Genomic DNA, 57,671 nt, shown 5'->3' with positions numbered 1-57,671 from the left:
TCTGATATAGCAGGATGGGGTGGGGATCTACTTACAACTTTAAAGGATGCTAAGAGATTGGTGGAGGCTGGTCGCTACGATACAATATATAAAGCTGCTTACGCCACTATTGGTGGTATAGGCGAGAGCCATTTTTCATACTCCGATCTCCTTTCCGATTTAGATGGATATAACATTGGTATGCAGATTGTTAATAAAGGTCATGCACAAGGATTTTCTAAAGTTGTAAGGGATTATTATTCAAATGGTTGGAAGAGTAGGTATTCTGACTTCTACCAAAACAGATTTGCATCATCTCCTGATAGATTATATGATGATGCAAATTATATATTAAATGATGTTGATCCGCTAATTGTACCTATAAGATATATGTTTGTTCTTGCTTTCGATATTCCATTTTATTTGCCGGAAGAGGGTCGTGCAGTTGCTGAAGCGTGGAGAGACAAGTTCTTAGTACTTGTAGGTAGAGAATAAAATCTTTTCATAAATAGCAGAGGACGCAAGTTTTTTATAACTTGCGTCCTCTGCTATTTAATAGGTAATAAAACATTACCAGATGTAATATAGATATTTCCATCTATTTCAACCGTTTTCACCATATATTTCTTCAAGAAAATTTCGCCACGTTCTCCAACTACTGTTGATTCTTTTTTAAAGAGAAAGGGGGTAATGGATTTATATATAGTGTACTTGGTATAAAAAACATCAAATTTAGATAGCGCTGTTTTTACATTTCTCTTTTCAGAGACTAAGTAAGGTTTTGAAAGGAGATTATTACTTTCTATATACGCATAAGTATAAGGAGGTAGTATAAACGCCCTGAAACAACACGTTATTACAATAATTGCTACAAGTATAGATAATGTATCTGCTACTCGTATATTTACGTTTTTTTTAACTGAAATAATGTAAATAGAAGAAGGAAAAGAAAAGACCGCGATCAATAAAAGCCATTTATCAATAACAGTACTATTGACCACAATAGTCCATCCAAAAAACTTCATTATAAAAAGAAATATAATGATGGAGGATAAGCTTAATAAAACAATATAAGTCTTTTTCATTTTATCACTCCTAGAAAATATTAATTATTATCAATAATACCATACTTATTCATCCATCTTACAAATACTGCCGATTAACAATAAAATACAAATATTCTCAACTACGTTAACCCAGTTAAGCTCTAGAAAAATCGAAGAAGAAATAAGAGGAGAGGAGAAAAGGTATGTCATACACTATTATCAACAATTACATTTCAGAGTCCTTATATAAGCTTAAAGCACCATACAACATGACGCCAGAATATATTACTCTTCACAATACTTTTAACGATGCGACTGCAATTAACGAAATAGCATTCATGCATCGTAATCCGGAGCCGGTAAGTTACCATGTTGCGATTGATAACAAGCACGCTGTACAAGCTATCCCGTTTAAGCGAAATGGTTTTCATGCAGGGGACGGTACAACAGGTCCGGGGAACCGTAAATCTATTGGCATAGAGATCTGTTACAGCAAGTCAGGAGGCCCTAAATATATTAATGCTGAAGAAAATGCAATAGAATACGTTGCTCATGTACTTAAACAATATGGTTGGGGCATTGAACGTGTGAAATGGCATTATGATTGGATTAACAGTAAAGGGCAGAGAAAGAATTGTCCTCATCGCATCCTAGACGAGGGACGTGGGAAATTAGTTAAAGGTCGAATTGCATCAAAACTAAAAGAGTTGTATAATCCGTAGTTAGAATGAGAAGAATCGTATTGCTTTCAAATAAGCTGAAATGGTAGTACGGAAAACGGGGAATAATAATAATATAAATTAATAAATATATCAATAGGAGATGTATTATTCGTATTTCTAACAATGTAAAAGAAAAAAACGGTGAAGTAATGGAGACGAGCGAATCTGACGTCTAATGGCAAATAAAGAAACTTGGTGTCCTTCGAGGCGTCATCTTTTTGTTTGACCTCACAAAATATGAATGGTACGATTTAGGTAAATTTTAGTAAGGGAGGTAATATTCTTGAAACTACTCAAAATTGGAATGATTGGCGTTTTGGTCGGCGGATTACTGGTGGCATGTGGAAAAGATGAAATAAATTCCAAAGTAGTCTCAAAAGTCACGGGTGCGGAAGATATTGAAAAGGAAGAAGTAGCGGCAAACGAACATCCCGAATTTTTACCGCAAACGAAAGAATGGACTGCAGAAACGTTGGCAGAATTTAACCGACCACCCGAAGAACGATTCGACGAAGCAGGGAACGATGTCGGACTTGTTTATTATATAAAAACTCAGGAAGCTATCGAAAGTATGTCCCAAAACATTCATCCTGAAGAAGTTGGAGATGAAGATTTCTCAAACTTGCGTCTTTTAGCAGCTAGAATAAGTCATAACCAATTTGTACGAACAGCACATATCGAAGATACAGGAAAGGAAAAGACCAATCTTGACTATGTTAAGGACTGGAAGCCTGTTCCTGAAAGTACGGAAATGTCATTCGAGTATATGAAGCGTCTATTGAACGACCTTGACGTTGCTATCAACAAGAATGGCGAAGGGGAAACTTTTGGTGTGTCTCATTTGATGGATGGAGATAAGGTTAAGGAATTGGAGACGTTCTTTACGCATTCCTACGACGAATAATTTTCTTTTAATAGAAGTAAGTATAAGTTTTGAATCTGCCACATCCCACTAGGGTGTGGTATTTTTAATCTGTGAAAAGAAATATTATAACATGTATTATTTCCGATGAACACAACCGCTGTGAAATCAATTTTAAAATAGATATTGTTCATGGATTCGTCTAGTTGTTTTGAAATAAAACGAGAAAATCAGAGGCTGTAGAAACCCGTGAAGTTGGTTTGTACCCTTCCTTTAGGGAGAATTCTTGATGTTAATAGAGTACTTTATCGCACTTTACAAAAGTGGGAGGGAGTGATTAGCTCCCGACCTATCACACCATCGTACGTTCCTTCGGTATACGGGGTTCAAGGGATAACGCAAAGTTTCATAACGAGCTAACAGAGAGCCCCTGGGAACTCTTGAGTTTCTGAAGGATTGGTGTATTTTGCTAGGACAAATACCTTTTACGTAAGATACTTGTAAGCTTTACCTCTCGGAACACCTACCCAGTAAGTTACCTCTTTTAATCCCCTTAAATTCACAATTATTCATATTCGTTCGGAGCCTTCTTCTAATCCGCGAATCAAAGTACCCCTTTTCGTACGGCGCTGCTATGGAAACATGTTCTATTCGATAATGTAAAGGAGACAACCATTTGTCTTTTTTCCTTTGCGTCACAAATAACCATTATCAACCCACATGTATCTATGTAGGCGGCGAACAAGTCGTCAAATAAAAATAGGGGTGATTTTATAATGGCAAATGACAAATGTACTAATGGGAAAATGAATACTTCACAATACCCGATGGATATTTCGGTCTGTACTAGTGACGACACGATGAATGTAAATTTATCCGTCGAAGTCTATGACCCGAATCAAGGTTACACAACAAGCATCACGGCAACACTGCAACGTGCGAATAAATATGAAGCATGGGCGGAAGACGTCATGACGAAAAATGGTTCGATTTATGCTTCAGGGCAAAAACACATTACTTTCGAAAACATTGGAAAAAAGGGTCTTCCTGTTCGTGTGAAAGTAGTAACAAACTTCGGTACATTTTATTCGGCGACATGGATTCGATAATCAAGTAACTTGCGGCGTCCTTCGGGACGTCGTTCTTTTTTGTATAGCGTCACAAAGGTTGAAACATTTCCCATAAGTTTTGATGTAAATTCGGTCTCAATTTTCAAGGTCGAAACTCATGAGTTCCATCCATTCCGTGAATTCAGGGACTTGGTTCGCGTGAGAGAACTTACGCCAAGGAAATCCAGCAGGCTCTGTTTTTTGCTCATCCCTTCCGCAATACATCGTATAATTCAATTGCTCTGTTATACAACTATTGAAACTTAAACCATCGTATCCTAATTTCCGAATATACTCCGACAAAATTTGAGTTGGTACATATTCAATTGGTGCATCGCCTTCTTCGATTGGTTTCGATATTTCCATGACAAATCCTTCTAGAAACATCGTGGCCCAATTCATTGAATGATCGTATTCAGGGTCAAAAATGCTTTTTGCATGGATTTCAGGGACCTTGCTCAAGTCAATAATTCGGAGGTCTTTTTTTGTTGAGAAGAGTCCATAAACTATTTTATCGTCAACCTTTGGGCGGATTTCTTGTTTACATGTGTCCCTGTCGGCGGAACCGTAGAAGTAGGAGATGCCGGCCGGGTTCATTCTGAGTGGTCTAGCTAGGTTTCGGGGTGGGGAGCCGCACTCGTACTGCATAATCGTTTTGTCGTTTGAGATTATTATTGGATTAGTACGAGCTCGCCAGATAAGGCTCTCTTTAGGCAATGTGTACTCCATTTGCTCAAGTAATTCTTTAAACGTATCCAACATTTCTTCACGTGAACCGGCAATATCAAAAAAGCGGTTCACATGCTTGACGAGATATGTGAATTCATCCCAATGATACCGCAAATGATTATCATTACGACCTACGTAAAATTCATCAATCATAATTATTTCTGCATCACCGCCCTCCCACTCATCAAAATCACCCTGGGCGATATCACGATATGATGGACCGCTGCTTTTGAATAGTTCTTCAATAAATATTGGTATATCCCCTGTATCATCTAAATCTAGAGAGAAAATATCTTCACTGTATCTTAGTACATCCTCTATCGTCGTTGAGATTCCACTAAGCACATCATAAGGTACATCATCCGTACTCGCATTTTTATAAGCCAATCCAAGTTTTCCCCTTATGAGTTCTCCTACAATATCCATGTCCGAAACGAACGCTTCTTCTTCTTCATTGTTCATATTGCAGTAAGAGCAAGAACCAATTTCATTTTGTTCCCTTATTACAGCTTGAATAAAATGATTTGTAAAACAATGGACACAGCATTTCAAGAATCTCATCTCCTAAAATTAATGGGTAATCGGAATAAATAGTGGATTTATTATTACTATGTCCATTCAAATAGTTCCCAATAGTCAATAGTATAGCAGTTAAACAAAAAAATGTATCAAAATCGTATACCCCTGTTATGACGGTTTCAATGTTGTCGTAAACCGATGAAATAAATACTTGGTGGTTTTACCCAATCTATGTTAACTAAAACGCAGCAGCGATTACAATTCTCAATGACTGCTTTTGGTTATATATAATCCCCAAAGTCATTGGATTTCCATGAATGAATCGCATGACGTTCTTTCTCGAAGATTTTTTCTAAGTATATCATCGTAGTTTCAATCTTTTCATGCCCGAGGGAACGCATAATATCGTATATATCCACTTCGTTAATCTTTGATATGATCGCAAAGGCATGTCGAAAAACGTGTGGTGTGATTTTCATCGTTTGATCCGACAGTATCACATGCTCCAGGCTACTAATTTCTTTCTTTACGTATTGCGACAAATACGAAGGAGAATAGGCGCGTCCCGTATTCGTTGTAAAGAGCGGTTCTTCCGGTTTTGCTTGTTCAATCGGCAATAGACCTCGCGAGTGGCGAAACATGCGAATGCTCCGGACGACTTTCTCTTTTAAAGGTACATGCCGGCGTTTATTCCCTTTCCCCAATATATCTAGGTAATAGCCTCCCAAAATCCCATCCACTTTCAAATCCATTACCTGCAGAGTACAAAACTCCTCATTTCGAATACCTGTCGTTGTTAGTACGTGAACAATTGTAAACATTACGGGATGTCCGAGGTCACGAAACGTATTCAGCAGTGTAACAACATCTAGTGGTCCTAAATCTCGATTCGGTCGGTCGTCTTTTCGAACGGATGCAATGCGCAGCCCTTTGTGAATAGGCTCTTGGATATAGCCCGATTCATGTAAAAAGGTCAAAAAAGCCTTGATAATTGTTGTTTTTCGTTCAAGTGTGGCGGCAGAGTACGCTCCTTTATGTAAAACATACGGACTATTGGTTGCTAACCACTCCTGGTAGCGCCTTATATGTCGTGATTGAAGAGATTTAAACAGAGAGCCTTCTATTATAAAAGCGACATCTAGGTCAATCTCCGCACTATGCAATAGAAGCTGTTCAACGAACATTACTAATTCTCTTTCGTATTCGCGTAAAGTGGACGCCGATCGGTCATTTTCTCTATTCAGGTGGCGGCGTTCAAAAAGAAACCATTTCATCATCTCGGGATCCGTAAAGTCGTAAAAATTAGGCTGGCCATTTTTTTCGGCATTATCCAATCGATTTTGCAATTCCGGAAGTGTCGACGTGTCTTGGAATGCTAATTTCAATTCATTAGGTTGTAACCTTCCGGTTAAACGCATCCCAGTAGTCATGAATACAACACTCCTAATTATAATTATAGGTCATATAGCAATAATACTCTGATTTATAAATCACAAACTAAATACATAGAGTCTCTACCTCACGTAATTTTATTTTAGCACACTTCTTACTCTACATAAAAAAATTCTACATTTGTTTATGCCGAATATATGACTCTAAATATTATATTATATTATTATGCGTTATATTATTGCTATTGCATTATTAATGGTTTATACTAATTCGTATGATAGGCATTATAGAAGTGTATAATTTCATAATATTATAGAAGGGTAGAAGCTATGGTTGAAGTGGAGCAACTTTCGCTATTTGAAATATTAGAAGTAAACTCAATAAATTCACCTTATTCATTTGAAATAAATGAACGCGTGCAAATCATTATTCCTGAACACAAGTTAAATGATTCCGAAACATTTTTCTATTTACAGGATTTTTTAAAAAAACGGGGCACAGTACTAAAAGTATTAGAACATAAAAAATTACAGTACGAGGTCGAGGTCGGAAAAGAATAGCGATTGTCTATCATGAAGTATTAGTGGTCGGTTGGCCGATTTAACAAAGGGGGATACTTATATGTCAAAAAGGGATTTCAGTATACTTATGGTATTTGTGGCAATTATTTTTATAGGTATTATGGTTATGCTCGATAATATTGATAATGTATACGAAGACAGAAGATCTAGTCTTGTTGTTTCAACGGTAGAAAAGACAGTGGGTAAAACAGGAGCAGTCATACTAGAGGATGAGTTACCAATGTACGAAGTCTTGTTAAATGATGAAATTTATAAGGTGAAAATCACTAACGGACCAGATGTACTCTATATCCAACATAAAGATAAGGTTATCTACCATAAGGATTTTAAGGAGTAAGATGTGCTGCCAAATTGAGAAAGACTTGAGGATTAAAAAGTAGGAACTCAACACACCTTTATAATAGAAGAAACTCAATTTACTTCCCCTAAATGACTGATGCGTAAATTAATGCTGACAGTGAGGAGGTACTCTAATGCATATTCTGGTTACGATCGTTATTTGTTTGATTGGAACGGTATGTATTAGCAATACTATGAGAAATATCAAATTAAAAAGAGAAAGAACTAATCAGGATGATATAACGATGTTTTTTGGAATACCGTTGATAATTGCAGGAATCATTGTATATCAGTACAAACCAATTATTGATTTCATCTCATCAATACTGATAGAACTTTAATAGGTCTGCAAAGAGGGATATACGACCTCATAAAACAGTAAATCAACACATCTTTATAATAGAAGGAACTCAATTTCCTTTTCGGTTTTTGGTACATAATAAGTTTGAACAAAATTAACTATCTGAATTTCGAACGCTAAAACCATAGCCATAAGTTAGTGAGTACAAGTTTCTTTTTTTACTGTTTTATGCTCTTAATATGTTGTATCCCGTGTTATAAGTGACAGGAGGGATATAAATGATAAAGAACTATGAGGCTTGGGATTTCAATAAGGGTGTCTGTATTTATACAGGCACTTGCCGCCCAGCTCTAGTGACAGGTATCACTGAATATGTAGAAAGCCAAAATAACGTAGAGTTACACTCCATAGATAAAAGTGATATTTCAACACTAAACAATCAAGCATTGAAATATGCTGGCATTCAAATCTATATCATCTAATTACTACATCAAAGATAAGTCGCCCATTGGATTTATTCATGCTTAAAAATCAATGAAAATCAACATGTCCTATAGCTACACATAACGACGAGTTGACACTTAATGCGAAGTAACGAAAGGAGGTAAGAAATGTTGAGATTTATTAGTTGTAGTAGATGGTTTCAAACCTACCAATCGTACAAGTTAAAGAATGAAGAGAACGTTCGTGTCTTTATTTACACAAAAAAAAGTGGAGTGAAATTTAAGGAAGGGAGAGCGATCTTAGTTGAGTATATCCTACCTACTGGTAAAACTTTCTTATTTGTAGATGGCAAATACTATAGCAACCTCATTTCTTCTCATGGCAGTATTATCGGTGTTCTACAGGAGTTAAATGGAGTTGATGGTCATTTATTCACCCTAATTAAAGAGGATGGCAAATATAGTTTGAACGGCAATTTAATTACAATTGAATGATGGGAAATACGCTTGAAACAGCAGATGTAACACACGTAAGAGGTTGCATGATTACTGTAAAAGTTAATGTACATTAGGGGGGCAGTATGGACAATTTAAAATTGTTTTGGATTGTATTTCTAATTATCGCAATACTAACTACAGGGTTTGCAATTAAAGTCACTCCAAAAGGAATGGCAGTTGTTAAGTCGAGGAAAAAAGAAGATTCGATTATAGAACATATCCTGACTGCATTTACTGTATTTTTTGTTATAGGTTTGATAGGTTGCATAATAGTTTCCGCCTATTCATTAGTACGCAATAGACATAAAAGGCGTAGTAAGGAGGCTTTGAAATGACTTATATTAAACCAATTTGCGATTGCCAAAATGAGTTGATTTTAACCGTACACGAAACGGATAGTATGAACTTTCACATCAACAAAAAAGGAAACCTTATAAAGTCATCAGTAAAGCATTTTAAAGAAACGCACGGAACAGAACTGGCATGCACTCAGTGCGGAAATACGTATGTGTGTGAATTTGATATTGAAAAAAGACTTATCCGGGGTGGAGTTGATAGGGAAGGTTTCGATTAATACACAGTACGAACAAATTACGTAGTAGACAAATAATGCAAAATAAAAAAACCCCTCTATAAGAAGGGCGTTTCACTAATATAATGGCTGCTGGTTATGGCATGGTGGAAATCCATTTATATCCTGAATCATATAAAAATCGTATTGTTTTAAGGCAAATTGTGTTTGGTACAAATATTCAATTACAAGTAACTTTCCGCCAGATGTACCACACAAAATACCTGACGCCCCTTGTCCGTTGGCCAGTGAAATACCAACAGGCTGACCAATCAAAAATCTGATTTTTTGTTGCCATTGCATACTCATCACTCCTTTAAATATATCATATTCAAATGAAAAAAAGGGATGCCTGTATTGTTCAAATGATGTGGGAGAAATGACAAGAAGTTACTGCATAGTAATGAACTATTAAATCTATAGAGCAATACAAAAACGAAAAGAGTTAAAAAGAGAGGAGGACTTACTAATGCTAATCTGCCAATTTTGCGAAGAAGAGTACTGCATGAATGAAGATTTTGATAGAAATAAGGAGGGTTTTTGGTGTGATGTATGTGACGGATATACCTACTATGACGACAATGCACTGAAACATCAATTCACACTTATTCTTGAAGATAAAGAAGCCAATCAACCCTTGTTTAGTACTCCTTCAATAAAGTTTAGAAAACAACTATCACCATTCAGATTCCCTGGAGGAAAATCAAAAGTTGTAGACTACCTATATTCTTTTTTGCAAAATGGCAAAACTACAACACTCTATTCTCCTTTTAGCGGGGGCGGCAGTTTCGAACTTGCAATGCTTGATGCAGGAGTCGTAAATAAGCTTCACATGAACGATTTGGACTTCGGTGTGTATTCGGTATGGTGGGTCATTATGAATGCTCCTTACACATTAGTGGACAAGATACGGACAGCTAAACCAACTCATAAGGATTACTTTGAGGCGCAGGCTATCATAAAGTCGGATTACCTAGGAGTTAATATGGTAGAGGCGTCATGGGCTACCCTCCTCGTCAATCGCTTGGCTTTTAGCGGTATCGCTAAGGCGAATCCGTTAGGCGGCAAGGAAGGCACAAAAAACGCTTTACTAGCTCGTTGGAATCGAGAAGAACTAATCAAACGAATTGAGCATATCCACTCTTTCTCTGACAGAATAACTATTACACAAGAAAATGCAGTTGAAATGATTCAGGAAGCCTACTGGGACCACAATTCGTCAATTTTCATTGACCCACCCTACGTAGCTAAAGGTAAGGAATTATACAATTGTTTTTATACAGAAAGCGACCACTTGCTCCTATGTGGTTTGCTCGATTCGTTGCATCAAGGTATGCCAGGGGCGGATATCATTGTGACATATGACCATACTCCTTGGCTACAGAAAATCTATAAATACCCAAATGAATTAATAATTGGTCGCAAATATTCAATATAGATGAATTAAGCATTTCCCTTTATGGATACTCAGCTGAACAGGAATTACGGACCATATAGCCGCAAATTTCAATTTCCATACTTCAGTGAAAAAACATAATTAAGAAGGAGATTACTATGGTTCGTGAAATTGAAAAAATACTCCCTAAATATAGAATCCTATATTTCAAGTCCATCAGCATTTCTGGTTTAATAACTGCAGCTATCATGTTTGGAAAAATTTATCTATCAGAAATCTTGTTTACAGTATTATTACTTGTTGCATTCTCTATAGCAAACTTACTAATATTCAAAGGTTTGAACTTTATTAGAATCAAGGAAAATATCATCCGATTACGTATGGCAAAAGAAATACTTATTGAACAAGAACAAATTATAAAAGAAGAAAAACGACTATGGATACGACTTTTACCTATCTGTTACGTATTATTGGTAGACCAAATAATTATATTTGCATGGATTAAAAATGACTATGACGATTTAATTCAAATCTCACTTTATCTATTTAGTTTCTTAATACTCACTTTAGAGTTTTTTAGGGGATTTCAAGCAAGAGCACAAACAAAATTGTTCTTTTCTGCAATAAAAAGTGCAATGAAGGAATAAACGAATCAGATCTTTTATGAATCAGTGGGATGGATTAAAGGTCACGGAAAAATGTATGGTCATTGCTTTTTACATCTTAAATAAAATTGACGTTGAAGTCTTTGTTAAGTTATTCAATAGATAGGAGGATAAATCCATGATTGATATTATGGACTATTTAAAAGCAGGGTATCCAGTGATTTGGATGCAAGAAAAAGATGAAGAATATGCGATTACTCAATTGAAAGAAATCGCACAAAATGGAAAAACAAATGCAAGTGGCCCTCTTCACTTAAATGTATGGTCATGTACAGATGGCATGAAAGAATACGATTTTCAAACGAAATCTTTTAAAAAAGGAAAAGATGCATTAAAAGATCCTATACAAGCAATGGAATCCATAAAAACTGGTGGCAAGAATGAATCTATTAATGTATTTCTTAATCTGCATCCTTATATGGAACAGTCGCAAGTCCAACAACTAATCAAAGATTTACTACCTTATGGGAAACATGAAGAACGTCATATAGTGATTGTGTCACCGGAAGTTAAAATTCCATCAACTTTAGAGAAAGACATCGCATTAATTTCGTATGAATTGCCAAAGAAAGATGCTCTAAGGGCTGTTTTGCAAAATTTGTTAGAAGCAAATAACTTCTCTCCAATTGAAGAAGAATCACGGATACTGGACGCCGCCACAGGACTTACATTAGCAGAAGCAGAAAATGCATTTTCCTTAGCTTTAGTTAAGCATAAAGGATTCCCACCAGAAGCCATTCAAACTGTCCAAGAATTGAAGACACAATACATAGGTAAAGATGGGATGCTTACGTATATACAACCTAAAATCACGATGGACGACATTGCAGGACTAGATGAATTGAAAAAATGGTTAACATCACGCGCCAAAGCAATGACTGTTGAAGCAAGGGAGTATGGACTACCACTACCAAAAGGAATGTTACTTGCAGGTGTTCCTGGTAGTGGAAAATCCTATACAGCAAAAGCCGTTTCTGCAGCATGGAAATTACCCCTTCTACAATTCGATTTAAGCCAAGTCTTCGGATCACTTGTAGGTGAATCTGAACAAAAGATGCGAGCCGCATTACAGACTGCAGAAGCCATCAGTCCATGTATCTTATGGATTGATGAGATCGAGAAAGCACTTGCAGGTGTAGGCGGCAACAATGATTCCGGAGTAACATCCCGTGTCTTTGGCCAGTTCTTAACTTGGATGCAGGAAAAGTCGTCAATGGTCTTTGTAATTGCTACTGCTAATAATGTGAATGCACTACCGCCTGAATTTCTTAGGAAGGGCCGTTTCGATGAATTCTTCTGGGTAGATTTACCGAATGAAACTGAAAGAAAAGCAATTTTCAACCTCCACATACAAAAAGTAAACAGAGTACCTTCCAACTATCCAACCGAACAGCTGGCAACCCATACTACCGGCTTTAGTGGGGCAGAGATAGAAGAAGTGGTAAAGAGTGCGTTATTTAAATCTTTTGAGGAAAACAGAGAGTTAGAAACGAAGGATCTATTGAAAAGTATAAAAGACATCACTCCATTATCCGTAACCATGAAAGAGCAAATTGAAGGCATCCGTGCTTGGGCAAAAGATCGTGCAAGAAATGCAAGTTGGGACGACGAATCAAAAAAAGTGGACTTAACTAAGATTCAAACCCGATCGGAACGCACAATTCATATGTAATAGCCCTATGCAAAAACAATCAAAAATAGTGAATGGATTGGTAAAGGTGCTAAATGAGCAGACATATCTCTCATTAGGTTAATAATAATTACTAAGCATCAAACTATAAATAATAGGAGGATTTCATCATGTCACATTTTACAAGTATTAAAACATCTATCAAAGATATTGAATCATTAAAAGTGGCGGCACAATCTTTAGGCTTAATAGTAGTAGAGAATCAGAAAGCACGTGGATACATGGGACAAAAAATCAAGGGTGATTATGTTATTAAACTGAAGGGGCCATACGACATCGCGCTTATCAAACAGGCTTCTGGTACCTATGAAATTGTGACGGATTGGTGGAACGGCCATGTGGCCAAAGAGGTAGGTCCAAATGGAGGACAACTGCTGCAGAATTATGGTGTGGTATGTGCAATGAAAATTGCGAAGGAGCGCGGATTAGAAGTTCAGCACGAAAAATTGAAAGACGGTAGTATTCGCATTGTAGCGACTGAAACCGTATCTGTAAGGGGGTAATGGGAATGAAACGGCAAATTATCATTGATATAAAAAAAGACGGCACAATCACTATCGAACCGCTCAACTATACAGGCGGCGCTTGCGAACAAGCTACTGCCCCTTTTGAATCTGTTTTTGGTATTACTGAAGAAAAAACATTTAAACCCGAATTTTATGAAACGAATAGAGAAAGTAACCATTTGAAGAACAAATCGTAATAGATCCATAGTTAGCATTTAAAAGGAAGTGTTTATGATACCTATTACGTATTTTAGCGCGAGGAAAATAGCCATAAGAAAATACAATTTCAAACTTAAAGGTGAAAGTATTCAAAGGGTCGTTGTACAACTACTAAAGGATAACCGCTCGCATACCGTAGAATTCTTCATAAAAGAATGCCAGTTTACTCATAACCAATTACTAGAAAAGACATTAACAGATAACCAATACCTCTCACAAGAAAAGCGTACACAATTAATTAATCTTATAATAACCGATTTGCATGATTGTAAGACATTTGGAAAGATGCTAATTTCTATTTACGATGAGCTAGAATTGAAACCGAAATTTTTCATGCTCCCTCTTCTTAACAACAAATTTAATATCTTAGAAGGAATGACTTTCATACTGTCGATTCTCCTGCTTTTTAATTTATTTCTGTGGTTCCGTTAGGGGAAACTCAAATACTGATCTATTCGAGCAAGAGGGGGACTAAAACAATGTATATTCACCAAATTACTCAGTCTTCGGTTGTTAACGGACCGTTTGATCGGACAGTCATACACTTTCAAGGCTGCACGCTATCCTGTCCTGGGTGCTTCAACACAGCATCTCATCCGATGAAAAACGGGAGGGAGCTAACTGTAACGGATATACTAGACGAGCTTCCAGTAGGACAACAACATGTAACAATCAGTGGTGGGGAGCCTTTCTTACAGATTAAGCCCTTGTTGGAATTGGTACAAGCATTAAATGCAAAAGAAATAGGTATTATCATGTTCAGCGGCTTTTATAAAGCAGAAATTGAACGAATGCCTCTAGGTGAGAAGGTCCTGTCCTATATTGATGTGTTAATCGACGGAAGATTCGAGGAAGAGAAGGTCGCTGCAACTGGTATTCGTGGCTCAGATAATCAAACAACCCATTTTTTCACAGAACGCTATTCGATTGAGCAAATGGAGAAAAGACAATTTGAAATCCAATTTAGAGAGGACGGGGAAGTCATAATGACTGGATTCCCCGATCTTATTTGGAGGAAAGCCCTTGAAGAATGAAACAAGAATTAATGAAAGTAACATTAACGTTGAAAACCATCTTCCAGATGTAACCAATACCGTCTCTGAAAAATCCACATCGATGATGATTAAATTTAGTGAGAAAAACACTCTAATACTCAACTACTCACATTTTTTCATAAAGTGGAATAAGAAGTTGAATTTAAAGAAAGGAGGAAACACTTTGTCCTCAACGAAATACAAAAAAATCTCGATCCTGTTAGGTATGATACTTCTTCTATTTACGTTTACATTTCCAAGTGACATAAAAGCTAATTCTAATACAAGTGCTCAACAGGTTGTCAACGACTTTTACGAAGCCATTGTCAAACAGAACTTCGGTATTGCAGCGGAATATTATTCCCTACCAATAATAGGAGGAGAATCCCCCTATTCCCAATACAAAAACATACAAAGTACTGCAGATTATTTCGATTATCTATATCCGCAAGAAAACTATACGTTAATTGAGTATGAAGTTGTATCCATTGAAGAAGTAGATAAAGAAAACTTCCATGCAAATATTCGGTTGAGAGGTGAAGGATCAACTAACCCAGATGGTTTTGATTTTTATCAGGATGTCTTAGTAACTCTTGGCAAAGATAATGATTGGAAATTGTCAATTGAAGGCTATGTAAAATACATTCAATCTATATCACTTACAAAATCAGTCGAAGAATTGTCTGAACGCGATTTGATTTTTCGCTTCTTTAATGAAATGGAAAAAGGTAATTATGGTGTAGCTGCGGAAATGGCCTCACCCGAAATGTCTACTTTAAAAAGTGACACAATCCACTCTATTTCCACTTATTTAAAAGAATGGAATAGTGACCAACAAGAAAGCGATGAACGAATCACGCCTGAACGACTGTACATCTTAAACGAACTTCCGCTACAGGATGACAAGACTTTGTATTTAATTTCATCTAACCCCTATAGGAACGACAAGCGATTAAAGGCAAGTTTGAGCTTATTTGAAAACAACGAGACAAGTAGCAATCCAGATTACCAGTTCGTTCAACTAGACCACATTGATGGTAGAACATTGATAAATTTATCTGATGGAAACAAATCATATGATAACGCAATAGCCTCTGGAGACAAACAGGAAAAAAAGTCTACGGGTGAAACTAATGCTTTATCCGCCGCTATGAGTAAAACTATCATTGTTTTATCAATTATTTTATTCATTTTAGTTATCTCGTATTTTGGAATTAGTCTTCTTACCCGCCAAGATAATGACAGGACAAACAGCACTTCACCACGTGTACGAAACACGTACCGTGATTCAAACCAGGTCGATATTGAAGAAAGTGTCGAACAGTTACTTACAAGATACGAAAACAATTCTAATGAAGAAGAGATAGATATCGATGAAACCCTGTTACCATCTAAAAATCAAACACGACAAATTCATATTTCTTCAGTAGAAATTGACGATAATCCTATTACTTTTACACCAAGTAACTCAAAAAGAAAAATCCATACAGATGATGATTAGGATGGCGGTGGGATTACGTATGTTCATCTTTAGTACAAGCGCCCGAAAAGTATTGCTACTGACAATTGCTTCTACTTTCTTTATACTTTGGGTGCCGCATCAGACGGGCGCTACAACTGATGCATTAGAGCATGACAAGCAACAGGTTGAAATCAATATGAAAGAAGCGAAAGAAGCTGTTGAAGCATTCTACCAAGCAATCACAACTCAGAATTTCGGCGTTGCTGAGAAAATCTATACAATTCCATCACTTGGCATTGAAAGCTATGACCCAGTACTCAGTGACTTCTCTACACCTCCTTCTAAATTACTCTTTGGATAAACAGGAACAAATAGAAGATGTAAATTCCAGTCGTACTGTGCATATCGAACATTCATCTGACAACGAATCAAGAAAATCCAAAACAGTACAACCGACAGGTTCTGAAAGAAAATTATATGTTGATTAATAAATCTTATAGGAGGTATAGGGCACATGAAGTTTTTCTATAATTTTTTAGTACTGCTTTGCGCCGTTATATTAACGGCTTGCTCGGTTCCAACAGATGAGTTATCTGAAGAAATCAATAAAAAAGTTGAAGAAGAGGTGGGTAAAGTCGTTGAAAAAGCGACGCAAGAAGGGCAGAAAAAGGTGGAAGAAGGACTATCCGTTGGTAAAGATAAAGTAGATAGCATTTTAGGTGATCTGCTTGGTTCAGATAACGCACAGCCGGAAACGACGGCGCCCGCTAATAAAATTGAAACAGGCGGCACCACCGAACAGATACCAGTCGAATTAATATCCGTAATAGACGGCGATACGATTAAAATTAGATATGATAATAAAGTTATAAATGTAAGATATTTACTTTTGGATACCCCCGAAGTGACAAATGGTAAAAATCAACCCTTTGGAATAGAAGCTAAAATTCGTAATAAAGAATTGCTGAAAAGTGGTGTTGTTTCTATAGAATTCGACGTAGGGGAAAGAATGGATAAATATGGAAGATTACTTGCGTATGTATACATAGATAAAGTCAATATAGGCGAGATTCTTGTAATGGAAGGACTTGCTCGAATCGCTTATATCACGCCCCCCAATACACGTTATCTGGAAACTTATGAGAAGGCACAAGATGAGGCTAAGAATGCAGGCAGAGGAATTTGGTCCATTGATAATTACTCAAGTAGCTACGGGTTTAAAGAATAGCTACTTCTTCCTCAGAATCCTTAAATGCTAATAAATCTAAAGGATAACCTGGTATATGTTTGATTTAATGACTTTAGGTTATATGATGGTGTTAATTGGATTGCTATTTACTTTCGAGAACAAGTCAAATGCTTACGAAACAACTGTTGTTGTTATAACCAAAGAGAAAAGGTGATTGAAGTGAATGAATGGTACACACGACAAGAAGTGGCAGATATACTAGGTGTTTCTAAACCAACTGTTTACCATTATGCTAAACAAAAGAAAATCATTAAGATATCGGATCCGCAGCGGTTGGTTCGTGAAGCCAGGTATAAGAGAGAAGAAGTCGATGCCCTTGCAGAAGAACGCAGACGCAACAAACCTACGGGTCTACGTCCTTCAGAACTGGCGAAACAATTAGGCGTACCAGTTTCGAGAATCTATACAATCATTAAAGAGAACAATCTCCCCATTGATGAAATACTGCTGGGAGACGAAGCGAAAGGCTACTCCATATCTGATGAATTGGCTGAACAGATTCAACAGGTAGTTCTTCGGACGACTCCCAGACGCGGTTTACGGGCTGAATTTTACGAATCAAAGCATGACATTGCACTTTATCAAAGATTTCTTGCCCCTAATGGTCAGGATATTCGAGTGCTACGGAATGAAAATCTTGAATGGGGATTTTATTTACAATCACGTACATGGATCCCTTACGAAGACGGAATCAATAAATTTCAGTATGAGGCAGCATATTTAATTCATCAAACAAATAAACGCGCAGTTGCATACACGGATTTCTTGCTACCGAAAAATTTGGTTGAATCATTTGAGTTTCTCGATTTTGTCTATCAAGTATGGGGGATTGAAAACATCCGTTTGAGAGAGCATGATACAGAGATTGCATTGTCAATAAAGAGTGGTTTGATGAAATTGTCTATACCTGTACCAGAAACGATTACAGAAGGCCTTATCATGTCATTCCTTCAATTAGGTGAAGTAGAGCAAGTGCATGGAGCATGGAATCTAATCAGCGGTTATAGGCGTACTACTGTGGACTTACCGAGCAATTTGTTGGATTCGTTACAGGACATATCTAATCAAAGAGACATGACTATGAGTGAATACATTGAAGAAGCAATTCGAAGGAACATCGAACGAGAGGAGAATTCAAAATGACTGCGATTATTATTGAACTGATTATTTGTCATACCTGCCAAGAAAAGCAAAGAGAAAAAGATAACTACACGAAGTGGGAAGGATCTATCTATTGCGAAAAATGTTGGGACAGGTACTTGGATTTAATTGATGAAGAGATATGTGCTGATTAATGTATCTTTATTGAGAAATAAAGTTTTTTACTAAGTCCGGAGTATTTTATAACAAATTATTTTGAAAGAGGTAAAAATTTGTCTGCAGATAACAGCGATAAAAAGGAAAAGAACGGATACAATGTTTTAGCCTTCGGTAAGAGTTATACAAGCCTAAGACATTTAGCGGAATCCTACAACATAGAACCGTCTGTATTATACGGGCGTATCAAGACAGGAGATACTCCAGAAGAAGCCGTAAACATGGGATACTCAAAATATAGCTTAACAGTATTCGGTAAAACGCATAAAAACGTCATTTTACTATCTGAATACTACGGTATTGATTACAACATACTAGTTAAAAGAATATCGACCGGCCATAATCCAGAAATCGTAGTAACGGAACTCTTAAATAACGAAACCGTAGAATTTGAAGGTAAACTCTACAATAACCTTATAGAACTTAGTAATCACTACGGAGTACAAATAACTTCTGTCATAAAGCGTATGCATCAAGGATGGTCTTTGGAAAAATCGATATTAAAAGCAGTAGCGCCCAGAACCTCACAACACTCCTATACGTATAAAGGGGTAACCTACAGCACGCAAAGAGAACTAACAGATGCAAACGGGTTATCCATAGACATAGTAAGAACCCTAAGTAAAAAGATAGAGGTCGATTTTATTAAAGCACTTGATATCTTAGTAACATTTCTGAGCAAATATAAAGGTGTGAGACCCCCGAAAATAAGTAAAATTCCTTTCATCATCTACAATGGGGTATAGATAGTTACGTTAAAAGAATTTTGTGAGCAAATAAGTATAGATGAAAGAGATTTAAAATCATTCAAGAAAGAAAATAAAATAGCGACTCATTTCGAAGCTCTAGTAATAATGCAAAATTATAATCGTGTAAGATGGGTAGACAGCAGCACAGGTGAAGTAACGCCCCAAACCGCATTAATCAAGCGTTATAACTCCCACATAATAAAACTAGAGCAGTCTGGTATAGCGATAAAATCCAAAATCAAAGCGTATCCAACGTTAGATTTCAATCAAACAGGTTATTGTGCAACACCTTTACTAGATTTCAAAGAAAATATAAGAGAAAAATACTTTAAAGGGTAATTCAGGTAAAAAAGTGCTTAACTTTAAGTAGCTGTCGACACATAATGTAAAGAAAGAAAAGTGAAAAGATAATTAAATGCTTACTGTGGTTCAACCGATTTAGTCGTTTACAGAAAGAATTTCGAGAATACGAGCAAAGGATCACATCAAAAGGAACTATTGAAAAACAACGTAAATTTGTTACCATTAATTCAACTGTTCCTGACCACGTTCTCTGTAAAGAAAGTAGTGAGGGATATTGCTATAACAGGAATAACAATGAGGAATCAATTGTATTGATTCTTCTACAAAACTGAGACTAGGAGTAATATTCTTCTATCGGTTTTTTCTATATCTAGCCATATATGAAACATAGAGCATATCATTTCTTGTGGTCCTTTGTAGTTTTAATAATATAGTATTGACAGTAAATATGGAGATGCTATAATTAATCTAAGTCAATACTGTAACAAAAGCGGAAGCACCGCTAAACAAGAGGGATACCTCTCTGTTTAGCGGTGCTTTTTTGTTCTTGACTTAAACTTCTATAAAAGGGGAAATGTACTATGGAAAAACAAAGAACAATCAGTAACGATATTAACAATCAAGTATCCTATTGGTTTTTATTTTTCGACATGAGAAATGTGGAGGGAAACATTGAAGGCCATTTAAAATGTGGATTTACCACATTATCTAAAATGGAATTAGACCTAGCAAAAAATATAATTTCAGCAAAAGTAAACTCCAATATTTTAATGTGTGAGTATGGAGGGAAAACAGAGCTACCAAAAGGATTTACAGAAATACCTGAATATAAGATTGAGTAAGTCAAAGAAAACTCGTATACTGTATGTAGATCTTTTACTTTTTATTTTTAATGCAAATCCACTTTTTGGTGTGATTCTGCGGTGACGACTATTTCAAGCCTTTGGGCTGTTTGTGTACCATAGCATTTTTTCTTTTTTGCTATGCAACCAAACAACCCAAAGGCTTTTTTGCATTTTCACACGAAAGTAATAGATACAAAACTTTTGGGAAGGGTGTTATTTATATGAATTGTACAGCGGAACGAGAGGAACAAATTAATAGTAATAAAAATCAAGTAAATGAAGGTATGGAATTGTTACTAAAAAAGGTGTATACGGTATCCAGTAAGAATGATCCAGAAACCCCGAGAGTATGGTTGCAATCGCTTGTATGCAGGCGTGCTGGCTTTGAAAAAGGCCAAATTCTTTATGTGTCCATGGACGAGGTCACGAAGGAAATCACTATTCAGACGCAACCAATCTCTATTGAGGATACGCAAGTATCAGTGAGTGGACGGAAAGTCGGCAATGGAGATTCACCTTATGTTCAACCACTGGTAGATACAGCTAGTAACCGATATAAATCAATTATTCGTGTCCGCCAGAAAGTAGAAATAAGCGTCTATCGAAACTGCCAAAACTTAGAAAGCAAAGTGGTAATTCGACCACTGGTGTTCAATCTATTCGAAAAGGAAACGTTCGTGAAAGCAACCGATAATCGAATTTCTGTACTATCTGTTTGTGCAGGTGCAGGGTTTGGTACAGCAGCCTTTGAAGAAACAGGTGCATTTACAAGCGTTGGTGCCATAGAGTTAGAAGATGATAGCGCAGAAGTGTTTACACATAACTTCCCAAGTAGCTATTTGTTTAATGGAGATCTTCGTGACGTTTCTACTTTACCTAAAGCAGATATAACACTTGCAACATTACCATGTAATGAATCAAGTTCTCTAGGTCACGGATTAGAAGGGGTCATGAATGACTTAATACTTGCTGCAAGTGAAATTATTAGAACTGCAGAGAGTCGAATTGTATTTTTTGAAAATGTCCCTCAGTGGTACAAAAGCGATAGTTACAGACGCTTACAAGCGTTATTGAAAGAGGATTATCCTTACTGGTCCGAAAAGACATTAGAAAGTCATGAATTTACTTCTATCGCCAGGAGGAAAAGAGGTTATGCATGCGCTTTTCGCTCAAAAGAAGATTTCTTAGCTTTTGAATTTCCGAAACCACCAAAATCTCCTCGACGTAAAAAGTTACGGGAGTTTTTCAATAAGTCAGATGCGCAAAATTATGAATGGAAGTCTGTCGATAGTTGGAAGAAGAACTTCAACGACCGTGGTAAAAATGGTGGTTCCTGGAAAGATCGCAGCCTAGAAAAGACTTTTGTTGCTAGCGATGCAACTGAGCTGCAATGTATTCCAAAACGCTATACGAGTCAGACTGCATCAAATTCGTACGTATTGTCGGATGATAGAAAATCATTTCGATTTCTTACAATACAAGAATTGATGAAGATTTTCCGTGTACCCGCTTGGTTTTCCTTAACAGAAAATATAGGTAAAATTAGGTCGTATGAGATGATTGGCCAATCGGTAGACGGGGGTATCTTCCAAGCGATTGGGAACAAAATAGCGGAGGTTTTTTTCAAAAATCGAAAGAATACCGTTAAAGAAGAAAGTAAGTATCATTTGCAACTAAATTCAAACGAACAATTAGGTTTCGTATTTTAACTTATTATATCGAGAGGAAAGTCTTATCTAACAGAGATTTTTTTCTTTTTTCAAACTCATCTTCTTAATATCGTGGACGAGTCCTTTTTCGATGCAAGTTCTTCTCCATTTAATCCATTCAGTAATAACATTCCACACACCAAGAACTTTTGGAAGATCATTGACTAGCATATTCATGTTCGAACTGTAAGGCCTTAAAGAAACAAAAGATAAATATGGAAAAGCTCGGAGAACTGAAATTCTTGAAGTGGGAGAACGAATCCACCTTGATCTTTCTGAAGAAGTACCTAATTACCCAATAACTCTATATTTGACTGAACAGGGGTATGTCTATAAATTCCGTGGACAACAAGAACCTAACCTCAAACCAGGAGACAAAGTCTCAAAGACTTTTGAAACAGATAATCGTTCAGAAATTCTTGTCTTTGGAACAGACAGAATTTGCTATAAAGTCCATTCGAAAGATATTGAAGAGACTAGAGCCACGAGCTTAGGAACTTATCTTCCAGCTTTAATAGACAATAGGAGTGTTCAAATTTCTTCCTATTCGATTCTAGACGAAAAATATAAATTCATCCTTGCTGTGTATTCTAACAATCGTATTTCCAAAATAAACTTGGAAGCCTTCTTAGGAAATAGAAAGTTCTTGAAGAATTCGTACAATCTTAAACAAGATCTCGTTGATATGGTAACGCTGGAAACAGATACTACAATCACAATGGTCACCGATAAAGTTAAAGTGGATTCATCGACTCTTTCGCTAACAGGTTCAAGAGGGGCGACTGGCGTATACATCACAAGAAAAGGGATAACCCAAAAGGTGGAAGTAGCTTAGGCTGCTTCTTTTTTTATTAATAATTATCCTTTTTCATGTGAAATGTATAGTCATCATTTAAGCATGGATTTTTCTCCAAGTTTTCAGATGCATACTTTGTAAATGGAAAAAGCAACATTTCGATAAATTTTGCTAGAAAATAGCATAAATACATAAGCAAAAGTGTTTTTATTGCTTTTAATGCTCGAAATTTGGATGAAAAGGTTGCATTTTCCATAATTGTAATCTATGATAAGTGTGTACTTAAAAAAAAAGAAGAGAGTGATGAAATTGAAGAAATTTTTAACAGTAATGTTTCTATCTACTTTATTTGTCTTCTCAGTGAATACTTTTGCTAGTGCAGAAGAAAACGGAGATTCTGAAAAACATGAAAATGTAGGCTTAACAGAAGTAGCTCCCGGACAGCCAGCAACTGGGGAGATAACTCCTTTTTCAACGTCATACCCAACAAGTGTTTGGAATCTAAGTACCAAAGGTAAGTATCCTTTTGGTGGAGCAGCAAATAATAATATATTATATTCAGATTATCTTTTCACAGGTAAAAGTTCAGTTGTAATATATGTAAAGAACACTAGCAGCACTAAAAATTTAAATTTTGAATTCAAAGAAAAAAAATTACTTGTGGATTCTTTGAGAATGGGGGTAACTATCGTACCTGGTGGGGAGGCAACTATACCACTTACATTGGATAAGTCAGCAAATTATTACATTCAAGCTGCTTGGCCTAGTAAATTTGAAGGATATATCCAATAATTATAAAAGGGTGTGAGTTTCTCATACCCTTTTTATAATTCTAACTGTGTTTAATTAGAATGTTGCTTTTCTAGTAATTTGGGTTTATGCTTTTTAGAACAAGCGAAAAACTTGATTGCGCTCAATCTTAGGAATCATCCTGTTTGATCTGGTTCCTAAGTAGTCTGCTCTCAACATTTTCATTTAACCATTGATTTGTTAGATGAATACCTAATGGAAGACAACAGTGTTTGATAACGTAATCTTAAAATTAGGGAGAATTTGATGATATGAGTACAACTACATTAAAAGTGATAGCTTTAATTGCTATGGCTTTTGACCATATTGGTTTTTTTATTCCAGGTACTCCCGAATGGTTTCGCTGGATTGGACGAATTGCTGTCCCAATTTTTATTTTCACACTCGTGATAGGCTTTCAATATACATCTAACCGAAGAAGCTACTTGACACGTCTATATTTGTTTAGTTTGGGAATGGCTTTTATTAACTTACTGATTAATTATATTTTTAGAGGTCTTAGTATAGAGGATTTAACTACAAATTTCTTTGCTCCATTATTTCTTATAGCCTTAATCTTGACTTTACTTGAAAAAAGACAAACAAAATTGGTCTTATATTTTTGTATATGGCAAGTAGTAACCTTTATTCTTTCTGTATTTTTAGCTGATGTAATTGGATTCCCTAATTTTAATACGCCAGTAGCCAATGGTCATATTTGGGGTTCTATACTGGGTAATATTGTATTGGTAGAAGGTGGTCCCTTGCCTATTGTTATGGGAGTATTACTTTATAAGGTTCTAAATAGCAAGATAAATATTGTAATGGTGTATGCTCTCTTTTCTATAGGTTTTTTCTGTGCATCTTACAAATGGGGACACCTTATCAACGGTTGGAACACACTAGTTTTTGCATTTCCTAGTTTTCAATGGATGATGATAGCGTCCTTGCCACTTATTTTATTGTATAATAATAAAAAAGGCGCAGGGATGAAATATTTCTTTTATATTTTCTATCCAGTACATATCATAATCTTGTATGTGATAGGGTATTACCTAACAGGTCCTTCAACTTTTATTACTGAGTGATATTTTTTGTTGAATCCTGTACTAAAAGGGAGTAGCGTAAAGCTGCTCTTTTTTTATTTAGTTTACGTTTTGAAATCACTAGATATAATCCTCTAAGTAATAATAATCCCATTATTTGGAGGAGATCAAAATGAAAATTATCAAGTTAGTTGCAGAAAATGTAAAAGGTCTAAAAGCTGTGGAGATTGTTCCAAACGGAACTTTGCAAGTTATCAGTGGGAAAAATGGTCAAGGCAAATCATCTGTTTTAGATAGCATTTGGTTAGCACTTGGTGGAGCTGACGCAACTAAGGGGTCAAACACAACTCGTGCAATTCGAGATGGTGAAGAAAGCGCTTTTGTTACCTTAGATTTAGGTGATATAATTGCAACAAGGAAATGGACCAGCAATGATAAATCCACGTTGAAAGTCGAAAGTAAAGATGGAACTGTTTTCTCAAGCCCTCAATCAATGATGAATAACTTGGTCGGAAAATTATCATTTGATCCACTTTCTTTTTCTAACTTGGATAATAAAAAACAGCTTGAAATCTTATTGGATATGGTGAAGCTTCCAAAAAATCCTTCTGAATTGGATGAAGAAAAGAAGATGGTTTATGATGAAAGGACTCTTGTAAACAGAGAACTTAAAAATTTGAAATTACTATCTGATTCTCTTCCAGTTTTATTAGACGGACTTCCTTTAGAAGAAACTCAAGCTTCGGATATTTTAGCTGAATCCAACAAGCTACCATCCATAATACGAATAACTTTAAGTTCAGGATTTAGTGACATCGCCATTGCCATAGAAACTCTTAGCCGTTCTGCAGTTGAACACTGCTTGAATGGAACGCCATTATAGAGCACACCTGATTCATCAAACGAAAAATTTTCCACAGGGAATTTAGCTTCTTTCATCATTGTTTGTTTTTCATCTTCAATTGCATCTATCTTATCCGTGAGACTATCATACAGAAGTTTCTTGGAAGTCAGGGATTTTTCAACTTCCATCTTCTTATTATTTTCTCTGATTTTTCGGTTTGTTTCTTCAACTTTAGAAAGTTTAGTATTGAAAACTGAAAGGTCTGGATCAATTAAAGCTGCTACTTCTTGTTTTCTTTCTGCTCCAAGTTCGAACATTACGTCTAAGTTTCTTTTTCTTGCATCATTACCTGCAACAAGAAATCTCAATTTACTTTTCAAATCTTCAATTTCTTGCACGTCTTTGTGAATGAGGTCTCGTTCTTTTTTATAGTCTTCTTGAAGAATGACATACTCTGATCGTTTTTGATTGTTCTCATAAATTTCTTGTTGAGCAGCTTGCATTTCTAAAATTAGGTCGTATGAGATGATTGGCCAATCGGTAGACGGGGGTATCTTCCAAGCGATTGGGAACAAAATAGCGGAGGTTTTTTTCAAAAATCGAAAGAATACCGTTAAAGAAGAAAGTAAGTATCATTTGCAACTAAATTCAAACGAACAATTAGGTTTCGTATTTTAACTTATTATATCGAGAGGAAAGTCTTATCTAACAGAGATTTTTTTCTTTTTTCAAATTCGATATAGCTACTCCAGGAGAATGTAGTGTATTAAGGTTCATTGGTAGAGGGCGGTACTCATACTTTTAATGTCCCTTAGAGGTAATTATAATGTATAATGGGCTTATATCTTATAGTAGTAACAAATCATTGATGATAAAATATGTATTGTATAAATAAACAGGATTACCCTGAATGAACGCGGACTATTCGCGTGCATTCAGGGTTTTTTTGTTAAAAATAAGGGGGATTTAAGATGACATGGGCAACTAAAACGAAAGAAATTCATAAAGCTTATAATGATGCGACATGTGGAAAAGAAATAGAATTTATTAAAAAACCCCAAAAAATAGTTGACATAATTGAGCAGGTTCTAGAACAATCCGTAATCGCAAAAATGGAAATTGAGGATCAAAAGTTCTTGAATATCGAAACTGAACTAACAGTGGTCAATCATAAAAATTATCGAGTGGTGAACTAATATGTGGCATATTGAAATAAATGAGAATATTAATACAAGCGTATTTGAATTAACTGTTTGTATAGAAGAGAGTGTCTTTCTTAAGTTTCTTTTAGAAAGACGTGAATTGTACCCAATTTATATTCGGCACAATAAGTATTGGTTTGCAATTCATAATCCATATCAACCGTACATCACACCATTCCCGGAAAAATATGCATTAAAAATCAAAATAAACGAACCAATCAAGATAAAATTCCCGAATCGTTTCTTTAAATTCTATCGAAGACAGTTTGAGTTAAATCTTGTAAAACGGTTACTTGAATGGTTGGAGGAAGAATATATACTCTTCCAAGAAGAATGGAAACTAAGAACAACGCCACTCTATCTCACTTGACTCTATACCATTTATAATATAACATTATGATATAAAACTAAAGAAAGGGTGAAAAGAATGAATGTGTTTTTCATTTTAATTTTTGTATTGAGTATTTTTCGTTTGGCGCATCTTATCAATTGCCAGGTCGAAGCTGCTTAGATTCATCGGATTAATTGCAACTGTTTTTGCTTTATTACGGATTTATAATCTAATTCAACTCGGCTAACAATATTCAAATCATCTACAAAATCATTGAACGTGTTAATCAAGCTTTTAACTTTTCACACAGCATATTTAACACTTCTGGATAGTTCGTCGATATAAGCAAAGTCTTCCGTCAGAACAAACTTGCCAAGGTTAGTTCAGGGGTATTACTATTTTGTTCTTTAGTCATTAAATAAGCAATACATCAAGTGAATAAAATACTTGATCAAAATAAAGGAGTGGGGAAAATGAATAAACTGAATTATTTAAAGTCCATCAAAAGAGACTTGGAGAAACAGGCACTTCAAAAACATTTCCATGCTGGATCTGCAGTGGAAATAGATTGGGGGGAATTGGAGTTTATTTTATCATTCGTTTCACAAATAGATGAATTAATGAGTAAAACTCGATTCGAAGAAAAAAAAACAAACCACTTAGTAATTGCTGAAGATGATGATTCGGGCAAGATAAAGTGCTTAGACTGCTTAATTTTACATTTACAAAATGATAGGCAAGTGCCAGAACAACTATTTGCTTATGCCGAGTTTGTTAGGGATAACAATTTAGAGGAAGCATTTGAATACTTTTGGCAGCGCTGCTTAAGTAAGGGGGAATTGTCATGAAGCATACAGGAAAAGTTATACGTGTGAATCAGAAAGGTAAAATTATTATACCCCCACATATTTTAAAACAAATAGGAATTAAAGATAAAACAACAATAGAATTTATTGCCACTGAAAATGCTATTACTTTCAAGAAGCGAGTCCTAACTTGTTTGGTAACAGGAATTACTTCCGAAAATGTATCTGAAATTCTACCTGGCATTTATTTAAGTAAAGAGGGGATGGAAGTCTTACTTAAAGAACTTAATAACAAAAATATTTGTCCGTCTCCTTAATTGCGCTAAATTCAAGTTTAGTGCAAAGATGTATTAATTACAGAAGGCATGGTATAATTATGTACATGGACAAGAAACACTTAACTATTACTTTTATTAAAAGGAGATTCGTCAATTTGGTAAAGTACAAGATTGTATTTATACAGAATGATAATAAAGAAAGATTTACAGAAACCGTAGCTACAGACTCACCAGATTTCGTTCAAAGTGAATTTGACGACTTACTAAAATCAATAGAGACGTCTTTAGAACCGAATAAGTATTTACATGTTGATCGTCGGAACACTACTACTGATGGATATACAGCAATATCAACAAATGAAATCATTCAATTTCATGTATTCACAGAAGAACAACACAAAAATTATTTAGAGTATGAACTTGGACTTGCTAAATTAAGAATGAGGTTTGAGGAAGAAAAACGAAATATAACTGTTACTCTTTCTAAACAACAAAAAGGCGGTATAACCTTGTTTAAAAAATGAAAATACCAAAGATAAGGAGGTGAAATGACAAACGTGGGTATAAAGGATACTAGCGAAAAATAGGAAGGAGACCTTTTTACGACTACATTATTAGTGCATTTTACACCTGTTGCAACCTATATTTACATTGTAAAAGATGGAACTCTTAACTTTCATTCCGATTTCTATTCTTTCAAAGACGAATTCGGAAATCGAATGATAATAAGAGGAAATACACTTCACGTTTTCGGAGATGAGTTTAATATTGATAAACAGATTGAAGAATTAGGTCTTAACAATTCAAATATACCTATTCTCACTAAAAAAGTAACAAGTTTTTAACGAAATTTATATGACAGGCGGTACCCACTATTACGTGCCCTAGGTTTTTAGAGGGACAAGAAATTATGTACAGCTCGGATTTTCCATTTATATAGTACATGTTTTTTTGTTTGGTGCATGAAATGTACATACTTTCTTGTCCTGAAATAATGACACCAAAGTATGTACTTCTTTAATTTACCACTGGCTATAACTGCTAAATAGCCAAATAGGTTGAAGGAAAACCCTCATTAGAGAAATTCATGCTAACAATTTGTCGCTTAGTGCACGGCCATTGCTAGGTCCGATATTAGACAACTCCCCTTCCATTTTAGATAATATAAAGAATTACTATGAAAGCCACGGCTTTGGAATTCATTTAGTACTGTATATGCAGTTAACGAAAGAAGGTTTAAATGTTAACTCATACAGTTCGGCCTTCCATAGCCATTCTCTCCTTTTGATTAAATTCAACAAGGTCAAAGCTATTGTGCACTTAAATTAGATTTAGCGCATAATAGGTATTTGAAAAGAACATTTACGCACGACCTTTCAATCGCATTGTACAAGGACATCAAAGTTAGGACTGTTATTAAAAATGACTTTCCAGCGGACTCTACAGCAATTTTGTATTAAGAATAGGATAGCCTGTACATGAATCCCTAGGCTTTCTCACAAGCTGTCCTAACTTGCCTGTCTCTACTTTAAAACAGTCCCAACTTTCATGTCTTCCAACTAAGGACACCAAAGTTAGGACTGTCACTGTACAATAGCTTCTACTAACAGACTTGTGATACATCGACATCGTCCTAACTTTGATGTCCTTCTACACGCATAAAGAACATTTATCAATCTTGGAAAGCTTCATTCAATAATGTAAAGTACATAGTTTTTTGTCTTTAGCATGAAATGTATGTACATACTTTCTTATCCTAAACGAAAGACATAAAAGTCCAAAAGGTGAGAATATCTTTGTTTTCCACTATTAAAACCCAGTAAACTATAAAAGGTTCATTTTGTTCTTTTACCGATATAAGGAGGAATTCCAATTGCATTCATTTATTTTTAAAAATAGCAACGGCCATACAGAACACATGACGCACGACCATTATTTTTCACTAGATTCTACCGCTAAAAACAACAAATTAAGACCTATTCGAAAGTTATATCATGAAGGTCAACTTGAATTATTCTGCTCTTGTATGATACTTCGCCCTATAATGATCCCTATCCATAATAGTGTTCATGATTTCTTCTACATTAAATCAAAGGATAAGGACCAGCATAGCATCACCTGTCATTATAAACGTGAAGAAGGAGTATATATTCCATCCAATTCGGGATATGAAAAAGGGTTTGTAAAGAGGAACGATGGCAAAATTGAAATCAAGTTCGATACACAAGATTTCCAATTAGAAAAGGGCTTAAAGCAAAAGAAACCCAAGTCCAATCCAGATGGTACTCCCCTTCCTTCTAGCAATGCCAATGGAACATCTACCTATAAGCCCAGTGTTTTTGCTGCAATGAAAAGGATGATTACAGAGGCATGGAACGACATTATCCAGTTTTCTTATTACAAGAAATCGCCCTACCCAAAAAACGATGTGACCACACTTTTTGAACGCTTAACAACTCATACGACAAGGGGTTATACAAACAAAACCTTCACGATTCAAGAACTCCTCTATAAAGGAGAAAAAGAAGGCAAGGTTGCACTGATCGCTAAGAATACAGGTCAAAAAAGTGCCGCCTTCACTATGCTACTATTAGCCGATGATGGTATCCAGAAGAACGACGAAACATACCGGCTATCGTTAAGGAGCCCTAAATCCGATACTTTCCGCCAATTAGACGTACCTGCCCACTTGTTCCAAAAAGCATATACCGCAATTCGGCAAATGCCAGGTCCATATATTGCAGGAGGTTTTGTTGAGAGTCCTGGATACGACAAAACGCCAAGATTTTTGAGTTTTGCTTTAGTACCTATTAATGACTATGGCGCCCCTATTGAAAGTTCATATGAACGGCAGCTGTACAATCAATTGTGCGATTCCCAACGTGCAGTGATAAGGCCCCTGACGAGTGAAAATCCAGACTGGGCTGGGTATGTACCAGATGGCATACTGGTGGACACAAAACCATCGACGATCATAGAAGTTTTTGGCATGTCTGAAAGCATGGAATCATATCACCAAAATCGTGAATTTAAGATAAAACATTTTTCATCACTGAAACCTAAATTCGATTTTTGGTACTGGGATGCGTTTGCAACAACAGAGTTCAATGAAAACACCAGTAAAGAAACGAGGTGAATGATGTGTTCGGGTTCGAAGAGCTTTTTATAGTGGCAATATATTCATTTCAAATTATGATACTCTTACTGGTCCTGCCTAATATTGATCATAGGAGATATGCTTTCAACAAACTTGATGGCTGCAAGGGTTAAAAAAGAAAAGAAAACCCCTTTTAGTTGGTATCTTAACCTGTTGGGATTCAGGAAGCTTGGAGATGGATGGGAAAATATATTTCGTGGATAATTGAAGAAATACATATAGATTATCGGAGCGAACAATTGCATTTTTTCAGAATAGCGGAATAAGTACATGACACATAATTTTTATAGATGGATTCATTTGCGAAAAGGAACAAATTAAGTGCGATTTATAACCTCTTCACGATGACTAAGAATTGGGGGAGTTGCTTCTTGCATGTACAATATAGTTCTAATTGGCTTTGTCTATATAACTTTCGAGGCGATTATGAACAACTATGTCATAATTCTTGAACAGGAAATAGAGGCGGATTCTATTTCAAGGAGTTAAAAACATGAAATTGCTTCTTGTAAAACCCTTTCAAATTAGAACTATCACATTGAGAAGAATGGAGGGCAATTTATATGAGTAATATTGAATTATTTGTAGGATTAAGTTGGGTATTTGCCTTTCCTATCATTGTTTATTTAATGAATCGATACTTTAAATCCAGGAATAATGATACTTCGTTCCCCCAGATATACGTATCAGGAATCGTCTTTTATGCTGTAGGTTTTTATCCTGCGATGACCTTAATTCTAAGTTAACAAATTTTATCTTCACGCTTTAAAAGCAATTTTAATAACAAAAAATTCTTCTAATAAAATGAGATATTTGATAAAGGAGGACCATCATTGCCAGCTCCAACAAGAAAGACAATTTCAGCAGAACGACATATTGAACAAGCTATTGAACACCTACCCTTCTATGTTACAGATTTTGTCCGTGCTAAGAGACGTGCCAGCCTCTCTCCTACGACGATAAGCGGTTACTTGCATGATTATAAGAAGTTCTTCGATTGGCTGCGGATGGAAGGCTTGACAGATGCTAAGGACAATAAGGATATCCCCTTCACCGTTCTAGAATCCCTTAAAAAAAAAGAGGTTGAATACTTTATTGAAATGCTGATGATGGAAAAGGTTGAACAAAGAAAAGATGTATTTGTTGATCGCTCTAAAGCTAGTGTTTCTCGCTTTATCCAGTCACTTAAATCCCTTTTTAATTACCTTACAACTGAAAGTGAAGATGATGATGGAGAATGCTATTTTCATCGAAATGTTTTAGCAAAGATAAAAACTCCGAAAAAATCCGAATCTGCTGCCCATCGTGCAAAGAGGATTAGTAATCAGATTTTAGATAAAAATGAAATGGACGGATTACTTAATTTTGTTAAATATGAATATGAAAAAACTCTGTCTCCCCGTCTTTTATCACGCTTTAAACGTGATCGTTTGCGTGATGTCGCCATTATCGCTTTATTCCAAGGAAGCGGTATTCGTGTTAATGAATTAGCCGGTTTGTTATTGCCTGACATCGACTCACGTAAAGGTGATATTAGTGTACTGAGAAAAGGTAACGAAGCTGATACAGTCAGCATTACCCCCTCCTCCATGGAAGAGTTGATAAACTATCTTAATGAAAGAGAGTCAATATATAAACCCGACTCTAAGAATCAATATGTATTTTTGACTCGTTACGCTGGACAAGCAAATTCTATTGCAGTTAAAACAATTCAAACTTTGGTAGGAAAGTATTCACAGGCTTATCTAGTTGGTAAACGTCTAAGCCCCCACAAATTACGGCATTCGTTTGCGCTTCAATGGATTAATGAAGGCGGGAGCCTAGTGGCGCTTCGAGATCAATTAGGACATGAGACAATAGAAACAACTGCTTTATATACTAATCTATCTCAAGAAGAACAACGTGAAATACTCAAATTAATGGATAGAGATGAAGTGGATACAACAAAAGATGGGTTTACAAATAATTAAATTCAAGTGTAAATAAGATAAAGAAAAGGAGAAATTGATATGAAAATCCCCTTTAATACACACACAATTTACGTAACTTTGGACGATGACAAATTCTATGAATTAAAAAGTGATTATACAAAAATAGAAGTGCCAGAATTTAAAATCCCTAGCCCAGAGAACCAAATCGTTTTAATTCATAAAAAACAATTTGATTCTGTAAAAGCAAATTTATTAGACAAAGAAAACCCTTTCAAATTAGATCTAGAAACTGCAAATATTTATTATCAAATTGGGTTCCTAAGTGATTCGGAATTTAAAGACTTTATCGTTACTGAACATACATCCAATTAATCTGGTCTACATTCTTGACTTTCTTCCCAATATTCGATACATTTATACTATAATGTTATATTTAAATAAGTATAATTATTGGATGGGGGTAAATATATGTACACGGACTTTCTATGGCTTCTTGGTGCTAAACAGCAATACGATAGACAAAAGGAATTAGGATTAGCTGGCCTTTCTGGATTACTACTTGTTATTTTTATGGTGTGGAAATGGGATTCTATTTTTTATCCGTTGGCCAGCAAGTTCGGTTTTGTCTCACTTGCAGAACGCTTCGGTCTAATTAATGATGATCTTGCCATCATGACACTGATCAACGTATCAGCCGTCCTCTTTTTTCTAGCACTCTTCATTGCGTTAGGATCATTTATTCTAGTTGTAGTAGGATGCTCATTGATGGTAGTTGGGGGTAGTCAGTTAGGAAAAAGGTTATTAGGTTTTGCTGCCTTTATTCTGTTTTTCCCTTTAATTCTTATTTTCATGATTGTAACTCAATATCGTCGTTCTACTACACTTGAAGATAAAGGATCTTTGCGTAATACGTACAGAGATGATTCTACATTAAAGCCACTGTTGAAAAAGTTTAAGCATCATGCCAAACCACTTGAATATTTTCATCTGTATGAAGAACAAATCAATCGTGAAAATGATGAATCAAATGTCGATTTTGCATCTGCAGAAGTGATTCTTGCAAAGTTGAACCGAGCAGTAGCATCAATTAAAGATGACCGAGACTGGCTATTTGGCTATGATGAAACTGAAGAACAATGGTACGTTCTATTCCCGAATCCTTTACCGACATTTGCTTCTCCATGCGCTGAATACAATCAAATGAATCCATACGATGCAATCCTAGAGTATCAAAAATACAACGTTCGTGGTTTCACAGAAAATGAAAATGACAGAGATGGTTTTCATGTACCTGCCATGCCAATAGATTTCCTTTGGGAATGGACAGAAGCAAGGATTAAACCTTCTATCCAGTTCGAGAAAGTACCCATGTGGGTTGGCAGTAGTGATATGGTCGAAAGAGCACAAATGGTGATTAAAAACACAAAATTATTGAAGACCTTTAATATCAACAGCCCTGATGTTCCTGTACTATTTAATTCCATTGCAGAACATGAAATCTTAGAAAAATGGAATCGTAATGCTCATGTTGTATTGTATTTAATACCGATTGTTTTTCTACCCTTCCTACCCAATCCTGTAAGTTCAGAAAGGTTATATAATAACGCGATTAGTAATATCCGACATGTCGATGTATTTTCACCAATTTATGCCGCCGATGTTGAAAATCATCTTGCGTACTTTAAAAACATCGGAAAGAATTGGTCAAATACATGGTTCAAAAATGTAAAATAAGGGTGGTTTGATTTGAAAAAAAGTTACACAAAGAATGAACTTTTGACAATACTGAAAGGACATGAAAAACATATTACGAACGTCAGAAATTGGAATCAATACAGTAAAGATAATGCACTCCCGCACTCCCAAACGCTTATTTCGCACTTTGGTAGCTGGAATGCCCTGAAAAAAGAATTATCACTTGAATTAAATGACTATCTAAAAATCCCGCTTCAAGATGATAAAGTAGTGAATAAAACAAATTCGAAGATGGAACTTTTAACTCTTTTAAAAGGAAATGAAGAACACATTACTTCCGTCAATAAATGGAATGAATACAGTAAAGACAATGCTCTCCCCCATTCACAGACGATCATTTCATACTTTGGTAGTTGGAATGGATTTAAAAAGGAATTACTTGATTTGAAAGACGATTTAAAAGTAGGCCGCCCTGAAAAGTACTCAGACAACGAACTTCATATAATTTTAGATGAATATAAAACGCATTATACCAGTGTTGGAGATTGGGACATGTTTGCTGAAACTCAGCAGCTGCCTAAACATTTCGTTTTCATGAATCGGTTGGGTCCAGATATCATACGTGAAAAAACCGGGCTTATTACATCGTGGTCTACAGAAGAAATCAAGAAAATCATTAAATATTATTTCCCCACAAAACCACCTACACAAACAGAGTGGATGGAATTAGCAAAAATGAAACGAGTTCCTGGTAAATCGACGATTATTCGAAAATTTAACTCTTGGAGTCAAATGAAGTTTGAAGTTTATTATAAAGAATAAAACAGCACACTATCGCATCTTTCAAATGCGGTAGTGTGCTGTTTAGTTAGTTGTATTGATGAAGTTGTTGTTTTATTTCTTTTATTGTATTAGAGAACTGATAGTATCGTTCTTCATCTTCAATGTCTCCGATCAATACAAGTTCAAATGGTATCGGAACTTCGACACCATCTTCATAAATCATGTATAAGGTTCCGTTGTCGGTTTGTAAGTCGTTCTTGTCCATTTTGAATTGGTAGTGAATCGAAGAGAGTTTACCTGCTCGGCTAACAGTATCGAGAAAGTTATCCATTTTCTCAATCCGTTTTTCAATGAGTATTTCACCCTCCCATACTTCTTGTATGGAATCACCCGAAAGAACAGAAGCGAAGAGGTCCATATCTTGAGTTTTAACAGCTGCATAGAACATATTAAAGAATTCTTTACACAACTTTTCATTTGTCGGAGGTTCTTCTTTTTCATCATCTAAATCAAACTCCATGAAGATGTCTAATGCTGGTATTCGTTCTCTAATAAACGAATCGACTTTTAAGTAAACATCCTCCTTACCGGACAGGACTGCAATTTCTCTATCAATTTCAACTTCGACAACCTTTGTCATTTTCGCTTCTGGTTTTGGAGCTTGAAGCTTCCATATGAACAAAAGCGAGAGTCCTATTATAACAAAAATTATCACTAAACCGATGACAATTCTTTTATTAATCCGCACTCAAGATTACCTCCTTACAATGGAATATATTGCGCTGGATTGAGGACGTTTGTGTAACCATTTCGCATCCCATTATATAGTTCGAAATGCAAATGGACACCAGTTACTCTTCCTGACATTCCCATATTCCCGATTAACTGACCTTGTTGCACAGGTTGACCATTTGAAACAGCGGTTTTGGTAAAATGAGCATAAACTGCTTCATATATTTTCCCTTGAACATTGTGTTGTATTCGTACATGATTACCCCATCCGCCTCCACACTTACTTTCAATATGTCCTTGCTGTGGGCATCCTGTATGAACTTTGACAACAACACCGTCAGCTGCAGCAACTATGGGTGTATTTGCAGAGTTAGCTATATCAACCCCATAGTGATAGCTTTTAGAACCCAAACTTCTCGGACCATATGGAGAAGAAAATCTACCATTTGCAGGCCTCATAAATGAACCAGGCGCTAAATTCGGAACTGAACCACCATCTGGTACATATTGAGCGGTGTTTTTATATTCGTCGGCTTTTTTCTTGATATTAGAGACATAGACGTCTGAATGATTGTAATTTCGAATAGCCTTATCGATGTTAGATGAAAAGCCACTTTTACTCAAATAATTTGCTGTTGAGAATATTGCATCCTTAACATTCCATGGATCTGCTTTGCCATCCCCATCAGCATCAACCCCATACCCGCCATATTTCTTAATAGCGGCAGGATCATGCTTAACTGAATCAGGTATACTTGTACCGCCTAATCCCCCTTTACAGCCAGGATAGTTCCATCCTAACCAGGTACACGGCATAAATTGCATGTGACCTTCCGCACCTACACTGGATAGCATCGTTGGATGTGTTGAAAAACCTGTTTCCGTAAAATGAATTGCGGCAAGATAGTACCAATCAACTCCATATTTCTTTTCAGCTTCAAGGTAATACTGCATGTACTCAAGCGGAATTCCGGAACCAGGAATAATCGTACCATCAAAGCCCGCTAGAGAGTTTCCATTCAGCCATTCAGTATAGTAAATTTCTCCACCGGTAATTTCATAAATGGCTTCCACAGATAACTTACTTTCTAGTTCATATTCAAATGGCTTACTTGATAGTTCTCTATCATACAAAGTATAATCCATCAAAATTGTATCTTCTGTCCAGAAAAAGTCTGATTGGCTTCTGACGTCTATTGTAATTGTCTCGCCATCTTCAGTTGTACCGCCTGAACGTGATGCTGTCTCCCACGGAGTTTTTTCACTTAGAACTTTAGTAGTTACGATCCTATCCCAAGCATCTACTCTTACCAATAATTCAACCTCGTACTTCGTTATCTCGGTTGACTCGGTACATCCTCCGTCTATAGTACACGTCCTAGTTATAGTTTCTGTTTCTCCTTTATGAGTTTCATATTCAAAGATTGGTCGTAATGCCTCGGCCAAATCTGTGATTGCATTGTATGTCTTTATAGCTCCGGAGTCATAAATTTGCGCTGCCGCTATTAGCAATTCGGGCGGTACTCTGTACGGTATTTGTTCTGGTCTTGTCATATCCACCGTTTTGTCAGCAGCTTCAATGATATATCTTTGTATTCCCCGACCTTCTTCATCAAGATTTTCTGGATCACCACCAAAAAACATAGCTGTAGCGATATATATCATAAAAACCGCAACCATAATTCCGCCCAGTAATAACAGATAAGGAATGCCAATCCATACCAGTAAAGATATGAGTGCTTTACCGGCGGCGAGGATCGCTTTAGCGGCTACTTTGACTGCCGCCTTCCCTATCTTTTTTCCAACTTTCACCGCCTTATCCCTAATAAGCTTTTTTCCTTGTTTTTCTACTATATTTTCTTGTTGCTCGTCTTGGTTATTGGGCATTTTCCATTTCACCCCAACAATCCTTGTTTTCTTCTAACTGCATCTAGTGACTCTCGTTGATTTACAGACCGATTTGCACGGTCCGCGTGTTTTGATGTCATTAGATCCTCTAAGTTATCAATCAGTCCCCGTGTGCTCTTTGTAGAATAATACGGCACTGATTCACTTGTCTGTATACCACCTGATGTTACATTTGCTTGAACTGCTACTGTCGAATTCCCACTATTTTTTGGCCTAATTGTATGATTCGATACTTCGACCGGGATCTGAACTGATTCGGAGCCTTGTAAACGGGAATCTCCTGAGAAAACCTGTGATACTCGATAGGTAACTCCGCCTTTATCAGCAGTCATGAATTGACGATCCTTTTCAACCACAACTTGCACATTATCCATACCTTGTGCTGCCAAATCGTTTGTATAGAAACTACCATTGTCGACTGCTTGATTAAATACAGGCGCTTGTCTACGTGCAACAGGTTGATGTGTCTGACCTGACCTTGCACTTCCTAGCAACGTGCTCGGATCACTGTTAACTTGGACGGATGATGGTGCGCGTCCTCCAGCACTGTCTAAACGATAAGTTGATGGCGAGCTTGCGCTCAACGTATCTCCATCAGCTACTAAGTCCTGATACACGACGTCTCCTTCTCGCATGCCACTATGACCCGACCCTTTACGGGAAACAATTTTTCTCTCCCCGCTTTTTGTTGCTACCTCGATGTATGATTCCTGAGCTGTTGTGACTTGTCTAATAGCTCCTTGCGCTAACGAAACATTCCCATGATCGTCAGTTGTCGTTTTCGCCATCTGTATTGCTTCACCTGGAGAAGAAATTGCCGATTGAACGGATTGGCTATATGGAGAAAATTTATTAGCCATTTTCTTCGCAGCCTGGTAACCACCAGTACCAAATATCATTCCTGTTCCATATCCCGCCGATTCTTGATAGCCCGCCTGTGCTTCTACTGCACCGCCACGTTGTTCTGCAAGTTGATTAGTTGCGGTTCTCCATCCAGCTTTTGCAGATGGGATAGTGTTTCTAGCAATATTTTTTATACCACTGACACTTTCATTATGCAATGAACTGTTGGCTACAACCGCAGCTCGCGAACCTTCCGCAACCGCCCGGTATCCACCCGCTAGAATTTTAGCTCCACCTGTTATCCCTGCTGCACCTAATACGAATGCACCAGCTTGTCCGGCTCCAACGGCGACTTTATGGGCGGCACTTCCAGCATTGAATGTTCCAAAGCTATTATTGCTTGCCTGGTCGACGCTCCCTTTAAACATTTCTAAATTCTTAGCGTGTGCTTGCGGCTTATGATTATCGTTCCAATCCCGTCGCGCGACGTCTCCACTTACTCCCCTTGCAATTTGGGAATTTACAAAATCGTCTCCCATTTGAGCTGTTTTAACACCAGCCAATCCGCTTGCTAGGTTTTGCGTGTTAGGCTTACTTTTCCCATCGTATAAATTAGAGGCTTGCAAATTATTTTTTGCATCATTATAAAATCCCGAGCGCTTTTGTTCTTTTATCGCATCGAATTTAGATGCAATTTCCCCATCTGAAGCATCCGGGAAACGTTCACGTAATCCCGCTAGTTGTGCTCCCTTATTTTCATCCGCCCAACTAGCTGTAGAACGATCTGCAACTTCATTCGATAACTCTTCCTCGAAGCCCTGGGAACTGTTGGTTTTAAAAGCTTTGGCACCTCCAATTCCCTTATTTAATCGTGTTCCAATACCTTGGACTGCGGCGGCACCTACACGCCCGGTTAACCCGCCTGCTACACCGCCAAGCTCAAAGCCGGCAGTTGCACCGGCCATGGCTCCGACAGGACCTAAACCCATACCGGCAACAGCACCAGCCATTCCGAATGTCGCTTTACCCATTTTCCCTACTACATCACCTGCACGGAGCATTTTTTCAGCACGTGTAGAAGTACCGGCATCTCCACCAGCATCTGCACCAAGTGTTTTCTTTAGATCATCGCCGCCTCCAGCATCTTTTCCTTTAGTATTGTTTTTAACGCCTTCATACGCATTTTTAAGAGAACCTGTTACACCTTTACCATCGAAGGCTCCTTTAGCAGCCCCATACATCCCTGCTAGTCCAGCCATACCCATCATGGCACCTGCTTTAGCAAAACCACCTTGCATATCCCCACCCATATTAAAGAGACGACGGATGGATTCGGATATCGGAATAAAGATGACATAGACGATAACAGTTTCTACAATACCAGTTGAAGTTGCTGATAAGACAGCAACAGTCCAGAACACAAATGCATGGATCGCTTGTACAAATATTGAACCTACAAGCTCCTTGAACCATGAACCAGTCAGTGATTTGAACCGTGGTGATAACCAAAATGCAAGCATCAGTGGGCCCATCGACATTAGAATGATAAGCGTCACTTTTCTCATTAAGTAATAGAAACTCGCCCATATCGTAAGTCCAAGTAAAACCAACTGAACGAAGATCAATCCGATTACACCTTTTGCACCTTCTTCTAATAGAAAGTCTTTTTTTATGTTGTCAAGATTACTTTCATGTGAACCAGCAAATAAATTGACAACAGACGAGTTAATCGTAAAAAGTAAATCGTATAAAGTCGGTAGGTTAACCAACACGATTCCGACAAACACAAGGTCTTTGATAAATTCGATACTCTCATTCCGACGACTCGGGTTTAGCGGTGCGCCGGCAATCCTCATTCCGTAGACTACTATCAAAGCCACTAAAACGAAGCCAGACAATATCGCCATCGTATTGAATAATGGTTCAAAACCAAGAGTCAAATCAGTTGGCTCGAATGTTCCCCAGACCAATTTCCCTTCTTTATGTTCCCCGAAAACTAGTTTTTTAAGTGTCGGTAAATCTTTAAATGGTTCAATTAAACTTTCAAAAAACCACTGCACAATCGATTCAAAAACCTTGAGTAATTTATCTCCAATGGCTCCGAGCAAATTCACTCCCCCTTTCTATTAATACTGGGAAGACATTTTTTTGTTCTTCCGCCTACGATTCTCTTCCAATACCGCGATGTTACTTTCAATGAAGTCAATGTCTTCTTTTGAAGGATCCGTTTGCAACCAAACACTGGAACGTCCGACCCTTAGAATTCCTTCTCCCTTATCGGGATTTTGGAAGAGTATATTGATTTCTCCTTTAGAGAGATCAAAGTTTTCTTCTATTAATTTGAGATCTATTTTGTTTTGTTTCAAGAAGAAAAACGTATGTGTATTTTGAAGAACTCCCCTTGCCTTTTTAGATTCCAGTATACGAACAAAGTCTTGGGAAGCAATCCGAAGCCCTGCATTCCTTTTACGTGCTCGACGTGCAACTTTTTCCGCAAATGAAACAGTTTGATCATTATCAACAAGTGTCCAAAATTCGTCTGCATAAACAATCTTTTTAAGTCGCTCATTATCAACGTTTTTAACAAAGTACTCCCATATATAGTTGAGGATTACATGATAAGCAATCGGGCGTAAAAATCCTTCTTCCATCTGAGATATATTGAAGTTGACTAATTGTGCTGAATGGAGATCAACAATCTGGTCATCACCTAAAAATGTTTGACCGTCAAATATAGGTTTAGAGCCATCATGAAGAAACGGTCGAATGGCGGCAAGAATACGCTCTGCATTGGGCTCCATTTTATAATGGTCTATTAAATAGGCATAGACATCACTTATCGTCGGTTCTGGTTTACGTACCCTTGATTGAACAATCTTCCCATCTACTTGTTTTGGCTTTGATTCATAGAGAGACTTAGGACTGGTTGTATAATTGAAACCTGCTTTTTTATCTGTGTAGAGGTATTTAAGAGCCTCTTCAACATAATTTCTTTCAAAGACATTAATGCCAGAGTCTTCTTGATTTTTACCGCGACAAATAATGTCGAAGAAGTCTATAACTTCATTAATTTTTTCGCGAATAGGTACAAATGAAACGTATTTTTTACCATTCTTCTCTACAATTTCACGTTCATCTGCATTTTCAAGCAATTCCATTTCTTCATCATCGTTTTCAAACGGGATACTGGAAACGTTAATAGCCAGAGGGTTAATTCGAATATTGCTTTCCTCAGAAAGGTTCAAACTCACACCGCCTAATGCTTTAACGATGGAAACGAATTCTCCCTCTACATCAATTAATCGTGAATAGACAGCTAGTCCAGTTGTTTCCCGGGCCAATAACAACTTCATCGCTAGAGATTTACCAGAACCCGACACTCCGAATATGGCCATATTATAGTTTTCAGGTCTTATTTCATAAGTACCAAATGCATTATAGAATTCTTTTTGTCCAGTGATTTTATTTCGACCAATTGGAATACCACCATTAAACTTTCCACTACCTGAAATAAACGGTGAAAATGTAGACAATGAACGCCGATCCACGTTACGAAGCGAGTCTTTTATCTCATTGAAAGCAAGTGGTGTGATGGATCTAAATCCTTTTTTCACTCGCCCCCAAGTTGACGTGATCTTGAAGAACTTTGAACTCATCTCGTCTTCCATGTATTCACTGTATTTATCAAGTTCACGTTCCGAATCGGCATACAATGCACCAGTAATTCCAACATGGTATAAATCGTTATCACTAAATTGTATTTCTTCCATTAGAATTTCCGTGTCGGCAATTTTCGTTTCATTATCCATTATTGAGTCTTGATTTCCTCGCTTCTTTTGAAAGGCAAGGTTCGACTTTACAATAGTATTTTGCTTCTGGAGCATACGGATTGCATCAGTCTTCGGGATTTTATGGATATCAAACATTACATCCGCTTCACCGCTAGAGGTTATCGCATAAAGCCAATTCGTTTGCATCTTTCGGGGATAGCCATCTCTTGGTACATACCAGGGACGAAAGTAAGTTTTGCTCCCTAATGATTGTTTGATGATTCCATAGTCATCGGACAGATCAGAAATACCGATACCTTCAGGTGCAATTACATCCCACACATCGGGTTTCATATTAATCTGGAGTTGACTGTCCTCGATTTCTTTTTCAACAGGTGTTTCAGATTGCTTGTTCTTGCTTACTTTCTTCTTGTTGAATATCCCTATGGGCATCCTCTATTTCCCCTTTCACACGCATTATTTTTGATGGAGTTTGATCGGCCGTTGTGTAAAGCGCCAACTGTTCTTGATCTTCAATATCCCTGTAATGATTTTTTTTTGCTTTTCTTCGATTAAATCCGTAGTACAAAACTTCACTAATGCCATCGGTAGCAAGCATATGGACATTCATATCCGCTTTTCGAAGTTGACCTTTTGCTGTATTTATTCGTCTATTCAATTCACTAAACGCTTTATCTATAATTTTTGCTTCCATTTCTTCCGAATCATCAGCTTTGATTTCTTTGGTGTCCACCATATAATCAAAAAGCAGAAATGTTTTAGTTTCATAACGCGGTTGTTCATTTTGCCAGTTAATCAAATCGTTAATCATATTTTGACCAAACTGAAATGCAAGCGGATGTAACTCTACATCGTGTTCCATCACTTTCTGAATCTCTTTAATAGGCGAAGTCAAGTCTACAAATCGGTTCTGCGTGTAAATCCGTATAGAGTAGTTTAGTTGTGATAGCCAGGTTTCGTATGTGGCGTCTATTCCTTCCTGCTCTTCCTGGTCCAATAAGAAATAGTTAACTGGCTCGACTTCGGCCATCATGGTAAATGTATTATCGTTATGCCGAATCATATGGTTTTCAATTTTATAGACATGAGGAAATAATTCACGAAATGGTACTGCCTCTATTTCATCTAAAGGATTTCCGGTATTTGTTTTCCCTTTCTTCTTACCTTTAACAGTCGGTTGTATACCCTTCACTTCATTCTTTTTCACCCACGGTAAAATAGGTTCTTTTAGAATAATTCGAGCAACAACGTAAACAATGAGGCCCATTGTCACTAAAAATAGGATGTCTTTCATTACACTAATTTCCTCCTTTTATTGACCCTTACGCCATGAGCCGTATTGTGTTCTCCTTTGTAACTTAATCCAATAATAATAGTCCCGATTCATATTAAATTTTTCAACTTTAATAAAACCGAGAAAAAATATTATTGCTAGCGTTGGTGCTGCTGAACATAAAGCCCCGATTGATGCTATAATCCATCCAGCTCCAGACAGCATTTTAAAAACAATTGGAATATAGGCATATAAAATCAATCCGCCCCCCGCTATGTACATGAGTTGCCGTTTTGAAAGCAATCCCAATATTTCTTTTTGTTCTGACGTCATATCTATGGGCACTTTTTCATTTCGCATAATGCTGCTCCTTTCAACCACTATTGAAAAGCACCTTCTTTCTACAAACAAAGAAGGTGCTTTTCAATAGTTAATGGTATGACCTTCGATACCTATACCGATTCGCTAAATGAGTGGTTAATTTATAAGAATGACATCTAGTTAACTACCACCAAGACCAGTCGCCCAACCAGCAATATCGTAGGCTTTGAAAATTATATAAGCGCCTACTAGGACCAAGGATAATTTAATAAATCCCTCTGTCCGTTTCTGTGGATTGCCACCACTACCAGCTAGCGTCATGCCACCCCACACGAGCATTCCAACGATCCAGAATCCTCCAAGTGCCATAATGAAATAAACTACACCAGTCAAATCTTTGTAAATTCCTGTCATATCACCGGTTTTAGTAATCCCGGACTGTTTCATAGCATCTGAAACATCCGCTGCTAATGCTGCATTTGAATCCATTAGTAATAAAACCATCATAAATACAGCTGCAACACCTAAGACGCGTTTTAAAGCTTTCATTTTTTCACCTCCGAAAAATTATAGAGTTTTCCATAAACACAAAAAAACCCCACTGAAAACACGACAAGGCTCACGCAGGGCGTGAAGTCATGTTTTCAGTGGGGTATTCCCATTCGAATCTATTAACTTGAATACATCATAGCAAAACAGATTCCCGATGACAAGTGAATTTAAAGAACCTCTTTCCATAATTAAACAATGTAGTAATGTGTGGTTTCTTTAAAAAAACTTATAATAACCATCAGTTCACAAGATAATAAGTAAATTTCAAATATGATGTTTATCAAGAGTAAGTCTTACTGTATTTCAAGAAACAAGTCTGAAATAATCAAATCATTGTTTACAAATGTAAAAGCTTTTCTATATATACAAAGAGAGTGAGTTAAGACTGCTGCAACAAACAGGTATCGCAGCCAAGGACATAGATTGTACCAGTGAGTGACAATACCTTTACCACTTCATATCTTCTAAATATTTAAAGATAATAATTATACTTTTCAGAAAAACAAATGCTATACTTACTATAGAGACTCTGCTAATTCGTAAAAACGTCTTTATGCCGCAAACGGGCCAGGTTCTTTAATGGAATAAAAGAGGAGAGTAGAAAATGACTAATAAAAAAACAATTTTTATTGCTTTTGCAATTGAAGATGAAGGGCAAAGAGACTTTTTGAAAGGACAATCACTAAACACAAATTCATCATTTGAGTATATTGATATGTCTGTAAAGGAACCTTATGATTCTGAATGGAAAAAACGTGTTCGGACGCGGATTAAAAGATCAGATGGTGTAATTGCATTGATTAGCAAAAACTCATTAGAATCTACTGGACAAGAGTGGGAAATTCTTTGCTCTAAAGAAGAACAAAAAAAAGTGTTAGGAATTTGGGCTTATAAGAATGATAGAACAAATATCGAAGGTTTAAGTACTAAAGTGTGGACTTGGGATAATATAAAGAATTTTATTGATAGTCTTTAGAAGAAGGAGGTGTATATATGCGTGCGGCATTAATTGTAGGGATAGATCATTATATGCATGTTTCCCCCTTATTTGGTTGTGTGAACGATGCACATAGCGTAAATGCTGTTTTGGGGCGAGATGATGGTGGTAGTTTAAATTTCGATTGTAATCTACTTACAGGAACCGGTCCAAATAATTTGATCCAAAGAAATGAGCTTAAAGATAGCATTGAAGAGCTATTTAAAAAAGATATGGACGTTGTGTTGTTCTACTTTGCTGGTCATGGATATATCGAAGCATCTGGCGGTTATATTATCGCTAGTGATTCTGACCGTGGTGATAGTGGTATTTCTTTGACTGATATATTGACTTATGCCAATAACTCACCAGCAAAGAACAAGATAATCATCCTAGACAGTTGTCATTCCGGACAAATGGGAGACTCACCAGGTCAAGAAACAGCTAATTTAGCAGAAGGTATAACAGTGCTAACTGCGTCTTCAAAAGAACAATATGCATCAGAAGAAAATGGAAGAGGAGTTTTTACAACGCTTTTAGTAGATGCACTGCATGGAAGTGCGGCTAATCTTACCGGCGACGTTACGCCAGGAAGTATCTATGCACATATTGATCAGTCATTGGGTGCTTGGGAACAAAGACCGGTATTTAAGACGAACGTAAAACAGTTTGTATCTTTAAGAAAAGTATCACCTAGAATATCAACAAGTGATTTGAGAAAAATTGTTGATTTTTTCCCGGTTGCAGGGTTTGAATATCCTTTAGACCCTACTTATGAACCTGAAGAAAAAGGACGCGACGAGCATATGCCTTCCCCGATAGAAGAAAACACAAAAACATTTGCGGTCCTTCAACAATATAATAGATTAAATTTATTAGTACCTATAAATGCAGATCATATGTGGAATGCAGCAATGGAGAGTAAAGCATGTAAACTTACTTCATTAGGAGAACATTACAGAAGACTTGTGGAGAAGGATAGAATATAAATAATGAGGACATCAATAAAGTGTGAACAATATGTTTACACCCCTTGGATACCTAGTCATTTAGAAAAGGATGTAGATTTGACTATTAAATTGAAAAGAAAAATTTCAAGTTTAATTAAATGAATTATTCAATATATTGGGGTGATTGTGTAAGAGCATAAGCCTAATTCCTCGTTCCAGTTACGTGGGGTTAGGCTTTTATCTTTCATAATCCTTAACATTTTATATTTTTGACTTTACACCACTGATAGCATCATTGGCAACGAGGAATTATGAGCAAAGCTAAATATCTTATCAATCCAGCGATTGTCACGGACTTTTTTATGATATTTTTTCTATGATAGGTAGATCATAGAATTCAGAAGAAGGAATCATGTTTATTTGTTGTTCATTTACACCTATTTTTTTTAATTGTACTTTAAATTCACCTTTTTGATTTTCATCAAAATAATAAATGTTCCACTCTACATCTACCCCAATACTTCGTTTTATTTCTTTAAAATACGGTAAATCTACGTCACTTAGAGAATGACCAATTATCATTATTTTTTCAATAGAATTGAAATCTAATGAATTTAACCGAACTATATATTCACTTACGTCCTTATATGTAATGAAACAATATCTAGCCAACGTTTCATATATAGGTGAGGATTGTTCATCTCCTATATTTTGAAATTCACTACATTTATTTTCGAAATAAGTGATTCTTTCTAAATTTGAATGCCCTAATACCAAATCTTCGTCAGAATTTACGACGCCATGTATATGTAAAATCTTTTCTTCTTTAATACTATATAATTCTTCCAATGTAGTAGTATAGTTAAAGTTCAGAAATATATCATGGTTGTTTTCTTTGATTAAAGAAGTTCTTCTAATCATACCGTTTAACTTTTGATTTACTTGTTCAATCCATTCTTTCAAATAGAACGTTAACTTTTCAATATAGTTGAATTCTTCTCTAAAATGATACTTTAAAGTATCTTCAATACCAATATTGCCACTTTCTAAACCTAAATCTGTACTTTGGTACATTTGTTCAAAGAGAATATCTTCCTGTAAATCAGCTAAATTAAATTCAATATTATTCCATAGGTGTGTTTCTAACTCCTCACCCCAAAACCCATATTTACTTTCAAAATCGTCTAAAAAAATAGGCTGATGTTCTCCTAAAAAAGATCTAAAATCCCAATATTTAGTAGGCAAAGAATGTCCTTGATCAAAACCATTTCCTATAATAAATAAATTCATTTTGCTCCTCATTTCATAATAACAATTATTTCTTCCAATATATCTTATTTAATAAACTTTTGAAATAACATAATCAATAATGTGTTCAGACATAATTAACCCACATCCGTTCTAATATAAGTTTAATTCCCCCTAATTTCTTGTTCAACTAAACTGCCCCGTTAGTTTAAGTTAAGCCCTTCACAATCTAGAGCAATTTTAACTTAATATCCAATAAAATAACACCTCTCAAAAACCAACAAAAACGCCGATAAATATTTATTAATAGGATAAAAATTTTTTTACTGCATTTCTTATTATTTGTAAAGTATATTAACGGCTACCACAGAGCAGGCTTCTATAGTCGTCCCTCGCATTGATTGATCCCCTATATCATTGTTTTTTATTAAACCTTTTAGTTGGTGAAAACAATTCGGGGTAAACTTTTACTTCAGTTAAAACAGTGAAAACTCTTGTTGTAGTTGTTCCTGACTTTCGTTATTTTTCAGTTCATCTTGATAGGGATTCATATAGAAAACACAATCCATGATATCCGATGATTCATCCATAATTAGATTACCATTATCAACTTGTTTCCTCAAAGCGACGAGCACATCAAAATATATATACGGTCTACCCATCGTACTTATAGAAATACGTTTATCAACGTCAAAATTATTCACCATAATCCAACTAATCTCTACCGCACTATGTACACCATTCAATACAAGCGAGAAAACGATATCCTCAAATTTAGCCCCATAACCAACCTGTTCTTTAAAAGCTTCAACTCGTGCAGCATCTTGTTTTTTCTTTTCTCTTAGTAGCTTTTCATGGTACTCATTTTGTTGTTGTTCCCTTTTGAATTCAGCATCACGATGAGCCTTTCTTTCAGCTTCCAACAAATCCTCGATTTGTTTCATTTCTCTTAGTAGCTTTTCAATTCGCTCGTTTTCCTGTTGTCTCTTTTCAAGTTCGATTTCACGCTGGTTTTTTCGTTTTTCTTCCAAGATAGCTTCCATTTGTTCTTCAAAATACTTCTTTAGTCGATTAATTTGACGGTCTAATAAAGGAATATTAACCTCGATATGCTTTACAATTTTTTTGGAAACTACCGTTTTATCTGGTGTTTTTTCATAATACTCGTGACCGTACTCGTCATGCTTTATTTTCCAAAGCAGTTCATCGAGTTCATGGTCAGACTTATCTAATTCATTGATAACGCCATCAATATCTTTTACATCAATATTCAAGAAGGTACTCAAATGATCTTTACCATATTGTATCGTTTTTCCTGTATTCTGATGCCCAACAGTAAACTGATAACGTAACCGTCGACCACAAGCACACTGACCACCGAGATTTCCCAATCCAAAATCAATAAAATCAGTAATTATCCAGTCCACGACATTCTTTTCTTCTTCTTCAAGTGCGGTGTCTACAGACTTGATAGCTGTGATTTTTTCATCTCTCATAGCATTTTCAAAGATGGTACGTCTTCCACGCTTCACTTTGTTCTCTAAAAAGTCACGTTGTTCTATAGTAACTAATGACAGTAGTTGTTCCCTTTCTTCTACAGAAAGTCTTTCATACATAAGCATTCCCCTTTCAAAATATCTTCTATGTATAACATATCATATTATTCTGATATTTTTATGCAAATATGTTAATCTGAAAAAGTTCAGTTTGGAAATTATCTAGGTTTTCACTTTTTTTGGTGTTAAACATCAACGGCACCTGTTACTTAAAGATAGGCTCGAAAACTTAGGAGAAGAAAAGAAAAAACCGGCTTCAGGAAAAATAAATTCCTAGAAGTCGATTTCTTAGTTTACAAATTTATTGTAAAGAGTAACCGACTTTATTGTCAGCGGACAACAATTGATGTTGTGTAACAATAAAGTCCTTTACTGAGGACCCCTCAAAAACCAATGATTCCGAAATAAGATGAAAAGAACTTTGCTGATTGTAACAATTGTCATAATTCAGGACTTTTCATAACAAAAAAGTTCTTTACTGCATTTCAAATTATTTGTAAAACAAATTAACGGCTGCCACATGGCTGGCAGCCGTTAATTTCATTCCCTTCCATAACTTGATTCCTGATATCCTCGTATTCAAATAATTGTCCGCTTACATTATAGTTGGTACCACATAAGCTCACTTATTTCTCTGAAGTAACTGTAACCGACCTGTTATTTTTTCTAATTGATTTTAAAACGTTTATGAAGAAAAGAAAAAACCGTCTTTAGGAGAAATGGATCCCTAGAAGACGATTTTTTAGTATACAACTTTATTGTAATGTGTAACCGACTTTAATGTCAGCGGGCAGTGATAGGGAAAGTAATTGTATATTGAGTAAAGAACTTTTTTGTTAAGTAAAGATCTTTTTTGTCATACTACAATTGAAACTAAAATAATTTTCTTAATTGAGGAATACGACGATTTATTAAAACATCATCGATTCCGACTCCGTCATTTTCATTCCATATGGCTAAATTTGCTGTATACCCTTTATTTTTCAACTCAATAGCAAGTTCTTTTAAATAATACTCTACATACGGATTTGACATTGCGTCCATATCAAATGCGATATTAACATGTTTGACACCCATTTCTTCGAGTACTGGCATAACTATTCGCCAAGTATTAACTCCAGGTATCGCTACCACAGTAGAACCAATGTCCTTCAGTTCTTCTGATTTGTATACTTTTTCAATATGTTCAACTGCAATATCGGCTTTAAGCGCACCTTCTGTGATCCAAACAGAATCAGCTGTATGTAGCGTGCTACTTTCCCACGTATCTAATTGACTTGTAGGAACTGCTACATGTACTGGAGCCGGATCACCTGCACCTGTCCCGTCTTCTTTAGTGGCGGAGGATAGCCAGAAGTAACGTTGACCTTTTACCAATTTCACAGTACCGGTATCTTTACCTGATATAACATTTTCGGTTTGTCTAACTTTCATTTCTTTTTCCCAAACCATTTCACCATCAACATAAGCTTGGACAAGTCCAGGCTGCTTTACAACTCTTGCTTTCAAATATTCAATTTTCCCTGTATTAATTTCAACATCATTTCTTGGATGATCGACCCGAATTTGGAACCCCACAATTTGATTGTAATGGTTACGATATGGAATCATTACTCCTTCCATACCAGCAATGGTCCAACCATATTGGTTTCGATAGAATCCAGGGACACCAGGAAACTTCTTATAGCCGGTCCGTTTTGAAATGTCATTTACTGTTTCCCAAGGTTTTTTTGGAAATGAACGATAACCACGAATTTGTATTTCATGTGCCGTCATACCTCGTTTAGTATCTGACAAATGTAGATAATGAGATTCACTTATATCAGTACTTTGTATTAACATACAATATACAGAATCTAGAATCGTGGAGGAAACCTTTTTGTTAGTTTTTACAGCATCGCCCAAACCCTTGGTATCAAGGTCCCTCTTCTCTACCAGTCGGTGTATCCATGACTGGAAATTATGAGAAAAAACAATATTACTCTCTACACGAATGCAAGCAACAGTATCGCCTTTTTCATTAATCATGCAACCACTACTCTTACTACAAATAGGACATGTCTCTCTGTAGTATTCGTACCACCCTTTCATCTTTGTTCTCCTCAACGTATTAATCATACGACAACACCCCTTATCCATACTTTTAGATTAAATTACACACTTGAAATTCTTATTAATTGGAGGAATGACAGAAACAATTTCCAGTTGATTAGGATCCAAATTATCTTCACCAACAACAAGGATAATTGGTAAACCATCCATGTCCTTTCCTTCCAAAAACACACATACTCTATTCATAAATAATTGAATCTTCGTTAGTTCGCCTCCCCATATACAGGAGATAATATCTGAATTTGTATAGCCTCTTTTTTTCATACGTTTTTTCGCTTGTTCTGTGATGCGTATTTTCTCTTGTAGTAATGCTTTTTTAATTTGTTTCATTTCCAATGGATACGCCCCCTATATTTAATAATGCAAAAAGCGGTCCTTGGATTCGTTGTTCATTGCACACAAATAAATGTGTCAAATCACACTGAGTCCAAAGACCGCTAAATGTTCGTCACCGCAGAATTACACCAAAAGGTGAATTTGCATTAAAAGTAAAAGAAAAAGTATTGCGTCTAGTGTAACATGTTTCCATTTTGTCTTCAACGGTTTACAAATGATTTGAAGGGAGCTAGTAATCTTGAGGTCCAGGTATACTTCTTGAAGACATCATCATCTTTTTTTAGGATGAATTTAGACTTGAATAAATGTGATGCTAATTCTATAAAGGCCTCGTCTACTTTTTCTTGTACAGAGTCATGGAAATACAGAGGTACCTTTTCATAGTAATTCTGCATGGTTTCCTCATGAAGTGATGGAATGGAACAAATTAACGGTATTCCTAATTCTATTGAAATTCGTTCGTTTTGTGAAAACGAATAATACTTATTAAATACCAAATGAATCGATACTTTCGTCTGTTCTTTCATTTGCATAATATAAGTTTTCCAAGCTAAAATTTCTTGGATTGAATCATCCACCACAACCCATAATTCATCTAGATGATGTAGAGAGTCTAGCGTATAATCCGCCATTTTCCCAGTTGGCATATCAACAAGCGTTACATCAACATCTTTGACTTTAGATGTACTCATGTATGCATCCAGGGATAAGGAGTTCCATTCATATTGCGGATCATTTTTATCCAATGGCAAAAACATTATGTTGCAGTATTTCCATCTCGTGTGAATAGGAGTAGAGTCCGTTTGAATTGCTCTTGCACAACTAATCCAATTTGAAGGAACTGGTGTATATCGCTTCAACCAATCCTTCATCGCGTATTGACCGGTTATCCCTTCGAGGACCGCTATATTAATACGATTTTGAGCCAAGAATAATGCAAAGTTCATGCTAAGTGAAGTTACACCCATTCGATGCAACGGTGACCAAATTCCAACCATTCGATGTCCTTCTCTTTGCTGGTCAGCGAATAAACCCTTTTGTACGTTTCGAGAACGTTTATCGTATTGATTTTCTTCAATTTCCAGAGCTGGTGGTTCTTGTTGAATTGGATCCGTGAGCGCTTTCGTTTCTTTACTCTGATTTTCTGCTTTTAAATGATTTTCTTCTGCAGGTGGCGGCGGAGTATTTACGGGTAGTACATCCTGCGTACTAGTTACATGATTAAATTCTGTTATCGATTTGAGCGCCGGGTGTGGTTCATCAAATCTTGTATCATCTCTCGCTACCGAATGACCTTCACTAACTTCGTAATTCTCGTTTAGGGGCTGTTCGAATCTATTATCATCAGTAAAAGGCTGTTCTGGTAGTTCAAAATAAGAGTCAACGTGTCTATTCTGATAAAATAGTTCTGCTTCCGCTGCTTCATCATCTTCAGTCTTCAGATAGGAAATGATTTCATCATACGTTTCAAAGGCGTTGATCAAAATTCCATTATCCATAATTTCCTCATCCACTGCATCCTCATGCATACATAATATGGTGATATCCGAAAGGAATGTACTAATGGTTTTAAAATCACTTTGAGTATTAGACAAGTCTGTTATGAAAAGCGATGGCATTTTACTGTTAGCTGAACGCATCCAAACATTCAATTCACGTACTGTTCGCATTAGGTTCAAGTTATATCCTAATTCTTGAAGTAGGTCCATCAATTCTAATTCTGCATCCATATCTATTGGATTAAGTGCATAAATTACACATAGTTTTATCTCTGTTTCCATAATTAATCCCCTTCTCGATTTACTCAGTTATAATTTTAGACAAAAAAAGCCCATACCCTATCACTTTATAATGAAAGGAGGTATGAGCAGTATTTGCTGTTGGTATATGAAGTTTAACTAGCTACTGAAACTATATCATACGAAAATAGGCTTTGAGAAGATTTTAATTTCTATTTATCTTGAAGTCTTGTATACTAGTGGTATATTCTTTCTTTTTATTTTTTTTGCAAATCCACCTTTTGGTGTGATTCTGCGGTGACGACTATTTAAAGCCTTTGGGCTGTTTGTGTATCATAGCAATCTATTCTCTTTTTGCTATGCAATCAAACTTTCCAAAGGCTTTTTTGTGTTTTCTCAACTTAAAAAGCTAGAATTAAAAAATTGGGAAAGGGTGTTAGTTATGACGAATAATATCGTTGAAAGTAAACAATTGATGGAGGCATTAAAAGAACCATTTGATCTAAAAGAAATTGAATGGCGGGTCCAAACTGCAACTAAAAGTCAAAATGGTTATCGCGTATTGGTACTTCCTTATATCACGGTAAGATCAACTACGAAACGTTTAGACGAGATATGTGGAGGTTTTTGGCAAAGTCATTTTGATAAAATCACAGTAGGCGGAATCGAAGCTTTTCAATGTCGTCTTTCACTAAAAATCGGTGATGAGTGGATCATACGTACAGATGCCGCGGAAGTTAGCGATTTTAACGCAGTAAAAGGTGGACATTCAAATGCATTAAAACGCGCGGGTGTTCAGTGGGGTATTGGTCGTTATCTTTACGACATCCAACCATTTTGGGTTGAATTGAAGAAACGCGGTGAACACAATGTTTATGGGAATTTCAAGATTAATAAGGTAGATACTTTTCTTGAGGGTTATTTCGATACTCCTAAACTACCTCAATGGGCACTGCCTTCTGGCCAAGCTCCAGCTCCACAGCAGCCTATGGCAACACCCACAGAACAACCGAGTCAGCAGCAACAAAACAAAATAGAAATCAAAAAGGAATTGACTGCAGAAGAAAAACAATCAAAAGCATTATTCCTTGTTAATCAATTGCTTGAGTCACTTCAAATGCCGTATGAATACATTGCACCGTTACTGCAAGAAATCAATGGTGTCACAGTTCCTTACACCGAAGCAAGTGCAGATGATTTAGGCGGACTTTATCACGTACTATTTCCTGTATACCAGTATGTGAAAGCATGCCGGGTTATAGGATTAGACGAAGAGAGAATGTTGTTCTATGCACAAATTGTGTTGAAAGAAGGATTCGAAAATGTTTACTCATTACTTATGAAAATGACAAAAGAGGATTGTACTAAAATACTCGAACTTATCAAGGAAGATTTGAATCTTGATGAAAAAGTCGGGTGAGAGGTTAAACACTTTTACAGTTTTGTAGTATTTATTGCTGCCAATCTGTTTAGGTGTTTTTTTTATAGAATTCTGTAAGTCCACACCAATCGGGTGGCGTGATATGAGGAGAGAAACCAATTGAAATTTGTGATTTCAAATATCGAGGTTAATGAAGCGGTCATAAAAATGGGAAGATTACTTTCATCCAAATCAGCAATTCCGGTATTAGCAGGAGTTTTAGTCGAATCGAAGGAAGATTGTCTAATGTTTACGGCTAGTGATGGAACTGAAAGTATCATTCACAGAATAATGATGGATAAAGTGGAAGGTAATGAAGTACTTCAGCAAGGTCGGAGTGTATTCTCGAAAGAAACATTCGATGTTGCTAAAAAATTGAAAGGTAATATTACTTTTGAGTTAAATGATACGGTTCTTACAGTTTCACAAAACAAAACTAAATTGGAGTTTCCTACGATGGACGCAGAAGACTACCCTAAGATTGCGGTTGAATCTAATTCATCTCCACTAATCTTATCAGGACCGTCGTTTGCTGACATGGTTTCTAGAACAACATTCGCTGCATCCAAAAATGATATGCGACCAATCTTAATGGCAGTTAATATGTCATTTAAAACAGACGAAACTGTTTTTGTATCAACAGATAGTCACCGTTTAAGTCGAATCGTCTTGGATGGTTGTCATCACGAGGAAGAGGACTTTGCCTTATCTGTTCCGGCAAGTATTCTAGATCAAGCTATGAAGTCGTTTGACTTATCTTTAGATGTGATGATTTTCCCTAATAACCAATCTATTGCACTTGCAAGTGGTAATGGGAAAACAATATTAATATCCCGTTTACTTGAAGGTGTATTCCCGGAGGTATCGAGGTTGATTCCAACAGACTTTGAAACAAATTTAGTTGTGAATCGAAAAGAATTTGTAGATGGATTAGAGTTACTACAAGCCATTTCGTCTAATAGTGTCATTAATTTGAAAGTAGACGGACTGTTTGTTGAATTAAAAGCTACTGGGACGGGGACAAAAGGAACTAAAGAACTTGCATTCGAAACATATGATGGCGAGGAGAACTTTTCGATTGGTTTTTCTGCACAATATGTATTAGATGCTTTGAAACGAATGGATGAATCGTCGGTTCGCCTACGTTTTAATGGTTCGATGAAGCCCTTTGTCATTGTTTCTGCAAGTGATGAATCTAATGCTGTACAGCTAGTACTACCTGTTAGGCAATCATAAATAGTCACAAAGAGAGCGTAGAGTTTAAGTTACGCTCTCTTTGTGTTTTAGGAGGAAAATAAATGTTCATGTTTAATCAAATGAATGAAAAGTTGATAAATACTAAAACAGAAATCGTAGAGAATGTCGAAAGTTATGTCCACGTCTATTCTGCATTAATTAATCAATTCAGTATTAAAGACATAGATTTCGATCAACTAACAGTAGTGGACATAATCGATATACGTGATACTCTTTTTGAAATAATTTCAGAGGAAGATGATGAAGGTAATATTCGTCTTGATCCGGAGCATCCCTATTCCCAATTAGAATCCATACAAATTAAAATTCACCAGTTGGAAAGTACACCGAAACAGCGTGTACCCTCTTCCTTCAGGTTTTTGTAAGGGGTGTAGAAAATGTATATTGAGTACATCTATGCCATGCAGGACTATTTAAATAATCTATTGTTGTTTAAATATTTGCATGATGAAGGTTTTGACACGAAGCAATATTCTTCATGTGTATTAAGTTCTTATAACGAATATACGGGTTCCGATGACGATGGTTTTCAAAACTTTCTAACCGTATCAGAACATTTGTTTGAAATAGTAGAAGCTTACTCTTCTTATGATGAATCACAGGATGATGACAAAATGTATTGGCTGAAACAGGCGAATGCATGTCAGGACAGTTTGCAGAGCTTAATTGTTGTGGTTATTCTTGACCCGCTATTAACAGAGCCGATTACTGGTGATATTGGTATGTCTTATAAGACAGGAGAAAGCGGTCTAGCATTTCAGATT

The 57,671-nt window shown here is 36.3% G+C and carries 61 protein-coding genes (2 of these 61 cut by a window edge); 45 read left to right on the top strand and 16 right to left on the bottom strand.

Translation table 11 applies throughout. From position 1 onward, the window contains the following. A protein-coding gene (locus MKZ11_RS24580; RefSeq protein WP_340797216.1) for a glycoside hydrolase domain-containing protein crosses the window boundary here: on the top strand, positions 1–474 show its 3' portion. It extends 1,809 nt beyond the left edge of the window; only the last 474 of its 2,283 coding nucleotides appear in the window; its start codon lies beyond the left edge, outside the window; the stop codon is at positions 472–474. Positions 475–527: 53 nt separating this feature from the next. Here the strand turns inward: MKZ11_RS24580 and MKZ11_RS24575 are convergent, their stop codons facing one another. Further along, entirely contained in the window at positions 528–1,064 is a 537-nt protein-coding gene (locus tag MKZ11_RS24575; RefSeq protein WP_340797215.1) for a hypothetical protein, read from the bottom strand. Positions 1,065–1,228: 164 nt separating this feature from the next. Between MKZ11_RS24575 and MKZ11_RS24570 the strand changes: the two genes are divergently transcribed. The 3 genes from MKZ11_RS24570 to MKZ11_RS24560 all read left to right on the top strand — a co-directional run bounded on the left by MKZ11_RS24570 (position 1,229) and on the right by MKZ11_RS24560 (position 3,718). Beyond that, positions 1,229–1,747 carry a peptidoglycan recognition protein family protein gene (locus MKZ11_RS24570; RefSeq protein ID WP_340797214.1) on the top strand — a complete coding sequence of 173 codons (519 nt, stop codon included), beginning with the start codon at positions 1,229–1,231 and terminating at the stop codon, positions 1,745–1,747. Between the two features lie 283 nt (positions 1,748–2,030). Further along, positions 2,031–2,651, top strand: coding sequence for a hypothetical protein (locus tag MKZ11_RS24565; protein WP_340797213.1), 621 nt, complete (start codon positions 2,031–2,033; stop codon positions 2,649–2,651). A gap of 734 nt (positions 2,652–3,385) precedes the next feature. Continuing rightward, the gene (locus tag MKZ11_RS24560) at positions 3,386–3,718 is read left to right on the top strand and encodes a hypothetical protein (protein ID WP_340797212.1); all 333 of its coding nucleotides are present in this window, start codon (positions 3,386–3,388) and stop codon (positions 3,716–3,718) included. 96 nt (positions 3,719–3,814) lie between these two features. Here MKZ11_RS24560 and MKZ11_RS24555 read toward each other — a convergent pair whose 3' ends face one another. Beyond that, positions 3,815–5,008: an RES domain-containing protein gene (locus tag MKZ11_RS24555; protein ID WP_340797211.1), complete on the bottom strand. Its 1,194-nt coding sequence runs from the start codon at positions 5,006–5,008 to the stop codon at positions 3,815–3,817. Positions 5,009–5,247: 239 nt separating this feature from the next. After that, a complete protein-coding gene (locus MKZ11_RS24550) occupies positions 5,248–6,396 on the bottom strand; it encodes a tyrosine-type recombinase/integrase (protein WP_340797210.1) in 1,149 nt (382 codons plus the stop codon). Between the two features lie 291 nt (positions 6,397–6,687). Here MKZ11_RS24550 and MKZ11_RS24545 point away from each other — a divergent pair, with 291 nt between their 5' ends. The 6 genes from MKZ11_RS24545 to MKZ11_RS24520 all read left to right on the top strand — a co-directional run bounded on the left by MKZ11_RS24545 (position 6,688) and on the right by MKZ11_RS24520 (position 9,094). Next, positions 6,688–6,918, top strand: a complete 231-nt coding sequence (locus MKZ11_RS24545; protein ID WP_340797209.1) for a hypothetical protein — start codon at positions 6,688–6,690, stop codon at positions 6,916–6,918. A gap of 61 nt (positions 6,919–6,979) precedes the next feature. After that, positions 6,980–7,276, top strand: a complete 297-nt coding sequence (locus MKZ11_RS24540; RefSeq protein ID WP_340797208.1) for a hypothetical protein — start codon at positions 6,980–6,982, stop codon at positions 7,274–7,276. A gap of 581 nt (positions 7,277–7,857) precedes the next feature. Then, complete coding sequence (locus MKZ11_RS24535) at positions 7,858–8,061, top strand: hypothetical protein (RefSeq protein WP_340797207.1); 204 nt, start codon at positions 7,858–7,860, stop codon at positions 8,059–8,061. Between the two features lie 129 nt (positions 8,062–8,190). Continuing rightward, positions 8,191–8,517 (top strand): hypothetical protein, encoded by a 327-nt coding sequence (locus tag MKZ11_RS24530; RefSeq protein WP_340797206.1) that lies wholly within the window; start codon positions 8,191–8,193, stop codon positions 8,515–8,517. Between the two features lie 86 nt (positions 8,518–8,603). Beyond that, a complete protein-coding gene (locus tag MKZ11_RS24525) occupies positions 8,604–8,855 on the top strand; it encodes a hypothetical protein (protein ID WP_340797205.1) in 252 nt (83 codons plus the stop codon). Next, complete coding sequence (locus MKZ11_RS24520) at positions 8,852–9,094, top strand: hypothetical protein (protein ID WP_340797204.1); 243 nt, start codon at positions 8,852–8,854, stop codon at positions 9,092–9,094. The genes MKZ11_RS24525 and MKZ11_RS24520 overlap by 4 nt, the downstream gene beginning before the upstream one ends. A gap of 75 nt (positions 9,095–9,169) precedes the next feature. On the opposite strand, the gene MKZ11_RS24515 is transcribed toward MKZ11_RS24520, so the two are convergent. After that, positions 9,170–9,394: a hypothetical protein gene (locus MKZ11_RS24515; protein ID WP_340797203.1), complete on the bottom strand. Its 225-nt coding sequence runs from the start codon at positions 9,392–9,394 to the stop codon at positions 9,170–9,172. A 166-nt stretch (positions 9,395–9,560) separates the two neighbouring features. Between MKZ11_RS24515 and MKZ11_RS24510 the strand changes: the two genes are divergently transcribed. The 29 genes from MKZ11_RS24510 to MKZ11_RS24370 all read left to right on the top strand — a co-directional run bounded on the left by MKZ11_RS24510 (position 9,561) and on the right by MKZ11_RS24370 (position 35,932). Then, entirely contained in the window at positions 9,561–10,529 is a 969-nt protein-coding gene (locus MKZ11_RS24510) for a DNA adenine methylase (RefSeq protein WP_340797202.1), read from the top strand. Positions 10,530–10,645: 116 nt separating this feature from the next. Beyond that, the gene (locus MKZ11_RS24505; RefSeq protein WP_340797201.1) at positions 10,646–11,134 is read left to right on the top strand and encodes a hypothetical protein; all 489 of its coding nucleotides are present in this window, start codon (positions 10,646–10,648) and stop codon (positions 11,132–11,134) included. A 136-nt stretch (positions 11,135–11,270) separates the two neighbouring features. Further along, positions 11,271–12,824, top strand: coding sequence for an AAA family ATPase (locus MKZ11_RS24500; protein ID WP_340797200.1), 1,554 nt, complete (start codon positions 11,271–11,273; stop codon positions 12,822–12,824). Between the two features lie 128 nt (positions 12,825–12,952). Beyond that, positions 12,953–13,345 (top strand): DUF1257 domain-containing protein, encoded by a 393-nt coding sequence (locus MKZ11_RS24495; RefSeq protein WP_340797199.1) that lies wholly within the window; start codon positions 12,953–12,955, stop codon positions 13,343–13,345. Positions 13,346–13,350: 5 nt separating this feature from the next. Then, the gene (locus tag MKZ11_RS24490) at positions 13,351–13,545 is read left to right on the top strand and encodes a DUF2997 domain-containing protein (RefSeq protein ID WP_340797198.1); all 195 of its coding nucleotides are present in this window, start codon (positions 13,351–13,353) and stop codon (positions 13,543–13,545) included. 501 nt (positions 13,546–14,046) lie between these two features. Next, complete coding sequence (locus tag MKZ11_RS24485) at positions 14,047–14,601, top strand: 4Fe-4S single cluster domain-containing protein (protein ID WP_340797197.1); 555 nt, start codon at positions 14,047–14,049, stop codon at positions 14,599–14,601. Then, complete coding sequence (locus MKZ11_RS24480) at positions 14,591–16,102, top strand: hypothetical protein (RefSeq protein WP_340797196.1); 1,512 nt, start codon at positions 14,591–14,593, stop codon at positions 16,100–16,102. Before MKZ11_RS24485 ends, MKZ11_RS24480 begins: the two co-directional genes overlap by 11 nt. Positions 16,103–16,121: 19 nt before the next feature. Then, positions 16,122–16,424: a hypothetical protein gene (locus MKZ11_RS24475; protein WP_340797195.1), complete on the top strand. Its 303-nt coding sequence runs from the start codon at positions 16,122–16,124 to the stop codon at positions 16,422–16,424. Between the two features lie 153 nt (positions 16,425–16,577). After that, positions 16,578–17,291, top strand: a complete 714-nt coding sequence (locus MKZ11_RS24470; protein ID WP_340797194.1) for a thermonuclease family protein — start codon at positions 16,578–16,580, stop codon at positions 17,289–17,291. A 171-nt stretch (positions 17,292–17,462) separates the two neighbouring features. Beyond that, a complete protein-coding gene (locus MKZ11_RS24465; protein WP_340797193.1) occupies positions 17,463–18,455 on the top strand; it encodes a helix-turn-helix domain-containing protein in 993 nt (330 codons plus the stop codon). Then, positions 18,452–18,607: a hypothetical protein gene (locus MKZ11_RS24460; RefSeq protein ID WP_340797192.1), complete on the top strand. Its 156-nt coding sequence runs from the start codon at positions 18,452–18,454 to the stop codon at positions 18,605–18,607. Before MKZ11_RS24465 ends, MKZ11_RS24460 begins: the two co-directional genes overlap by 4 nt. Before the next feature lie 78 nt (positions 18,608–18,685). Continuing rightward, complete coding sequence (locus tag MKZ11_RS24455) at positions 18,686–19,375, top strand: hypothetical protein (RefSeq protein ID WP_340797191.1); 690 nt, start codon at positions 18,686–18,688, stop codon at positions 19,373–19,375. 108 nt (positions 19,376–19,483) lie between these two features. Next, positions 19,484–19,717: a hypothetical protein gene (locus tag MKZ11_RS24450; RefSeq protein ID WP_340797190.1), complete on the top strand. Its 234-nt coding sequence runs from the start codon at positions 19,484–19,486 to the stop codon at positions 19,715–19,717. A gap of 545 nt (positions 19,718–20,262) precedes the next feature. Then, the gene (locus MKZ11_RS24445; protein WP_340797189.1) at positions 20,263–20,523 is read left to right on the top strand and encodes a hypothetical protein; all 261 of its coding nucleotides are present in this window, start codon (positions 20,263–20,265) and stop codon (positions 20,521–20,523) included. A gap of 224 nt (positions 20,524–20,747) precedes the next feature. Beyond that, a complete protein-coding gene (locus MKZ11_RS24440; RefSeq protein WP_340797188.1) occupies positions 20,748–22,235 on the top strand; it encodes a DNA cytosine methyltransferase in 1,488 nt (495 codons plus the stop codon). Positions 22,236–22,482: 247 nt separating this feature from the next. Then, on the top strand, positions 22,483–23,070 hold the full coding sequence (locus MKZ11_RS24435) for a hypothetical protein (protein WP_340797187.1): 588 nt from the start codon (positions 22,483–22,485) through the stop codon (positions 23,068–23,070). A gap of 270 nt (positions 23,071–23,340) precedes the next feature. Next, the gene (locus MKZ11_RS24430; RefSeq protein ID WP_340797186.1) at positions 23,341–23,823 is read left to right on the top strand and encodes a hypothetical protein; all 483 of its coding nucleotides are present in this window, start codon (positions 23,341–23,343) and stop codon (positions 23,821–23,823) included. Positions 23,824–24,092: 269 nt separating this feature from the next. Continuing rightward, the gene (locus MKZ11_RS24425; protein ID WP_340797185.1) at positions 24,093–24,908 is read left to right on the top strand and encodes a TraX family protein; all 816 of its coding nucleotides are present in this window, start codon (positions 24,093–24,095) and stop codon (positions 24,906–24,908) included. Positions 24,909–25,038: 130 nt separating this feature from the next. After that, the gene (locus tag MKZ11_RS24420; protein ID WP_340797184.1) at positions 25,039–25,749 is read left to right on the top strand and encodes an AAA family ATPase; all 711 of its coding nucleotides are present in this window, start codon (positions 25,039–25,041) and stop codon (positions 25,747–25,749) included. A 932-nt stretch (positions 25,750–26,681) separates the two neighbouring features. Then, on the top strand, positions 26,682–26,906 hold the full coding sequence (locus MKZ11_RS24415) for a DUF2187 family protein (RefSeq protein WP_340797183.1): 225 nt from the start codon (positions 26,682–26,684) through the stop codon (positions 26,904–26,906). Positions 26,907–27,012: 106 nt separating this feature from the next. Next, positions 27,013–27,282 (top strand): hypothetical protein, encoded by a 270-nt coding sequence (locus MKZ11_RS24410; protein WP_340797182.1) that lies wholly within the window; start codon positions 27,013–27,015, stop codon positions 27,280–27,282. Between the two features lie 434 nt (positions 27,283–27,716). After that, on the top strand, positions 27,717–28,091 hold the full coding sequence (locus MKZ11_RS24405) for a hypothetical protein (protein WP_340797181.1): 375 nt from the start codon (positions 27,717–27,719) through the stop codon (positions 28,089–28,091). Next, positions 28,088–28,366, top strand: a complete 279-nt coding sequence (locus MKZ11_RS24400) for a hypothetical protein (protein ID WP_340797180.1) — start codon at positions 28,088–28,090, stop codon at positions 28,364–28,366. Before MKZ11_RS24405 ends, MKZ11_RS24400 begins: the two co-directional genes overlap by 4 nt. Positions 28,367–28,482: 116 nt before the next feature. Next, complete coding sequence (locus MKZ11_RS24395; RefSeq protein ID WP_340797179.1) at positions 28,483–28,851, top strand: hypothetical protein; 369 nt, start codon at positions 28,483–28,485, stop codon at positions 28,849–28,851. A 1,349-nt stretch (positions 28,852–30,200) separates the two neighbouring features. Further along, a complete protein-coding gene (locus MKZ11_RS24390) occupies positions 30,201–31,463 on the top strand; it encodes a hypothetical protein (RefSeq protein ID WP_340797178.1) in 1,263 nt (420 codons plus the stop codon). Positions 31,464–32,317: 854 nt separating this feature from the next. Further along, positions 32,318–33,454 (top strand): tyrosine recombinase XerS, encoded by a 1,137-nt coding sequence (xerS, locus tag MKZ11_RS24385; protein WP_340797177.1) that lies wholly within the window; start codon positions 32,318–32,320, stop codon positions 33,452–33,454. Positions 33,455–33,493: 39 nt separating this feature from the next. Continuing rightward, entirely contained in the window at positions 33,494–33,787 is a 294-nt protein-coding gene (locus tag MKZ11_RS24380) for a hypothetical protein (RefSeq protein WP_340797176.1), read from the top strand. Positions 33,788–33,883: 96 nt separating this feature from the next. Beyond that, the gene (locus MKZ11_RS24375) at positions 33,884–35,149 is read left to right on the top strand and encodes a hypothetical protein (protein WP_340797175.1); all 1,266 of its coding nucleotides are present in this window, start codon (positions 33,884–33,886) and stop codon (positions 35,147–35,149) included. A gap of 12 nt (positions 35,150–35,161) precedes the next feature. After that, a complete protein-coding gene (locus tag MKZ11_RS24370; protein WP_340797174.1) occupies positions 35,162–35,932 on the top strand; it encodes a hypothetical protein in 771 nt (256 codons plus the stop codon). A 46-nt stretch (positions 35,933–35,978) separates the two neighbouring features. Here the strand turns inward: MKZ11_RS24370 and MKZ11_RS24365 are convergent, their stop codons facing one another. The 7 genes from MKZ11_RS24365 to MKZ11_RS24335 all read right to left on the bottom strand — a co-directional run bounded on the left by MKZ11_RS24365 (position 35,979) and on the right by MKZ11_RS24335 (position 45,310). Further along, on the bottom strand, positions 35,979–36,641 hold the full coding sequence (locus tag MKZ11_RS24365) for a hypothetical protein (RefSeq protein WP_340797173.1): 663 nt from the start codon (positions 36,639–36,641) through the stop codon (positions 35,979–35,981). A gap of 14 nt (positions 36,642–36,655) precedes the next feature. After that, entirely contained in the window at positions 36,656–38,512 is a 1,857-nt protein-coding gene (locus tag MKZ11_RS24360) for a peptidoglycan DD-metalloendopeptidase family protein (RefSeq protein WP_340797172.1), read from the bottom strand. Between the two features lie 8 nt (positions 38,513–38,520). Beyond that, complete coding sequence (locus MKZ11_RS24355; RefSeq protein WP_340797171.1) at positions 38,521–41,484, bottom strand: hypothetical protein; 2,964 nt, start codon at positions 41,482–41,484, stop codon at positions 38,521–38,523. 18 nt (positions 41,485–41,502) lie between these two features. Beyond that, a complete protein-coding gene (locus tag MKZ11_RS24350) occupies positions 41,503–43,599 on the bottom strand; it encodes a VirB4 family type IV secretion system protein (protein WP_445327064.1) in 2,097 nt (698 codons plus the stop codon). Further along, complete coding sequence (locus MKZ11_RS24345; protein WP_340797169.1) at positions 43,547–44,461, bottom strand: hypothetical protein; 915 nt, start codon at positions 44,459–44,461, stop codon at positions 43,547–43,549. The genes MKZ11_RS24350 and MKZ11_RS24345 overlap by 53 nt, the downstream gene beginning before the upstream one ends. 18 nt (positions 44,462–44,479) lie before the next feature. Continuing rightward, complete coding sequence (locus tag MKZ11_RS24340; RefSeq protein ID WP_340797168.1) at positions 44,480–44,800, bottom strand: PrgI family protein; 321 nt, start codon at positions 44,798–44,800, stop codon at positions 44,480–44,482. Positions 44,801–44,941: 141 nt separating this feature from the next. Then, positions 44,942–45,310 carry a hypothetical protein gene (locus tag MKZ11_RS24335; protein WP_340797167.1) on the bottom strand — a complete coding sequence of 123 codons (369 nt, stop codon included), beginning with the start codon at positions 45,308–45,310 and terminating at the stop codon, positions 44,942–44,944. Between the two features lie 607 nt (positions 45,311–45,917). Here MKZ11_RS24335 and MKZ11_RS24330 point away from each other — a divergent pair. Both MKZ11_RS24330 and MKZ11_RS24325 read left to right on the top strand, forming a co-directional pair. Continuing rightward, positions 45,918–46,289, top strand: a complete 372-nt coding sequence (locus MKZ11_RS24330) for a TIR domain-containing protein (RefSeq protein ID WP_340797166.1) — start codon at positions 45,918–45,920, stop codon at positions 46,287–46,289. 17 nt (positions 46,290–46,306) lie between these two features. Beyond that, a complete protein-coding gene (locus MKZ11_RS24325) occupies positions 46,307–47,278 on the top strand; it encodes a caspase family protein (protein WP_340797165.1) in 972 nt (323 codons plus the stop codon). Between the two features lie 321 nt (positions 47,279–47,599). Here the strand turns inward: MKZ11_RS24325 and MKZ11_RS24320 are convergent, their stop codons facing one another. From MKZ11_RS24320 to MKZ11_RS24300, 5 genes are all read right to left on the bottom strand, one after another. Continuing rightward, positions 47,600–48,529, bottom strand: a complete 930-nt coding sequence (locus tag MKZ11_RS24320) for a bacteriophage abortive infection AbiH family protein (protein WP_340797164.1) — start codon at positions 48,527–48,529, stop codon at positions 47,600–47,602. Between the two features lie 434 nt (positions 48,530–48,963). Continuing rightward, positions 48,964–50,103 (bottom strand): hypothetical protein, encoded by a 1,140-nt coding sequence (locus tag MKZ11_RS24315; protein ID WP_340797163.1) that lies wholly within the window; start codon positions 50,101–50,103, stop codon positions 48,964–48,966. Positions 50,104–50,916: 813 nt separating this feature from the next. Continuing rightward, a complete protein-coding gene (locus MKZ11_RS24310; RefSeq protein ID WP_340797162.1) occupies positions 50,917–52,071 on the bottom strand; it encodes a DUF3854 domain-containing protein in 1,155 nt (384 codons plus the stop codon). A gap of 120 nt (positions 52,072–52,191) precedes the next feature. After that, a complete protein-coding gene (locus MKZ11_RS24305) occupies positions 52,192–52,491 on the bottom strand; it encodes a DUF4258 domain-containing protein (protein ID WP_340797161.1) in 300 nt (99 codons plus the stop codon). A 200-nt stretch (positions 52,492–52,691) separates the two neighbouring features. Continuing rightward, positions 52,692–54,272, bottom strand: a complete 1,581-nt coding sequence (locus tag MKZ11_RS24300) for a hypothetical protein (RefSeq protein ID WP_340797160.1) — start codon at positions 54,270–54,272, stop codon at positions 52,692–52,694. A gap of 400 nt (positions 54,273–54,672) precedes the next feature. On the opposite strand from MKZ11_RS24300, the gene MKZ11_RS24295 reads away from it, so the two are divergent. The 4 genes from MKZ11_RS24295 to MKZ11_RS24280 form a co-directional block, all read left to right on the top strand. Continuing rightward, a complete protein-coding gene (locus MKZ11_RS24295; protein WP_340797159.1) occupies positions 54,673–55,650 on the top strand; it encodes a Rad52/Rad22 family DNA repair protein in 978 nt (325 codons plus the stop codon). Positions 55,651–55,779: 129 nt separating this feature from the next. Continuing rightward, a complete protein-coding gene (gene dnaN / locus MKZ11_RS24290) occupies positions 55,780–56,886 on the top strand; it encodes a DNA polymerase III subunit beta (RefSeq protein ID WP_340797293.1) in 1,107 nt (368 codons plus the stop codon). Positions 56,887–56,948: 62 nt separating this feature from the next. Beyond that, a complete protein-coding gene (locus MKZ11_RS24285; RefSeq protein WP_340797158.1) occupies positions 56,949–57,272 on the top strand; it encodes a hypothetical protein in 324 nt (107 codons plus the stop codon). A 12-nt stretch (positions 57,273–57,284) separates the two neighbouring features. Continuing rightward, on the top strand, positions 57,285–57,671 hold the 5' portion of the coding sequence (locus MKZ11_RS24280; protein ID WP_340797157.1) for a hypothetical protein. Its footprint extends 132 nt past the window's final position; the window shows 387 of its 519 coding nt (coding positions 1–387); the start codon lies at positions 57,285–57,287; its stop codon lies off the right edge, out of view.

Source organism: Sporosarcina sp. FSL K6-1508, from assembly GCF_038007465.1.
In the GTDB taxonomy this organism is placed as follows: Bacteria; Bacillota; Bacilli; order Bacillales_A; family Planococcaceae; genus Sporosarcina; species Sporosarcina psychrophila_B.
Note: the sequence above shows the minus strand (reverse complement) of the source record. Positions and strands in the feature narration are given on the sequence as shown.

Bases quoted from the DNA above. Each gene is read 5' to 3' on its own strand.
- MKZ11_RS24450 (WP_340797190.1), top strand. From the start codon at position 19,484: ATGCAAAATTATAATCGTGTAAGATGGGTAGACAGCAGCACAGGTGAA.
- MKZ11_RS24550 (WP_340797210.1), bottom strand. From the start codon at position 6,396: ATGACTACTGGGATGCGTTTAACCGGAAGGTTACAACCTAATGAATTG.
- MKZ11_RS24505 (WP_340797201.1), top strand. From the start codon at position 10,646: ATGGTTCGTGAAATTGAAAAAATACTCCCTAAATATAGAATCCTATAT.
- MKZ11_RS24440 (WP_340797188.1), top strand. From the start codon at position 20,748: ATGAATTGTACAGCGGAACGAGAGGAACAAATTAATAGTAATAAAAAT.
- MKZ11_RS24495 (WP_340797199.1), top strand. From the start codon at position 12,953: ATGTCACATTTTACAAGTATTAAAACATCTATCAAAGATATTGAATCA.
- MKZ11_RS24530 (WP_340797206.1), top strand. From the start codon at position 8,191: ATGTTGAGATTTATTAGTTGTAGTAGATGGTTTCAAACCTACCAATCG.
- MKZ11_RS24575 (WP_340797215.1), bottom strand. From the start codon at position 1,064: ATGAAAAAGACTTATATTGTTTTATTAAGCTTATCCTCCATCATTATA.
- MKZ11_RS24300 (WP_340797160.1), bottom strand. From the start codon at position 54,272: ATGGAAACAGAGATAAAACTATGTGTAATTTATGCACTTAATCCAATA.
- MKZ11_RS24470 (WP_340797194.1), top strand. From the start codon at position 16,578: ATGAAGTTTTTCTATAATTTTTTAGTACTGCTTTGCGCCGTTATATTA.
- MKZ11_RS24315 (WP_340797163.1), bottom strand. From the start codon at position 50,103: ATGTATGAAAGACTTTCTGTAGAAGAAAGGGAACAACTACTGTCATTA.
- MKZ11_RS24510 (WP_340797202.1), top strand. From the start codon at position 9,561: ATGCTAATCTGCCAATTTTGCGAAGAAGAGTACTGCATGAATGAAGAT.
- MKZ11_RS24405 (WP_340797181.1), top strand. From the start codon at position 27,717: ATGAATAAACTGAATTATTTAAAGTCCATCAAAAGAGACTTGGAGAAA.
- MKZ11_RS24555 (WP_340797211.1), bottom strand. From the start codon at position 5,008: ATGAGATTCTTGAAATGCTGTGTCCATTGTTTTACAAATCATTTTATT.
- MKZ11_RS24540 (WP_340797208.1), top strand. From the start codon at position 6,980: ATGTCAAAAAGGGATTTCAGTATACTTATGGTATTTGTGGCAATTATT.
- MKZ11_RS24320 (WP_340797164.1), bottom strand. From the start codon at position 48,529: ATGAATTTATTTATTATAGGAAATGGTTTTGATCAAGGACATTCTTTG.
- MKZ11_RS24500 (WP_340797200.1), top strand. From the start codon at position 11,271: ATGATTGATATTATGGACTATTTAAAAGCAGGGTATCCAGTGATTTGG.
- MKZ11_RS24340 (WP_340797168.1), bottom strand. From the start codon at position 44,800: ATGCGAAATGAAAAAGTGCCCATAGATATGACGTCAGAACAAAAAGAA.
- MKZ11_RS24345 (WP_340797169.1), bottom strand. From the start codon at position 44,461: ATGAAAGACATCCTATTTTTAGTGACAATGGGCCTCATTGTTTACGTT.
- MKZ11_RS24350 (WP_445327064.1), bottom strand. From the start codon at position 43,599: ATGCCCATAGGGATATTCAACAAGAAGAAAGTAAGCAAGAACAAGCAA.
- MKZ11_RS24295 (WP_340797159.1), top strand. From the start codon at position 54,673: ATGACGAATAATATCGTTGAAAGTAAACAATTGATGGAGGCATTAAAA.
- MKZ11_RS24420 (WP_340797184.1), top strand. From the start codon at position 25,039: ATGAAAATTATCAAGTTAGTTGCAGAAAATGTAAAAGGTCTAAAAGCT.
- MKZ11_RS24515 (WP_340797203.1), bottom strand. From the start codon at position 9,394: ATGCAATGGCAACAAAAAATCAGATTTTTGATTGGTCAGCCTGTTGGT.
- MKZ11_RS24425 (WP_340797185.1), top strand. From the start codon at position 24,093: ATGAGTACAACTACATTAAAAGTGATAGCTTTAATTGCTATGGCTTTT.
- MKZ11_RS24445 (WP_340797189.1), top strand. From the start codon at position 20,263: ATGGAAAAACAAAGAACAATCAGTAACGATATTAACAATCAAGTATCC.
- MKZ11_RS24415 (WP_340797183.1), top strand. From the start codon at position 26,682: ATGACATGGGCAACTAAAACGAAAGAAATTCATAAAGCTTATAATGAT.
- MKZ11_RS24330 (WP_340797166.1), top strand. From the start codon at position 45,918: ATGACTAATAAAAAAACAATTTTTATTGCTTTTGCAATTGAAGATGAA.
- MKZ11_RS24535 (WP_340797207.1), top strand. From the start codon at position 7,858: ATGATAAAGAACTATGAGGCTTGGGATTTCAATAAGGGTGTCTGTATT.
- MKZ11_RS24285 (WP_340797158.1), top strand. From the start codon at position 56,949: ATGTTCATGTTTAATCAAATGAATGAAAAGTTGATAAATACTAAAACA.
- MKZ11_RS24520 (WP_340797204.1), top strand. From the start codon at position 8,852: ATGACTTATATTAAACCAATTTGCGATTGCCAAAATGAGTTGATTTTA.
- MKZ11_RS24400 (WP_340797180.1), top strand. From the start codon at position 28,088: ATGAAGCATACAGGAAAAGTTATACGTGTGAATCAGAAAGGTAAAATT.
- MKZ11_RS24325 (WP_340797165.1), top strand. From the start codon at position 46,307: ATGCGTGCGGCATTAATTGTAGGGATAGATCATTATATGCATGTTTCC.
- MKZ11_RS24375 (WP_340797175.1), top strand. From the start codon at position 33,884: ATGTACACGGACTTTCTATGGCTTCTTGGTGCTAAACAGCAATACGAT.
- MKZ11_RS24560 (WP_340797212.1), top strand. From the start codon at position 3,386: ATGGCAAATGACAAATGTACTAATGGGAAAATGAATACTTCACAATAC.
- MKZ11_RS24360 (WP_340797172.1), bottom strand. From the start codon at position 38,512: ATGCCCAATAACCAAGACGAGCAACAAGAAAATATAGTAGAAAAACAA.
- MKZ11_RS24380 (WP_340797176.1), top strand. From the start codon at position 33,494: ATGAAAATCCCCTTTAATACACACACAATTTACGTAACTTTGGACGAT.
- MKZ11_RS24475 (WP_340797195.1), top strand. From the start codon at position 16,122: ATGTTCATCTTTAGTACAAGCGCCCGAAAAGTATTGCTACTGACAATT.
- MKZ11_RS24525 (WP_340797205.1), top strand. From the start codon at position 8,604: ATGGACAATTTAAAATTGTTTTGGATTGTATTTCTAATTATCGCAATA.
- MKZ11_RS24570 (WP_340797214.1), top strand. From the start codon at position 1,229: ATGTCATACACTATTATCAACAATTACATTTCAGAGTCCTTATATAAG.
- MKZ11_RS24545 (WP_340797209.1), top strand. From the start codon at position 6,688: ATGGTTGAAGTGGAGCAACTTTCGCTATTTGAAATATTAGAAGTAAAC.
- MKZ11_RS24490 (WP_340797198.1), top strand. From the start codon at position 13,351: ATGAAACGGCAAATTATCATTGATATAAAAAAAGACGGCACAATCACT.
- MKZ11_RS24335 (WP_340797167.1), bottom strand. From the start codon at position 45,310: ATGAAAGCTTTAAAACGCGTCTTAGGTGTTGCAGCTGTATTTATGATG.
- MKZ11_RS24485 (WP_340797197.1), top strand. From the start codon at position 14,047: ATGTATATTCACCAAATTACTCAGTCTTCGGTTGTTAACGGACCGTTT.
- MKZ11_RS24460 (WP_340797192.1), top strand. From the start codon at position 18,452: ATGACTGCGATTATTATTGAACTGATTATTTGTCATACCTGCCAAGAA.
- MKZ11_RS24310 (WP_340797162.1), bottom strand. From the start codon at position 52,071: ATGATTAATGAAAAAGGCGATACTGTTGCTTGCATTCGTGTAGAGAGT.